The organism is Streptomyces sp. 142MFCol3.1, from assembly GCF_000424945.1.
GTDB classification, from domain to species: Bacteria; Actinomycetota; Actinomycetes; order Streptomycetales; family Streptomycetaceae; genus Streptomyces; species Streptomyces siamensis.
Window position 1 is genome coordinate 1 of sequence record NZ_AUKV01000028.1, and the last position, 57,333, is coordinate 57,333.

Annotated in this window: 51 protein-coding genes (1 of these 51 only partly in view); 38 read left to right on the top strand and 13 right to left on the bottom strand. The window is 70.4% G+C overall.

The features are described from left to right. Positions 1–291: 291 nt before the first annotated feature. The 25 genes from nrtL to H305_RS0133065 all read left to right on the top strand — a co-directional run bounded on the left by nrtL (position 292) and on the right by H305_RS0133065 (position 28,161). Positions 292–1,524 (top strand): ArgS-related anticodon-binding protein NrtL, encoded by a 1,233-nt coding sequence (nrtL, locus tag H305_RS0132945; protein ID WP_028804208.1) that lies wholly within the window; start codon positions 292–294, stop codon positions 1,522–1,524. A 34-nt stretch (positions 1,525–1,558) separates the two neighbouring features. Beyond that, positions 1,559–2,950: a diaminopimelate decarboxylase gene (gene lysA, locus H305_RS0132950; protein WP_028804209.1), complete on the top strand. Its 1,392-nt coding sequence runs from the start codon at positions 1,559–1,561 to the stop codon at positions 2,948–2,950. 228 nt (positions 2,951–3,178) lie between these two features. Beyond that, positions 3,179–4,471: a homoserine dehydrogenase gene (locus tag H305_RS0132955; protein WP_028804210.1), complete on the top strand. Its 1,293-nt coding sequence runs from the start codon at positions 3,179–3,181 to the stop codon at positions 4,469–4,471. A 6-nt stretch (positions 4,472–4,477) separates the two neighbouring features. Beyond that, positions 4,478–5,536 carry a threonine synthase gene (gene thrC, locus H305_RS0132960; RefSeq protein WP_028804211.1) on the top strand — a complete coding sequence of 353 codons (1,059 nt, stop codon included), beginning with the start codon at positions 4,478–4,480 and terminating at the stop codon, positions 5,534–5,536. 537 nt (positions 5,537–6,073) lie between these two features. Next, positions 6,074–7,003 carry a homoserine kinase gene (gene thrB / locus H305_RS0132965; protein ID WP_028804212.1) on the top strand — a complete coding sequence of 310 codons (930 nt, stop codon included), beginning with the start codon at positions 6,074–6,076 and terminating at the stop codon, positions 7,001–7,003. A gap of 388 nt (positions 7,004–7,391) precedes the next feature. After that, positions 7,392–9,371 (top strand): transcription termination factor Rho, encoded by a 1,980-nt coding sequence (rho, locus tag H305_RS0132970; protein WP_028804213.1) that lies wholly within the window; start codon positions 7,392–7,394, stop codon positions 9,369–9,371. A gap of 223 nt (positions 9,372–9,594) precedes the next feature. Further along, on the top strand, positions 9,595–11,301 hold the full coding sequence (locus H305_RS0132975) for a trypsin-like serine protease (RefSeq protein ID WP_234021345.1): 1,707 nt from the start codon (positions 9,595–9,597) through the stop codon (positions 11,299–11,301). Between the two features lie 213 nt (positions 11,302–11,514). Then, the gene (locus H305_RS0132980; protein WP_028804215.1) at positions 11,515–12,651 is read left to right on the top strand and encodes an LCP family protein; all 1,137 of its coding nucleotides are present in this window, start codon (positions 11,515–11,517) and stop codon (positions 12,649–12,651) included. Between the two features lie 227 nt (positions 12,652–12,878). Further along, on the top strand, positions 12,879–13,100 hold the full coding sequence (gene rpmE / locus H305_RS0132985; RefSeq protein ID WP_028804216.1) for a 50S ribosomal protein L31: 222 nt from the start codon (positions 12,879–12,881) through the stop codon (positions 13,098–13,100). 172 nt (positions 13,101–13,272) lie between these two features. Next, on the top strand, positions 13,273–14,349 hold the full coding sequence (gene prfA, locus H305_RS0132990; RefSeq protein WP_028804217.1) for a peptide chain release factor 1: 1,077 nt from the start codon (positions 13,273–13,275) through the stop codon (positions 14,347–14,349). 52 nt (positions 14,350–14,401) lie between these two features. After that, positions 14,402–15,247: a peptide chain release factor N(5)-glutamine methyltransferase gene (prmC, locus tag H305_RS0132995; RefSeq protein ID WP_028804218.1), complete on the top strand. Its 846-nt coding sequence runs from the start codon at positions 14,402–14,404 to the stop codon at positions 15,245–15,247. 53 nt (positions 15,248–15,300) lie between these two features. Next, on the top strand, positions 15,301–15,948 hold the full coding sequence (locus H305_RS0133000; protein ID WP_028804219.1) for an L-threonylcarbamoyladenylate synthase: 648 nt from the start codon (positions 15,301–15,303) through the stop codon (positions 15,946–15,948). A gap of 52 nt (positions 15,949–16,000) precedes the next feature. After that, entirely contained in the window at positions 16,001–16,648 is a 648-nt protein-coding gene (locus H305_RS0133005; RefSeq protein ID WP_051371214.1) for a low molecular weight phosphatase family protein, read from the top strand. A gap of 105 nt (positions 16,649–16,753) precedes the next feature. Next, on the top strand, positions 16,754–17,992 hold the full coding sequence (gene glyA / locus H305_RS0133010; protein WP_028804221.1) for a serine hydroxymethyltransferase: 1,239 nt from the start codon (positions 16,754–16,756) through the stop codon (positions 17,990–17,992). 129 nt (positions 17,993–18,121) lie between these two features. Beyond that, positions 18,122–19,480: an MraY family glycosyltransferase gene (locus tag H305_RS0133015; RefSeq protein ID WP_028804222.1), complete on the top strand. Its 1,359-nt coding sequence runs from the start codon at positions 18,122–18,124 to the stop codon at positions 19,478–19,480. 293 nt (positions 19,481–19,773) lie between these two features. Next, positions 19,774–20,211 carry a hypothetical protein gene (locus H305_RS0133020; protein WP_028804223.1) on the top strand — a complete coding sequence of 146 codons (438 nt, stop codon included), beginning with the start codon at positions 19,774–19,776 and terminating at the stop codon, positions 20,209–20,211. A 225-nt stretch (positions 20,212–20,436) separates the two neighbouring features. Next, positions 20,437–21,264 (top strand): F0F1 ATP synthase subunit A, encoded by an 828-nt coding sequence (gene atpB / locus H305_RS0133025; RefSeq protein WP_028804224.1) that lies wholly within the window; start codon positions 20,437–20,439, stop codon positions 21,262–21,264. A 74-nt stretch (positions 21,265–21,338) separates the two neighbouring features. Next, entirely contained in the window at positions 21,339–21,569 is a 231-nt protein-coding gene (gene atpE, locus H305_RS0133030) for an ATP synthase F0 subunit C (RefSeq protein ID WP_028804225.1), read from the top strand. Between the two features lie 41 nt (positions 21,570–21,610). Beyond that, entirely contained in the window at positions 21,611–22,156 is a 546-nt protein-coding gene (locus H305_RS0133035; RefSeq protein WP_028804226.1) for a F0F1 ATP synthase subunit B, read from the top strand. Further along, positions 22,153–22,974 (top strand): F0F1 ATP synthase subunit delta, encoded by an 822-nt coding sequence (locus H305_RS0133040; RefSeq protein ID WP_028804227.1) that lies wholly within the window; start codon positions 22,153–22,155, stop codon positions 22,972–22,974. The genes H305_RS0133035 and H305_RS0133040 overlap by 4 nt, the downstream gene beginning before the upstream one ends. 131 nt (positions 22,975–23,105) lie before the next feature. Then, the gene (atpA, locus tag H305_RS0133045) at positions 23,106–24,698 is read left to right on the top strand and encodes a F0F1 ATP synthase subunit alpha (protein ID WP_028804228.1); all 1,593 of its coding nucleotides are present in this window, start codon (positions 23,106–23,108) and stop codon (positions 24,696–24,698) included. Positions 24,699–24,719: 21 nt separating this feature from the next. Continuing rightward, a complete protein-coding gene (locus H305_RS0133050; RefSeq protein ID WP_028804229.1) occupies positions 24,720–25,637 on the top strand; it encodes a F0F1 ATP synthase subunit gamma in 918 nt (305 codons plus the stop codon). Continuing rightward, positions 25,637–27,073, top strand: coding sequence for a F0F1 ATP synthase subunit beta (atpD, locus tag H305_RS0133055; RefSeq protein ID WP_028804230.1), 1,437 nt, complete (start codon positions 25,637–25,639; stop codon positions 27,071–27,073). Before H305_RS0133050 ends, atpD begins: the two co-directional genes overlap by 1 nt. A 128-nt stretch (positions 27,074–27,201) precedes the next feature. Then, entirely contained in the window at positions 27,202–27,576 is a 375-nt protein-coding gene (locus tag H305_RS0133060) for a F0F1 ATP synthase subunit epsilon (RefSeq protein ID WP_028804231.1), read from the top strand. Positions 27,577–27,714: 138 nt separating this feature from the next. Continuing rightward, positions 27,715–28,161 (top strand): DUF2550 domain-containing protein, encoded by a 447-nt coding sequence (locus H305_RS0133065; protein WP_028804232.1) that lies wholly within the window; start codon positions 27,715–27,717, stop codon positions 28,159–28,161. An 82-nt stretch (positions 28,162–28,243) separates the two neighbouring features. Here H305_RS0133065 and H305_RS0133070 read toward each other — a convergent pair whose 3' ends face one another. Continuing rightward, positions 28,244–30,079 carry a glycoside hydrolase family 18 chitinase gene (locus H305_RS0133070; RefSeq protein ID WP_028804233.1) on the bottom strand — a complete coding sequence of 612 codons (1,836 nt, stop codon included), beginning with the start codon at positions 30,077–30,079 and terminating at the stop codon, positions 28,244–28,246. Positions 30,080–30,466: 387 nt separating this feature from the next. Here H305_RS0133070 and H305_RS0133075 point away from each other — a divergent pair, with 387 nt between their 5' ends. From H305_RS0133075 to H305_RS0133090, 4 genes are read left to right on the top strand one after another with little or no spacing between them, the layout of a single operon-like run. Continuing rightward, entirely contained in the window at positions 30,467–31,147 is a 681-nt protein-coding gene (locus H305_RS0133075; RefSeq protein WP_028804234.1) for a response regulator transcription factor, read from the top strand. After that, positions 31,144–32,607, top strand: coding sequence for a sensor histidine kinase (locus H305_RS0133080; protein WP_028804235.1), 1,464 nt, complete (start codon positions 31,144–31,146; stop codon positions 32,605–32,607). The genes H305_RS0133075 and H305_RS0133080 overlap by 4 nt, the downstream gene beginning before the upstream one ends. Before the next feature lie 51 nt (positions 32,608–32,658). Beyond that, positions 32,659–33,045, top strand: coding sequence for a hypothetical protein (locus H305_RS0133085; RefSeq protein ID WP_028804236.1), 387 nt, complete (start codon positions 32,659–32,661; stop codon positions 33,043–33,045). Then, the gene (locus H305_RS0133090; protein WP_028804237.1) at positions 33,045–33,236 is read left to right on the top strand and encodes a hypothetical protein; all 192 of its coding nucleotides are present in this window, start codon (positions 33,045–33,047) and stop codon (positions 33,234–33,236) included. The genes H305_RS0133085 and H305_RS0133090 overlap by 1 nt, the downstream gene beginning before the upstream one ends. Before the next feature lie 121 nt (positions 33,237–33,357). On the opposite strand, the gene H305_RS0133095 is transcribed toward H305_RS0133090, so the two are convergent. From H305_RS0133095 to H305_RS0133105, 3 genes are read right to left on the bottom strand one after another with little or no spacing between them, the layout of a single operon-like run. Continuing rightward, positions 33,358–33,930 carry a cob(I)yrinic acid a,c-diamide adenosyltransferase gene (locus H305_RS0133095; RefSeq protein WP_028804238.1) on the bottom strand — a complete coding sequence of 191 codons (573 nt, stop codon included), beginning with the start codon at positions 33,928–33,930 and terminating at the stop codon, positions 33,358–33,360. A gap of 13 nt (positions 33,931–33,943) precedes the next feature. Then, positions 33,944–34,693 (bottom strand): ABC transporter permease, encoded by a 750-nt coding sequence (locus H305_RS0133100; RefSeq protein WP_028804239.1) that lies wholly within the window; start codon positions 34,691–34,693, stop codon positions 33,944–33,946. Positions 34,694–34,702: 9 nt separating this feature from the next. Then, the gene (locus H305_RS0133105; protein WP_028804240.1) at positions 34,703–35,485 is read right to left on the bottom strand and encodes an ABC transporter ATP-binding protein; all 783 of its coding nucleotides are present in this window, start codon (positions 35,483–35,485) and stop codon (positions 34,703–34,705) included. A gap of 81 nt (positions 35,486–35,566) precedes the next feature. On the opposite strand from H305_RS0133105, the gene H305_RS0133110 reads away from it, so the two are divergent. The 4 genes from H305_RS0133110 to H305_RS0133125 all read left to right on the top strand — a co-directional run bounded on the left by H305_RS0133110 (position 35,567) and on the right by H305_RS0133125 (position 40,541). Beyond that, positions 35,567–36,208 carry a TetR/AcrR family transcriptional regulator gene (locus H305_RS0133110; protein WP_028804241.1) on the top strand — a complete coding sequence of 214 codons (642 nt, stop codon included), beginning with the start codon at positions 35,567–35,569 and terminating at the stop codon, positions 36,206–36,208. Positions 36,209–36,417: 209 nt separating this feature from the next. Further along, entirely contained in the window at positions 36,418–37,266 is an 849-nt protein-coding gene (locus tag H305_RS0133115) for a 3-hydroxyacyl-CoA dehydrogenase family protein (RefSeq protein ID WP_028804242.1), read from the top strand. 191 nt (positions 37,267–37,457) lie between these two features. After that, positions 37,458–37,781 (top strand): STAS domain-containing protein, encoded by a 324-nt coding sequence (locus tag H305_RS0133120; RefSeq protein WP_028804243.1) that lies wholly within the window; start codon positions 37,458–37,460, stop codon positions 37,779–37,781. 234 nt (positions 37,782–38,015) lie between these two features. Continuing rightward, positions 38,016–40,541: an ATP-binding protein gene (locus tag H305_RS0133125; RefSeq protein WP_028804244.1), complete on the top strand. Its 2,526-nt coding sequence runs from the start codon at positions 38,016–38,018 to the stop codon at positions 40,539–40,541. Between the two features lie 83 nt (positions 40,542–40,624). Here H305_RS0133125 and nucS read toward each other — a convergent pair whose 3' ends face one another. Further along, positions 40,625–41,296, bottom strand: a complete 672-nt coding sequence (gene nucS / locus H305_RS0133130) for an endonuclease NucS (RefSeq protein ID WP_028804245.1) — start codon at positions 41,294–41,296, stop codon at positions 40,625–40,627. 244 nt (positions 41,297–41,540) lie between these two features. On the opposite strand from nucS, the gene H305_RS0133135 reads away from it, so the two are divergent. After that, positions 41,541–41,933: an SCO5389 family protein gene (locus H305_RS0133135; RefSeq protein ID WP_028804246.1), complete on the top strand. Its 393-nt coding sequence runs from the start codon at positions 41,541–41,543 to the stop codon at positions 41,931–41,933. Between the two features lie 102 nt (positions 41,934–42,035). On the opposite strand, the gene H305_RS0133140 is transcribed toward H305_RS0133135, so the two are convergent. Further along, on the bottom strand, positions 42,036–43,064 hold the full coding sequence (locus H305_RS0133140; RefSeq protein WP_028804247.1) for an LLM class flavin-dependent oxidoreductase: 1,029 nt from the start codon (positions 43,062–43,064) through the stop codon (positions 42,036–42,038). Positions 43,065–43,285: 221 nt separating this feature from the next. Here H305_RS0133140 and H305_RS0133145 point away from each other — a divergent pair, with 221 nt between their 5' ends. Together H305_RS0133145 and H305_RS0133150 are read left to right on the top strand one after the other, a co-directional pair. Then, positions 43,286–43,624: a hypothetical protein gene (locus H305_RS0133145; protein ID WP_028804248.1), complete on the top strand. Its 339-nt coding sequence runs from the start codon at positions 43,286–43,288 to the stop codon at positions 43,622–43,624. A 209-nt stretch (positions 43,625–43,833) separates the two neighbouring features. Then, positions 43,834–44,781 carry a hypothetical protein gene (locus H305_RS0133150; RefSeq protein WP_028804249.1) on the top strand — a complete coding sequence of 316 codons (948 nt, stop codon included), beginning with the start codon at positions 43,834–43,836 and terminating at the stop codon, positions 44,779–44,781. 84 nt (positions 44,782–44,865) lie between these two features. On the opposite strand, the gene H305_RS0133155 is transcribed toward H305_RS0133150, so the two are convergent. From H305_RS0133155 to mce, 7 genes are all read right to left on the bottom strand, one after another. Next, the gene (locus H305_RS0133155; RefSeq protein ID WP_028804250.1) at positions 44,866–45,711 is read right to left on the bottom strand and encodes an ABC transporter permease; all 846 of its coding nucleotides are present in this window, start codon (positions 45,709–45,711) and stop codon (positions 44,866–44,868) included. Further along, entirely contained in the window at positions 45,708–46,976 is a 1,269-nt protein-coding gene (locus tag H305_RS0133160; protein WP_028804251.1) for an ABC transporter ATP-binding protein, read from the bottom strand. Before H305_RS0133160 ends, H305_RS0133155 begins: the two co-directional genes overlap by 4 nt. A 528-nt stretch (positions 46,977–47,504) precedes the next feature. Further along, a complete protein-coding gene (locus H305_RS0133165; RefSeq protein WP_028804252.1) occupies positions 47,505–48,275 on the bottom strand; it encodes an ABC transporter permease in 771 nt (256 codons plus the stop codon). Between the two features lie 2 nt (positions 48,276–48,277). Beyond that, positions 48,278–49,246 (bottom strand): ABC transporter ATP-binding protein, encoded by a 969-nt coding sequence (locus tag H305_RS0133170; protein ID WP_028804253.1) that lies wholly within the window; start codon positions 49,244–49,246, stop codon positions 48,278–48,280. Positions 49,247–49,360: 114 nt separating this feature from the next. Further along, on the bottom strand, positions 49,361–50,296 hold the full coding sequence (locus H305_RS0133175) for a cellulose-binding protein (protein WP_028804254.1): 936 nt from the start codon (positions 50,294–50,296) through the stop codon (positions 49,361–49,363). Positions 50,297–50,478: 182 nt separating this feature from the next. After that, a complete protein-coding gene (gene scy / locus H305_RS0133180) occupies positions 50,479–54,327 on the bottom strand; it encodes a polarized growth protein Scy (protein ID WP_028804255.1) in 3,849 nt (1,282 codons plus the stop codon). Positions 54,328–54,570: 243 nt separating this feature from the next. After that, entirely contained in the window at positions 54,571–55,011 is a 441-nt protein-coding gene (gene mce, locus H305_RS0133185) for a methylmalonyl-CoA epimerase (RefSeq protein ID WP_028804256.1), read from the bottom strand. 146 nt (positions 55,012–55,157) lie between these two features. On the opposite strand from mce, the gene H305_RS0133190 reads away from it, so the two are divergent. Together H305_RS0133190 and meaB are read left to right on the top strand one after the other, a co-directional pair. After that, positions 55,158–56,360, top strand: coding sequence for an acetyl-CoA C-acetyltransferase (locus H305_RS0133190; protein ID WP_028804257.1), 1,203 nt, complete (start codon positions 55,158–55,160; stop codon positions 56,358–56,360). Positions 56,361–56,400: 40 nt separating this feature from the next. After that, positions 56,401–57,333, top strand: partial view of a methylmalonyl Co-A mutase-associated GTPase MeaB gene (gene meaB, locus H305_RS0133195; RefSeq protein ID WP_028804258.1) — the 5' portion only. It continues 24 nt past the right edge of the window; the window shows 933 of its 957 coding nt (coding positions 1–933); its start codon is at positions 56,401–56,403; its stop codon lies off the right edge, out of view.

Sequence of the window (57,333 nt, forward strand, 5' to 3'; positions counted from 1 at the left end):
GTGACCCCGGTGACCCCGGTGACCCCGGTGACCCCGGTGACCCCGGTGACCCCGGTGACCCCGGTGACCCCGGTGACCCCGGTGACCCCGGTGACGCCCGTGGCTCCAGCGACTCCCGTCAAGTCAGAGCCCCAGCCTCACCACGCTGCCAGTACGGCCAGGAACCGGCCCCCACCCCGCCGCGAGCCCCCCGCCCCGGCGAGGACACGCCCACCCCCACCCCGTCCACATCCCGGACCCCACGCCAAACCCATTGGCCCTCCCACCCCCCTCCTCCCATACGCTTGTCCCGTGACCCCCGTCGAGCTCTCCCGGACCGTGCTGTGCGCGGTGCGGCGTGCTGTCGATTCGGGGGAGCTGAGTGTGGCCGTGCCCGCACGGGTCGTGGTGACGGTGCCGGGGCCCGGGGGGTGCGGGGACTACGCGACCAACGTCGCGTTGCAGCTCGCGCGGCCCGCCGGGCGGCCCGCGCGGGAGGTCGCCGAGATCCTGCGACCGCACATCGGCGGCGCGCCCGGCGTCGCGGGCGTCGAGATCACCGGGCCCGGTTTCCTGAACATCAGCCTCGGCCGCGAGGCCTCCGCCGCCCTGGTGGCGGAGGTGCTGGCACAGGGTGCCGGGTACGGACACGGTGACGCCCTCGCCGGACAGGTCGTCGAGCTGCGCGTGCCGTACGAAACCCGTGCCGAGGTCATCGCCGACGCGCTGGTACGGATCGTCGCCACCCAGGGCGGTCGCGCCGAGGTCCGGCACGTCGAGGCGGGGAGTCTCCGGTCGGTGCTCGCACCGGATCACCGGGTACGAGTTGCCGACCCCCAGGACGCCCACCCCGAGCCGCGCCACCCCGACGTGCGGCACGCCGAACCGCGCCACCCCGAGCCACGTCACCCCGACGTGCGGCACCCCGAGCCACGCCACCCCGACGTGCGGCACCCCGAGCCACGTCACCCCGACGTGCGGCACCCCGAGCCAGACCACCGCGAGGTCCGTCCCCCCGAGGTCCACCACCCCGAGCCGGTGAACCTGCGCCCCGTACCCGCCCCGGAGGACCCCGCCCCACTGGGTGCGGACGCCGCCCGCTGGGCCTTGCTGCACCCCGCACCGCACGACCGGCCCCGGATCAGCGCGGACCACCTCGTCCAGCGCGAGAGCAACCCTCTCTTCCGGGTCCGTTACGCCCATGCCCGCACCCGGGCCCTGCTTCGAAACGCCGCGGCGCTCGGCTACACCGGCGCCCCCGGCGACATACGCGACCTGGACCGGGCCGGGGACCTGCTCGCCGCCCTCGCCGAGTACCCGCACGCCCTGCGCGTCGCCGCGGCCGACCGCACTCCCGACCGGCTCGCCCGGCACCTCGTCGTCACCGCCGATGCCCTGCTCGCCGTCCAGCACAGCGTGCTGCCGCTCGGCGACGAGAAACCCGTGGCCGCCCACCGTGCCCGGCTTGCGCTCGCCGACGCCGCCGGGACGGTGCTGGCCGGTGGCCTGTCCCTGCTCGGCATCAGCGCACCCGACCACCTCTGACTGCCTCAGACACCGCAGAAAGCCGACACCTGAGATGAGCCGTTCCGCACACCCCGCCGGGCCCCGTCACGCCGATGTGCTTCCCGAGGGCCACTACACCGCGCCGCCCGCCGACCTGAACGTTCTCGACCCGAAGGTCTGGTCCCACACCGTGACCCGTACGGCCGACGGGGTCGTCAGTGTCGGCGGCATCGAAGTCACCCGGCTCGCCGAGGAGTTCGGCACGCCCGCCTACTTCCTGGACGAGACCGACTTCCGGGAGCGCGCCCGCGCCTGGCGCACCGCGTTCGGGCACGACGCCGACGTCTTCTACGCGGGGAAGGCCTTCCTGTCGCGTGCCGTCGTGCGCTGGCTGCACGAGGAGGGCCTCAACCTCGACGTGTGCTCGGGCGGCGAGCTGGCGACCGCGCTCTCGGCCGGCATGCCCGCCGACCGCATCGCGTTCCACGGCAACAACAAGTCGGAGACCGAGATCCGCGCGGCGATCGAGGCCGGGGTCGGGCGCATCGTCCTCGACTCCTTCCAGGAGATCGTGCGGGTCTCGCACATCGCGCAGTCGCTCGGCAAGCGCCAGCGGGTGCAGATCCGCGTCACCGTGGGCGTCGAGGCGCACACCCACGAGTTCATCGCCACGGCGCACGAGGACCAGAAGTTCGGCATCGCGCTCGCCGACGGGCAGGCAGCGGAGGCGGTGCGCCGGGCCCTGAGTCTGGACGGACTCGAACTCGTCGGCATCCACAGCCACATCGGTTCGCAGATCTTCGACATGGCTGGCTTCGAGGTCGCGGCCCGGCGCGTGGTGGGGCTGCTCGCCGCCGTCCGTGACGAGCACGGCATCGAGCTGCCCGAGATCGACCTCGGCGGCGGTCTCGGTATCGCGTACACCAGTGAGGACGACCCGCGCGAGCCGCACGAGATCGCCAAGGCGCTGAGCGAGATCGTGACGCGGGAGTGCGAGGCCGCCAGGCTGCGGACGCCCCGGATCTCGGTGGAGCCTGGCCGGGCGATCGTGGGCCCGACCGCCTTCACGCTCTACGAGGTCGGCACGATCAAGCCCCTCGACGGGCTGCGTACGTACGTCTCGGTGGACGGGGGCATGTCCGACAACATCCGTACGGCGCTGTACGACGCCGAGTACAGCGTCGCGCTGGTGTCGCGCACCTCGGACGCCGACCCGATGCTCGCCCGTGTCGTCGGCAAGCACTGCGAGAGCGGCGACATCGTCGTGAAGGACGCCTTCCTGCCCTCCGACCTGGCTCCGGGCGACCTCGTCGCGGTGCCGGCGACCGGGGCGTACTGCCGTTCCATGGCCAGCAACTACAACCACGCGCTGCGCCCGCCGGTCGTCGCCGTGCAGGACGGGACGGCCCGGGTGATCGTCCGGCGCGAGACGGAGGAGGACCTGCTGCGCCTCGACGTGGGCTGAGCGGCGTTCGAACCGGTGTCGGTGATGTCGGCCGAGGGGCGGCGTGTGCAGTCACTCGGCCGACATCGGGGGACGCCGGCTGAGAAGCTTGACCTGCGGCGGAAGATCTCCTGCGGTCCGCCGCCGGAAAAATGAAATAGACGTCTCACGATCCGGACGAGGGATAGAAACTCCAGTCCGGTGAGTGAGACTGGTCGAACCGAGAACGGTATGAGGAAACGAGGTCGGATGATGCGTACGCGTCCGCTGAAGGTGGCGCTGCTGGGCTGTGGGGTTGTCGGCTCAGAGGTGGCGCGCATCATGACGACGCACGCCGACGATCTCGCCGCCAGGATCGGAGCCCCGGTCGAGCTCGCGGGCGTCGCCGTCCGGCGCCCCTCGAAGGTCCGGGAGGGCATCGCGCCCGAGCTGGTCACCACGGACGCCACCGCGCTCGTCAAACGCGGGGACCTCGACGTCGTCGTCGAGGTCATCGGCGGCATCGAGCCCGCCCGTACGCTCATCACCACCGCCTTCGAGCACGGCGCCTCCGTCGTCTCCGCGAACAAGGCGCTCCTCGCCCAGGACGGCGCGGCCCTGCACGCCGCGGCCGGCGAGCACGGCAGGGACCTCTACTACGAGGCCGCCGTCGCCGGTGCCATCCCGCTGATCCGCCCCCTGCGCGAGTCCCTCGCCGGCGACAAGATCAACCGCGTGATGGGCATCGTCAACGGAACGACGAACTTCATCCTCGACAAGATGGACTCCACCGGCGCCGGCTATCAGGAGGCCCTCGACGAGGCCACCGGGCTCGGGTACGCCGAGGCCGACCCGACCGCCGACGTCGAGGGGTTCGACGCGGCCGCCAAGGCCGCCATCCTCGCCGGGATCGCCTTCCACACGCGCGTACGCCTCGACGACGTCTACCGGGAGGGCATGACCGAGGTCACCGCCGCGGACTTCGCCTCGGCGAAGGAGATGGGCTGCACCATCAAGCTGCTCGCCATCTGTGAGCGGGCCGCCGACGGCGGGTCGGTCACCGCGCGCGTGCACCCCGCGATGATTCCGCTGAGCCACCCTCTCGCCTCCGTGCGCGGCGCGTACAACGCCGTGTTCGTCGAGTCCGACGCGGCCGGGCAGCTCATGTTCTACGGGCCGGGTGCGGGCGGCGCCCCCACGGCCTCCGCGGTCCTCGGCGACCTGGTGGCCGTGTGCCGCAACAAGCTCAACGGCGCGACCGGACCGGGTGAGTCCGCGTACGCCGCGCTGCCGGTCTCGCCCATGGGCGACGTCGTCACCCGCTACCACATCAGCCTCGATGTGGCCGACAAGCCGGGTGTTCTCGCCCAGGTCGCCACCGTCTTCGCCGAGCACGGTGTGTCGATCGATACGGTTCGCCAGCAGGGCAAGGACGGCGAGGCCTCCCTCGTCGTCGTCACGCATCGTGCGTCCGACGCGTCCCTCACGGGGACCGTCGAGGCGCTGCGCAGCCTCGACACCGTGCGGGGTGTCGCCAGCATCATGCGGGTTGAAGGAGAGTAACCAGCAATGACCCACCAGTGGCGCGGAATCATCGAGGAGTACCGGGACCGGCTGCCGGTATCCGACAGCACGCCGGTCGTGACGCTCCGTGAGGGTGGTACGCCGCTCGTGCCCGCGCAGGTGCTCTCCGAGCGCACGGGCTGCGAGGTCCACCTCAAGGTGGAGGGCGCCAACCCGACCGGGTCCTTCAAGGACCGCGGTATGACCATGGCCATCACGAAGGCCAAGGAGGAGGGCGCGAAGGCCGTCATCTGCGCCTCCACCGGCAACACGTCCGCCTCCGCCGCGGCCTACGCGGTACGCGCCGGGATGGTCTGCGCCGTCCTGGTGCCGCAGGGCAAGATCGCGCTCGGCAAGATGGGCCAGGCCCTCGTGCACGGGGCGAAGATCCTCCAGGTCGACGGCAACTTCGACGACTGCCTCACGCTCGCCCGGTCGCTGTCCGACAACTACCCGGTGGCGCTGGTCAATTCGGTCAACCCGGTGCGTATCGAGGGCCAGAAGACCGCCGCCTTCGAGATCGTGGACATGCTCGGCGACGCGCCCGACGTCCATGTGCTCCCGGTGGGCAACGCGGGCAACATCACCGCGTACTGGAAGGGGTACACGGAGTACGCCGCCGACGGCGTCGCGAAGCGGACCCCGCGGATGTGGGGTTTCCAGGCCTCCGGTTCCGCGCCCATCGTGCGCGGCGAGGTGGTCAAGGACCCGTCGACCATCGCCACCGCGATCCGCATCGGCAACCCCGCCTCGTGGAAGTTCGCGCTGGCGGCCCGGGACGAGTCGGGCGGCCTCATCGACGAGGTGACGGACCGTGAGATCCTGCGCGCCTACCGGCTGTTGGCCGCGCAGGAGGGCGTCTTCGTGGAGCCCGCGTCCGCCGCGTCCGTCGCCGGTCTGCTGAAGGCCGCCGAGCAGGGCATGGTCGACCCCGGCCAGACGATCGTCTGCACGGTCACCGGCAACGGCCTCAAGGACCCCGACTGGGCCGTCGCGGGCGCCCCGCAGCCGGTCACCGTCCCCGTGGACGCGGCGACGGCGGCGGAGCGGCTCGGCCTGGCGTGACCTCGCGCGGGGGCCGGTCCTTCCCGGTCCGCCCCCGTCGGCCGTGGTCCGGCCCGTACCGGCCGTCGGTGTAGGCGCCGGCCCGGAGCGGGTGTGCGCACCCGCCGCAAGCAGGGGCACGCACCAGGCGGAAGCGGTGTGCGCACCGGCCGAAAGGCGCTGTCCGCCCGACTTGGCGGAAACCCGCCTGGCGTAAAGCCGCCACGTCGTCGCCTGGTCGGCGTCGACGGGCCGGGGAGACGGGCGGATCCCCTCGGACACGGGTGGAAAATCGCCAGAAGCCGACGGAAACCGTCCGGCGAAGGGGTCACCCACGTGGCAATCCGACAGGGGGTGCACAGGGGGCTTACGACACGCATCGTGCGCCTCCTGTGCGCCCTATGTCGCCACAGAACCTTCCTTCGATAGGCTGTACCGAACCCGCCCGCCGCATATGCCGCGGTGCCGCGCCGTCATTGCGGCCTCCGGGTCTTCGGTACGTATCGCAGTTCATCGAGAATCTCGCACATCACGCAGCTCAAGGAGAGTCATCGAGCGATGGCCGGTCCAGCGTTCCGCGCCGCCGCCGTCCGGGTGCGCGTCCCCGCCACCAGTGCCAACCTCGGCCCGGGTTTCGACACCCTCGGCCTGTCACTGGGGCTCTACGACGATGTGGTCGTCCGGGTGGCCGACTCCGGGCTGCACATCGACATCGCAGGTGAGGGCAGTGACACCCTGCCGCGCGACGAGAGTCACCTCCTTGTGCGCTCCCTGCGCACCGCCTTCGACCTGCTGGGCGGACAGCCGCGCGGACTGGAGATCGTCTGCGCCAACCGCATCCCGCACGGACGGGGCCTCGGCTCCTCCTCCGCCGCCATCTGCGCCGGCATCGTCGCCGCGCGCGCGGTGACCATAGGAGGGGACACCAAGCTCGACGACACCGCGCTCCTGGAGCTCGCCACCGAGATCGAGGGACACCCCGACAACGTCGCGGCCTGCCTGCTCGGCGGCTTCACGCTCTCCTGGATGGAGGCCGGCGCGGCCCGTGCCATCAGGATGGATCCAGCCGATTCCATCGTTCCGGTGGTTTTCGTACCGGGAAAGCCGGTCCTCACCGAGACCGCGCGCGGACTGCTGCCGCGCACCGTGCCGCACGTCGACGCCGCCGCCAACGCGGGCCGTGCCGCGCTGCTCGTAGAGGCCCTCACCCGGCGCCCCGAGCTGCTGCTGCCCGCGACCGAGGACCGGCTGCACCAGGAGTACCGGGCCCCGGCGATGCCGGAGAGCGCCGCCCTGGTGGAGCGTCTGCGCGCGGACGGAATTCCCGCGGTGATTTCCGGCGCGGGCCCCACAGTCCTCGCTCTGGCGGACCGGGCGTCGGCCGACAAGGTCGCCGATCTCGCAGGTCAGGGCTGGGCCGCCAACCGGCTGGACCTCGACGCCCAAGGGGCGAGCGTGCTGCCGCTCGCACCCGTCGGGGTCAATTGACGGCGCACGGTTGCCGGATTTGGAGAGGGGGAATGTTTGTTGGATCCGGTAGTGTTAACCTCAAGTCTGCACCCGACCCCACCATGGCGAGGTGCTTCGTGTCCCCGTCCGGGACAACCATTCTTCCGGGAGCCTCCCAAACTGCTTTGTGCCATGCATTGGGTGCTATGCGCTGAGCAGTGCTGAGCACGCTCCGGAGCCGGCGTGACCGAGCCGATGACACCGCAATTCAGTGCCACGGCCCCGGAATCGTCATCACCAGATATGTCTTCCGCCGCTTAGGCGGACCACCGCCCCGGCACGGTCCACACAGCAAGGACCAACGTCGGACAGCACAACCGGTCGCCGAGCCAGACAGGCCGACGTCCGCTCCAGGGAAGGACCCTTCGTGAGCGACACCACCGATCTGATGGGCGCACGTGTCGAGGAGACCGCTGCCGCGCCCGCCACGGACGCCTCCGCGCCTGCCACCGGTGCCGGCTCCCGGCGGCGCCGCGGTACCGGCCTCGAGGGCATGGTGCTGGCCGAGCTGCAGCAGGTCGCATCCGGCCTCGGCATCAGGGGCACCGCGCGCATGCGCAAGAGCCAGCTGATCGAGGTCATCAAGGAGGCGCAGGCCGGGGGTGCTCCGGCAGCCAAGGCCGAGGCCGCCGCCGAGACCAAGCCGAAGCGCCGGACCACCTCGAAGGCTCGTACCGGCGAGGACGCCGCCGCTCCGGCCGAGAAGAAGGCCGAGAAGCCCGCCGCCGAGAAGGCTGTGGCTCAGCAGCAGATCGAGATTCCCGGCCAGCCCGCCAGCGAGGACGCCCCCGTGGAGCGCCGTCGTCGCCGTGCCACCGCCGAGGCCGGCAGCCCCGAGACGGTCACCGCCGAGGCGAAGGCCGAGACGCAGGGCGAGGCCAGGACCGACACCGCCGAGGGCACCGACGGCCGTCAGGGCCGTCGCGACCGTCGTGACCGCGACCGGGGCGGCCGTGACCGCCGCGGAAAGGGCGACGAGCAGCAGGGTGGGGGCCAGCAGCGTCCGGACCGTCAGCAGCAGGGCGGTGGCGGTGGCCGCCAGGACCGCCAGGACCGCCAGGACCGCCAGCAGCGCGACAACGGACCGCGGGTCGACGAGGACGACGACTTCGAGGGCGGCCGCCGCGGCCGGCGCGGGCGCTACCGCGACCGTCGTGGTCGTCGTGGCCGTGACGAGATCGCCGAGCCGCAGCTCGCCGAGGACGATGTCCTGATCCCCGTCGCGGGCATCCTCGACATCCTCGACAACTACGCCTTCATCCGTACGTCGGGCTACCTGCCGGGTCCCAACGACGTGTACGTCTCCCTCGCCCAGGTCCGCAAGAACGGCCTGCGCAAGGGCGATCACGTCACCGGCGCGGTCCGTCAGCCCAAGGAGGGCGAGCGCCGCGAGAAGTTCAACGCGCTCGTGCGCCTCGACTCCGTCAACGGCATGGCGCCCGAACACGGCCGTGGCCGCCCGGAGTTCAACAAGCTGACGCCGCTGTACCCGCAGGACCGGCTCCGTCTGGAGACCGACCCGGGCGTGCTGACCACCCGCATCATCGACCTCGTGTCGCCGATCGGTAAGGGCCAGCGAGGTCTGATCGTGGCCCCGCCGAAGACCGGCAAGACCATGATCATGCAGGCGATCGCCAACGCGATCACCCACAACAACCCCGAGTGCCACCTGATGGTCGTCCTCGTCGACGAGCGTCCGGAAGAGGTCACCGACATGCAGCGGTCGGTGAAGGGCGAGGTCATCTCCTCGACCTTCGACCGCCCGGCCGAGGACCACACCACGGTCGCCGAGCTCGCCATCGAGCGCGCCAAGCGTCTGGTGGAGCTGGGCCACGACGTCGTCGTGCTGCTCGACTCGATCACCCGTCTGGGCCGTGCGTACAACCTCGCCGCCCCGGCCTCCGGCCGTATCCTGTCCGGTGGTGTCGACTCGACCGCGCTCTACCCGCCGAAGCGCTTCTTCGGTGCCGCGCGCAACATCGAGGACGGCGGCTCGCTGACCATCCTGGCCACCGCGCTCGTCGACACCGGCTCGCGCATGGACGAGGTCATCTTCGAGGAGTTCAAGGGCACCGGCAACGCCGAGCTCAAGCTCGACCGGAAGCTCGCCGACAAGCGCATCTTCCCGGCGGTGGACGTCGACGCGTCCGGTACCCGCAAGGAAGAGATCCTGCTCGGCAGCGACGAGCTCGCCATCACCTGGAAGCTGCGTCGCGTGCTGCACGCGCTCGACCAGCAGCAGGCGATCGAGCTGCTGCTCGACAAGATGAAGCAGACGAAGTCGAACGCCGAGTTCCTGCTCCAGATCCAGAAGACGACGCCGTCGCCGGGCAACGGCAACGACTGACGTCTCCTGCAGCACCACATCACAGGGCCGCTCCCGTGCCGGGGCGGCCCTGTGTGCCGTCCGGGACAGGTGTACGATCACGGCTCCTTTCAACGCGTGAGTCTCTGGGGGGACTTGAGTGGAAACACCCATATCCGGACGGGGGCGTCACAGACGCCGGATACGCATCGCCGTGCCCGTCGCGGCGGCGGGTCTGGCGGCAGCGGTCGCCGGCGCGCTCCTGATGTCGTCCGCGAACGCCGCCACGGCGCTGCCCGCGCCGACCGTCAAGCCCAGCACGTCCTCGCCCTCCCTGAGCGAGCTGACGAAGCGCGTCGCGGGTGCTGTCGCGGGCGATGACACCGCGGGCGAGACGACCACGAAGTCGTCGCTGAGCGCGAGCACGGACAGCTCGAGCGTCGACCCGAAGATCATCGGTGGCACCGAGACCACCATCACCACCGCCCCGTGGATGGCGCAGCTCTGGTACTACGACGACCGGGGCACCACGAGCGAGAGCGACGACCTCGGCTTCTTCTGCGGCGGTTCCGTCGTGTCGCCGACGAAGATCCTCACCGCCGCGCACTGCGTCAAGGGCTACGACTGGCACGCCAACGGCGCCATCGTGACGGGCACCGCGCAGCTGCCGACCACCGACTCCTCCGGCAACACCAACCTGCACGGCGGCACCGTCTCGGGCGTCTGGCGGCAGTGGAACCACCCCTCGTACAGCTCGACGACCATCGACAACGACATCGCGGTCATCACGCTGCCGAGCCCCGTCACGGCCAAGCCGATCCGCATGACGACGTCCGGTGACACCACCTCGTACGCGTCCGGCACCAAGGCGACGCTGTACGGCTGGGGCCGCACCAGCTCCACCAGCGAGGACATCTCCGAGACGCTGAAGACGGCCACGCTGCCCATCAAGTCCGACACCACCTGCGCCGGCTACTACGGCAGCGACTTCGTCAAGGGCCACATGGTCTGCGCGGGCGACGCGGCGACCGGCAGCGACACCGGGACCACCACGGCGTGCAACGGCGACTCCGGAGGCCCGCTGATCGTCGGCGGCCGTATCGTCGGCGTCGTCTCCTGGGGTGTGAAGGACTGTGTCGAGAAGGGCGCGTACAGCGTCTTCTCCAAGGTGAGCACGTACGTGGGCGCGGCCTGGCCGCGGGTGGAGGACACCAACCTCAGCGGCGACCACAAGGCCGACCTCTGGGTGCGCAACTCCTCCACGAAGACCGGGTACGAGAAGGACTCCAAGGGCACCTCGTTCGCCGCCCGTCAGTCGTGGGGGAACTGGAACGGCGTCAACGTCGTGCTCCAGACCGACCTGAACCGTGACGGCTACCAGGACCTCGTGGTCCGCGACAGCGCCAGCGGCGACGTCTTCTGGATGCACTACATGAAGTCGATCGACGACTGGTCCACCGACAAGATCTTCAGCAGCTGGGGCACCCGCACCCGGATCATCGCCCCCGGCGACATCACCGGCGACGGCCTGCCCGACATGCTCTCCGTCGACTCCGCCGGAGCGATGTGGGAGTACCCGGGCAAGGGCAACGGCACCTTCTCGGCGCGTATCCAGGTCCGCACCGGCTGGAACCAGTACAACTCCATCCGCGGGCACGGCGACTTCACCGGCGACGGCAAGGCCGACCTGATCGCGCGCAGCAGGACCGGCTCGTACGTCTACCTGTACAAGGGCACGGGCAAGACCGGCAGCGAGGCCTTCTCCAGCCGCATCAAGGTGCGCACCTGGAGCGGCTACAACGCCTTCGACGCCCCCGGTGACGTGACCGGCGACGGCAAGGCCGACTTCCTGGCCCGCACGCCCGGCGGCACGCTCTACCTGTACCCGGGCACCGGCAAGGCGACCACGGAGATCTTCGCCACAAGAATCTCGGTCGGCACCGACTTCAAGCAGTACGACATCTTCGGCTGACATCGCAGGTGAACGCGGGTTCGCCCGCTTTCGCCGGTGACGCTACGTGCCCATCGCGCCACGCGGTGGGCACATTGCGTTGTGCAACCCTTTCCCGGGTTTCCCCGTCTGACCGTACGGAGTGACCATGGAGCGGTACCCGTAGTCACGACCTGATGGGCCTGGCCCTGAAAGCAGGGGGTAACCGACCGCAGACACAGGACTGAGGAGCACATGCCTGCCGAGAGCACGCCGGAACCCGGCATACCGGGGGAGCCCGGCTCCCGCGCCCCACGTCAGCGCGGGAAGGGCCGACGCCGCAAGACGCGCAGCGCGCGGCGCAAAGCCCTCCTGATCACGGCCTGGACGGCCGCGGGTGTGGTCGTGCTGGGGGGTACCGGCGCGGGAATCCTGTACTTCAAGCTCAACGGCAACCTCAAGAACGTCGACATCAACGGCGCCCTCGGCACGGACCGGCCGACGAAGGTCGACAACGGCTCGCAGAACATCCTCGTCCTGGGCTCCGACACGCGCTCCGGCAGCAACAAGAAGCTCGGCGGCGGCGCCGACGACGGCAGCGCCCGGTCCGACACGGCGATGGTCGTGCATGTGTACAAGGGCCACAAGAAGGCGAGCGTCGTCTCCATACCCCGCGACACCCTCGTCGAGCGGCCCTCCTGCACCGATGCCGAGGCCGTCACCCACGACGCGGCCTCCGGCGTGATGTTCAATTCGGCCTACTCGACCGGCGGCGCCGCCTGCGCGGTCAAGACCGTCGAGTCCATGACCGGCATCCGCATGGACCACTATCTCGAGGTCGACTTCAGCGGCTTCCGGAAGCTCATCGACGACCTGGGCGGGGTGGACATCACCACCACCAAGGACATCTCCGACCGGGACAGCCACCTGCATCTGAAGGCCGGCCCGCACACGCTCGACGGCGAGCAGGCACTCGGCCTGGTCCGCACCCGGCACGGCGTCGGCGACGGCTCCGACCTCGGCCGCATCCAGCTCCAGCAGGCCTTCATCAAGGCCCTGGTGCAGCAGGTCAAGGACGTCGGTGTGCTGACCAGCCCGAAGAAGCTGTACGACCTCGCCGACACCGCGACCAAGACCGTCACCACCGACTCCGAGATCGGTTCCGTCGCCGAGCTCGCGTCCTTCGCCGACGGCCTCAAGGGCATCAACTCGTCCCGCATGACCATGGTGACGATGCCGGTCCAGTACGACGCCGCGGACGCCAACCGCGTCCTCGTCGACAAGGCCAAGTCGAAGCTGGTGTGGGACGCCCTGAAGAACGACCGGGCGATCCCCGCGGCGGCCACCAAGGGCACCGCCACGGGCTCCGCCAAGGGCGTCGTCACCTCCTGAGGCGCCCGCCGGGGCTGGTGAAAGCGCGCCGGGAACAGCCCGAGAAGGGCTCTGGAGCGGCCCGGGGACAGCCCGGGAGCCGGTCCCGGGGCGGCCCGGGAATAGATCCTCCACCACCCCGGTTTTGGGGGATGCGCCCAGTCCTGGCAGACTGGTACGTCGGCTCCGGTTCACGCTCCCGCATCCCGCGGCGGCGACCCGGCGCCCTCCCGAAACTAGGAGACACCTTGAAGCGCGACATCCACCCCGAGTACGTCGAGACGCAGGTCAGCTGCACCTGTGGCGCGTCGTTCACCACGCGTAGCACGATCGAGTCCGGCACCATCCGTGCCGAGGTCTGCTCCGAGTGCCACCCGTTCTACACGGGCAAGCAGAAGATCCTCGACACCGGTGGCCGCGTGGCCCGCTTCGAGGCCCGCTTCGGCAAGGCTGCCGCTGCCAAGAAGTAGCGAGCCCACAGCGCCGGTCTCCGGTGTCCCCTGCACGGGGACGCCGGGACCGGCGCTTTGCGGTGCAGCCCCTCCCCCGAGCTCGCACACACGCCCGAGCAGGGGGGACCCCCATGCCGTACCTACGTCCCGAGCCCATGATGGAGCTGGGGACAGTCCATTGGAGCCGGAGATGTTCGAGGCGGTCGAGGAACTCATCGGCGAGCACGCCGACCTGGAGAAGAAGCTCGCTGACCCGTCGGTCCACGCCGACCAGGCCAACGCGCGCAAGCTCAACAAGCGCTACGCCGAGCTGACCCCGATCGTCGCGACGTACCGCTCCTGGAAGCAGGCCGGGGAGGACATCGAGACGGCGAAGGAGTTCGCCGCCGACGACCCCGACTTCGCCGCCGAGGCCAAGGACCTGGAGAAGCAGCGCGAGGAGCTCACCGAGAAGCTGCGACTGCTGCTGGTCCCGCGCGACCCCAGCGACGACAAGGACGTGATCCTGGAGATCAAGGCGGGCGCGGGCGGCGACGAGTCCGCCCTGTTCGCCGGCGACCTGCTGCGCATGTACCTGCGGTACGCCGAGCGCGTCGGCTGGAAGACCGAGATCATCGACTCCACCGAGTCGGAGCTCGGCGGCTACAAGGACGTCCAGGTCGCCGTGAAGACCAAGGGCGGCCAGGGCGCCACCGAACCCGGCCAGGGCGTGTGGGCCCGTCTGAAGTACGAGGGCGGGGTGCACCGCGTGCAGCGGGTGCCGTCGACCGAGTCGCAGGGCCGCATCCACACCTCCGCCGCGGGCGTGCTGGTCACACCGGAGGCCGAGGAGGTCGACGTCGAGATCCACGCGAACGATCTGCGCATCGACGTGTACCGCTCGTCGGGCCCCGGCGGCCAGTCCGTCAACACGACCGACTCGGCGGTGCGCATCACGCACATTCCCACCGGAGTCGTCGCTTCCTGCCAGAACGAGAAGAGCCAGCTGCAGAACAAGGAGCAGGCGATGCGTATCCTGCGCTCCAGGCTCCTCGCGGCGGCGCAGGAGGAAGCGGAGCGGGAGGCCGCGGACGCCCGCCGCAGCCAGGTCCGTACCGTCGACCGCTCCGAGAAGATCCGTACGTACAACTTCCCGGAGAATCGCATCTCGGACCACCGGGTCGGCTTCAAGGCGTACAACTTGGACCAGGTCCTCGACGGCGACCTCGACTCGGTGATCCAGGCCTGCGTCGACGCGGACTCGGCGGCCAAGCTCGCCGCCGCGTAACAGCCGCGGAGACACCCAGCACACGACAACAGCTCAGCCCCGGAGGACCAGCGTGAACCTGCTGCTCGCGGAAGTGGCCCAGGCCACCCAGCGGCTGGCCGACGCCGGCGTGCCCTCGCCGCGCAACGACGCGGAGGAGCTCGCCGCCTTCGTGCACGGCGTCAAGCGGGGCGAGCTGCACACCGTCAAGGACGCGGACTTCGACGCCCGTTACTGGGAGGTGACCGCGCGCCGCGAGGCCCGCGAGCCGCTCCAGCACATCACCGGGCGGGCCTATTTCCGATACCTGGAACTCCAGGTCGGGCCCGGAGTGTTCGTGCCCCGGCCGGAGACCGAGTCGGTGGTCGGCTGGGCCATAGACGCCGTCCGCGCGATGGACGTCGTCGAACCCCTGATCGTGGACCTGTGCACCGGTTCGGGCGCCATCGCGCTCGCCCTCGCGCAGGAGGTCCCGCGCTCCCGCGTGCACGCCGTGGAGCTGTCCGAGGACGCCCTCCAGTGGACGCGCAAGAACGTCGAGGGGTCCAGGGTCGACCTGCGCCAGGGCGACGCCCTGGAGGCCTTCCCGGACCTCGACGGCCAGGTGGACCTGGTGATCTCCAACCCGCCGTACATCCCGCTGACGGAGTGGGAGTACGTCGCTCCGGAGGCCCGGGACTACGATCCCGAACTCGCCCTGTTCTCCGGCGAGGACGGACTCGACCTCATCCGCGGCATCGAACGCACCGCGCACCGGCTGCTGCGCCCCGGCGGCGTCGTCGTCATCGAGCACGCCGACACCCAGGGCGGACAGGTGCCGTGGATCTTCACCGAGGAGCGGGGCTGGGCCGACGCGGCCGACCACCCGGACCTCAACAACCGGCCGCGGTTCGCGACCGCCCGCAAGGCGATGCCGTGAGCACGCGCATCACGTTCCCCAGCCAGCAGTACGTGTACGAGGAGGCCCGCTAAATGGCACGGCGATACGACACCAACGACGCGACCGACCGCAGCACCGGTCTGCGTGAGGCAGCGTCCGCCGTCCGCCGTGGCGAGCTGGTGGTCCTCCCGACCGACACCGTGTACGGCGTGGGCGCCGACGCGTTCTCCTCGGAGGCCGTCGCCGACCTCCTGGAGGCCAAGGGCCGGGGCCGCAACATGCCCACCCCCGTCCTCATCGGCTCCCCGAACACCCTGCACGGCCTCGTCACGGACTTCTCCGAGATGGCCTGGGAGCTCGTCGACGCCTTCTGGCCGGGCGCCCTGACGCTCGTCACCAAGCACCAGCCGTCCCTCCAGTGGGACCTCGGGGACACCCGTGGCACCGTCGCCGTGCGCATGCCGCTGCACCCCGTCGCCATCGAACTGCTCACCGAGGTCGGCCCGATGGCCGTGTCGTCCGCGAACCTCACCGGCCACCCGGCGCCGGAGGACTGCGACGCCGCGCAGGAGATGCTCGGCGACTCCATCTCGGTCTACCTGGACGGCGGCCCCACCCCGGGCAACGTGCCCTCCTCGATCGTCGACGTGACCGGCAAGGTGCCCGTGCTGCTGCGCGCGGGCGCACTGTCGGCGGACGAGCTCCGGAAGGTCGTACCCGACCTCGAGGTGGCGAATTGACAGCGCCTGACACCTCCCGGCCCGCGGCTCCGCTCGACCAGGGGGCACCCCCATGCGTGGCATAGGCGAGGGGATCACGGAGGCCGGCGGGCTCTCCGGCGGGGCCTTCCGCATCCTCCACGTCAGCACCGGCAACGTGTGCCGATCGCCGATCACCGAGCGGCTGACCCGGCATGCCCTGGCGGACCGGCTCGGCGACCCCCTGTGGGGCGGCCTGATCGTGGAGAGCGCCGGCACCTGGGGCCACGAGGGCGCGCCCATGGAGGCCAACGCCGAGACGGTCCTCGCCGACTTCGGCGCGGACGCCTCCGGCTTCGTCGGCCGGGAACTCCTCGACGAGCACGTCATCCGCGCCGACCTGGTGCTGACCGCAACCCGTGACCATCGGGCCCAGGTCATCTCGATGGGCCACTCCGCGGGCCTGCGCACCTTCACCCTGAAGGAGTTCACCCGCCTCGTACGGGCGATAGACCCGGCGACGCTTCCGCCGCTGGACGACGGCGTCGTCGAACGCGCCCGCGCCCTCGTGCGGGCCGCCGCCGCGCTGCGCGGATGGCTGCTGGCCCCCACCGCCGAGGCGGACGAGGTGTACGACCCTTACGGGGCGCCGCTGCCGTTCTTCCGGTCGATCGGGGACGAGATCAACGAGGCGCTGGACCCCGTGGTGACCGCGCTGACGGGTGTGCCGGCCCGAGCCTAGGCGCAACGACCGCGCGCGGTGCGAATGGTGGTGATACCGGGCGCCCCACCGGCCCCGGTTCTACATTGGGACGTAGCGTCCCCCCGCCGAGGTCCGGAGTCCACCATGCCGGTCACACAAACGCTCGAAGCGGATGTCCTGCGCCGCCAGGACCCCGAGCTCGCCGAGATCATCCTCGGGGAGCTCGACCGGCAGTCCACCACGCTCCAGCTGATCGCGGCCGAGAACTTCACCTCGCCCGCCGTGCTGGCCGCGCTCGGCTCGCCGCTCGCCAACAAATACGCCGAGGGCTACCCCGGCGCCCGACATCACGGCGGGTGCGAGATCGTCGACGTCGCGGAGCGTCTCGCCGTGGACCGTGCCAAGGCGCTCTTCGGGTCCGCCCACGCCAACGTGCAGTCCCATTCGGGGTCTTCGGCGGTCCTCGCCGCCTACGCCGCGCTGCTGCGGCCCGGTGACACGGTGCTCGCCCTGGGACTGCCCTTCGGCGGTCACCTCACCCACGGTTCGCCCGCGAACTTCTCCGGCCGCTGGTTCGACTTCGTCGGATACGGCGTCGAGGCCGACAGCGGGCTCATCGACTACGCGCAGGTGCGCACGCTCGCCAGGACGCACCGGCCCAAGGCCCTGGTGTGCGGGTCGATCTCCTACCCGCGCCACATCGACTACGCCGTCTTCCGCGAGATCGCCGACGAGGTGGGCGCCTATCTCATCGCCGACGCCGCCCATCCCATCGGGCTCGTGGCCGGGGGAGCCGCACCCAACCCGGTGCCGTACGCCGATGTCGTGTGCGCGACGACGCACAAGGTGCTGCGGGGTCCGCGCGGCGGCATGATCCTGTGCGGGGCGGAGCTGGCCGAGCGGGTCGACCGGGCGGTCTTCCCGTTCACGCAGGGCGGTGCGCAGATGCACACCATCGCCGCCAAGGCCGTCGCGTTCGGCGAGGCGGCGACCCCGGCCTACAGGACCTACGCCCACCAGGTGGTCGCCAACGCGAGAGTGCTCGCGCAGCGGCTGGCGGCGCAGGGCCTGCACATCACCACCGGCGGCACCGACACCCATCTGCTGGCCGCGGACCCGGCGCCGCTCGGCCTCGACGGACGCACCGCGCGCGGACGCCTGGCCGCGGCGGGCATGGTCCTCGACACGTGTGCGCTTCCCCACGGGGACGCGCGCGGTCTGCGGCTCGGCACGGCCGCCCTGACCACGCAGGGCATGGGCGAGGCGGAGATGGTGCGGATCGCGGACCTGTTCGCCGGGGTGCTGCGCGAGGACGTCGACGCCAGGACCGCGCGTGAAGATGTGCGGGAGCTCACCGGAAGATTTCCGCCCTATCCGGACTGAGCAGGGGTGCTCGCACACTCGTGCACAGCCACTCGTGCAACCATCGTCGCTACCCGGAAGTCCCCAACCATATGCGTGCATCGCTAGGGTGTGGGGCTGAGATGGCCAGCGAGACCTGTGGGGAAGCCCGTGCGTGAATACCTGCTGACGCTCTGCATCACGGCCGCGGTGACGTACCTGCTGACAGGACCGGTACGGAAATTCGCGATCGTGGCCGGAGCCATGCCGGAGATCCGTGCGCGCGACGTGCACCGGGAACCCACTCCGCGCCTCGGCGGGATCGCTATGTTCTTCGGGCTGTGCGCGGGACTGCTGGTCGCCGACCACCTGAGGAACCTCAACGCGGTCTTCTCGAACTCCAACGAGCCGCGGGCACTGCTGTCCGGTGCCGCGCTGATCTGGCTCATCGGCGTCCTCGACGACAAGTTCGAGATCGACGCACTGATCAAACTGGGCGGTCAGATGATCGCCGCGGGCGTGATGGTCGTGCAGGGTCTGACGATCCTGTGGCTGCCCATCCCCGGCGTCGGCCTGGTGGCGCTCACCCAGTGGCAGGGCACGCTGCTGACCGTGGCCCTCGTCGTGATCACGATCAACGCCGTGAACTTCGTGGACGGCCTCGACGGCCTCGCCGCGGGCATGGTGTGCATCGCCTCCGCGGCGTTCTTCCTGTACGCGTACCGCATCTGGTACAGCTACGGCATCGAGGCCGCGGCCCCGGCGACGCTCTTCGCGGCCATCCTCATGGGCATGTGCCTCGGCTTCCTGCCGCACAACATGCATCCCGCGCGGATCTTCATGGGCGACTCCGGCTCGATGCTCATCGGGCTCGTGCTGGCGGCCGGCGCCATCTCCATCACCGGGCAGATCGACCCCGACGCGATGAACCTGTTCTCCGGTTCGGAGCGCAACACCGTGCACCAGACGGTGCCCGTCTACATCCCGCTGCTGCTCCCGCTGACGATCATCGCGGTGCCGGCCGCCGACCTGGTGCTGGCGATCGTGCGGCGCACCTGGCGCGGCCAGTCCCCGTTCGCCGCCGACCGCGGGCATCTGCACCACCGTCTCCTCGAGGTCGGGCACTCGCACAGCCGCGCGGTCCTGATCATGTACTTCTGGTCCGCGCTGATCGCCTTCGGCGCCCTCGCCTTCTCGGTCAACTCGGCGTCCATGTGGATCGTGCTCGGCATCGCCGCGCTCAGCGCGGTGGGCCTCGTCCTGCTCCTGCTGCCGCGCTTCACCCCGCGCGCCCCGCAGTGGGCCGAGCGTCTCGTGCCGCCGCGCTACCGGCGCCGCAGGGGGGCATCCTCGGCCGCCGCGGAGGCGGGGCAGGAGGTCACGCACGGGACGGCCGAGGCCGAGGAGGCGGACGAGGCGCGCGAGCACCGTGCGCCGGTCGTGGCGGGTGTGTCGGGAGTCAACGGAGCGACGGCCATCGGCCCCCGTTCGCGCTTTCTGGACGGGCGCAACGCCGGGTCGTCGCGCTGACGCGAAGGTAAGAATCTGACTAACGCGTGACCAAGTCGTGGGGGTGCAAAGCGCCCCAATATCAGACAAGTCCACGCTGTTCTTGCACAGACGCGCAGGTTCACTCTCATGTGTGACAGCGAGCACACCAACCAGGTAAAGACCTCATCAAATAGTTTGTGATACGGTTCACGAGAACCCGGGATGGAGCCGAAGGACCGTAGTGCGACGGTTCCTTGGCGTGAGGTTCTCTCTCGACCCGGGACTACGCTCGTCCATGACGACACGCCCCCCTTACAAGCGGAGTTGCCGCCATGCCGTCCAATGACGCCCGGATCCTCCTGCAGGCCGCTGTGCCCACAGCTGCCGTCGGCGCGATTGCCGCCGTCGTCAGTGGTGTGGTCGCCGGCGGCAAGGGGGCGATCGGGGCCGTCGTCGCGACGCTGGTCGTGATCCTCTTCATGGGGCTCGGGCTCTACGTCCTGCAGCGCACCGCCAAATCGCTTCCGCACCTGTTCCAGGCGATGGGTCTGCTGCTCTACACGGCGCAGATCCTGCTGCTGTTCGTCTTCGTGGCCGCGTTCAAGAACACGTCGCTGTTCAACCCCAAGGCCTTCGCGCTCACCCTGGTCGCCACCACGCTCGTGTGGATCGGCGCACAGGCGCGTGCCCACATGAAGGCCAAGATCCTTTACGTCGAACCCGACTCCTCGAAGGGCGACAAGCCCGAAAAGTCGGGGCACTCGTCGTGAGGGGTAGGGCCGGGATAAGTGCGCGTAAGAGATCCTGCTATCGTCCGGTGCCAACTGCGGCATCGCGGGCGCGGGCATCTGAGCTGACGCCTGCTCAATCGCGAGGCTTGATGCCCCACAGCCGCCCCCACATCCGTAACACCAGTCCAGTGCCGAACCGCGGCTGCGCGCCGCGCCGACACAACGAGGTTGCCGTACCTATGCGCCACGCTGAAGGAGCCCGCGGTGAGTGCTGACCCGACGCAGGTGCTCGCTTTCGAGACCGACTGCCACATCTTCGAGAACAACGGTTGTGGCTTCCCGGCACCCGGCCTGCACTCGTTCCTGTTCGAGCCTCTCTGGGGCGACGGGGACAGCAACGTGTACTTCAACAAGACGATGCTCCTGGCGCTGCTCGGCTCGATCGTCATCGTCGGCTTCTTCTGGGCCGCCTTCCGCAAGCCGAAGGTCGTCCCGGGCAAGCTGCAGATGGTCGCCGAGGCGGGCTACGACTTCGTCCGCCGCGGCGTCGTCTACGAGACGATCGGCAAGAAGGAGGGCGAGAAGTACGTTCCCCTCGTCGTCTCGCTGTTCTTCTTCGTCTGGATGATGAACCTCTGGTCGATCGTTCCGGTCGCCCAGTTCCCGGTCACCGCGATCATTTCGTACCCGCTGGTGCTGGCCCTGATCGTCTACGTCCTGTGGGTCTCGCTGACCTTCAAGCGGCACGGCTTCGTGGGCTTCTTCAAGAACGTCACCGGCTACGACAAGTCGCTCGGCCCGGTGCTCCCGCTCGCCATGACGATCGAGTTCTTCTCGAACCTGATCGTGCGTCCGTTCACGCATGCGGTGCGACTCTTCGCCAACATGTTCGCGGGCCACACCCTGCTGCTGCTGTTCACGATCGCCAGCTGGTACCTGCTCAACGGCATCGGCATCGCGTACGCGGGTGTCTCGTTCATCATGACGCTCGTCATGACGGCCTTCGAGCTGTTCATCCAGGCCCTGCAGGCCTACGTCTTCGTGCTGCTGACCTGCACCTACATCCAGGGCGCGCTGGCCGAGCACCACTGAGCGCCGCCCCTTACGACCCCGCATTCGTCCGGTGGCCAACCCCCACCGGTCCGTAAAGAAAAGGAAGAACTGGCATGTCCCAGACCCTTGCCGCTGTCTCCGGCTCGCTCGGCTCGATCGGTTACGGCCTCGCGGCCATCGGCCCCGGCGTCGGCGTCGGCATCATCTTCGGTAACGGCACCCAGGCGCTCGCCCGTCAGCCTGAGGCCGCCGGTCTGATCCGCGCCAACCAGATCCTCGGCTTCGCCTTCTGTGAGGCGCTCGCCCTCATCGGTCTGGTCATGCCGTTCGTCTACGGCACCTGATCGACCGATCAGCAACAGCCCACTAGACGAAAGGCACTGAAATGAGCCACCTGCTCATTCTGGCGGCCGAGGAGAAGGAAAACCCCCTCGTCCCGCCGATCCCCGAGCTTGTCATCGGCCTGATCGCCTTCGTCATCGTCTTCGGCTTCCTGGCCTGGAAGCTCCTCCCGAACATCAACAAGGTTCTGGAGCAGCGTCGCGAGGCCATCGAGGGCGGTATCGAGAAGGCCGAGGCCGCTCAGACCGAGGCCCAGAGCGTTCTTGAGCAGTACAAGGCACAGCTCGCCGAGGCCCGGCACGAGGCGGCCCGTCTGCGCCAGGAGGCGCAGGAACAGGGCGCCACGCTCATCACCGAGATGCGCGCGGAAGGCCAGCGGCAGCGCGAGGAGATCGTCACCGCCGGTCACGCGCAGATCGAGGCGGACCGCAAGGCTGCCGCCCAGGCGCTGCGTCAGGACGTCGGCCAGCTGGCCACCGCCCTGGCCGGCAAGCTGGTCGGCGAGTCCCTCGAGGACCACGCCCGGCAGAGCCGTGTCATCGACCGCTTCCTCGACGAGCTTGAGGAGAAGGCCGAGGCAGCTCGATGACAGCGCACGGAGCGAGCCGCGAGGCATTCGCAGCAGCCCGTGAGCGTCTCGACGCGCTGACGGACTCGGCGTCCGTGGACGCGGCGCAGCTCGCCGACGAGCTGGCCGCCGTCACCGCGCTGCTCGACCGCGAGGTGTCGCTGCGTCGGGTCCTGACCGACCCGGCGCAGCCCGGCGAGGCCAAGGCCGAACTGGCGCAGCGCCTGCTCGGCGGCCAGGTGAGCGGCACGGCCGTCGACCTGGTGTCCGGCATGGTGCGTTCCCGCTGGTCGCAGCCCCGCGACCTGGTGGACGCGCTGGAGGAGCTGACCGCGACGGCCGACCTCACGGCCGCGCAGCGCAGCGGTGGCCTCGACAACGTCGAGGACGAGCTGTTCCGGTTCGGCCGGATCGTCTCGTCGAACACCGAGCTGCGCGCCGCGCTGACCGACCGCGCCGCCTCCAAGGCGGCCAAGAGCGAGCTGCTGCGCAGCCTGCTCGGCGGACGGGCCGACGTGACCACCGAGCGTCTGGTGACGCGCCTTGTGACCGCTCCGCGTGGACGTAGCCTGGAAGCGGGACTCGAGTCCCTGTCCAAGCTCGCCGCAGAGCGCCGCAACCGCGTGGTCGCCGTCGTCACCTCGGCGGTCCCGCTGAGCGACGGACAGAAGCAGCGCCTGGGCGCCGCTCTTGCGAAGCTCTACGGCCGTCAGATGCACCTCAACCTCGACGTGGACCCCGAGGTCCTCGGCGGGATCCGGGTGCAGGTCGGCGACGAGGTCATCAACGGCTCCATCGCGGACCGACTTGAGGACGCAGGCCGCCGCCTGGCCGGCTAGCAGCAACTCAAAAAAGCAGTACGTAATTACGGCCCTCGTTGGGCCGTGCAGAGGATTCACCTCTCTTAGGGGGGAGTCCCCATCCCCCCAAAGTGAAACTTCGGGCCCAACAAGGAGAGCAGGGAACCCAGATGGCGGAGCTCACGATCCGGCCGGAGGAGATCCGGGACGCGCTGGAGAACTTTGTCCAGTCGTACAAGCCGGACGCGGCCTCGCGCGAGGAGGTCGGTACGGTCACCCTTGCCGGCGACGGCATCGCGAAGGTCGAGGGCCTGCCCTCGGCCATGGCCAACGAACTGCTGAAGTTCGAGGACGGCACCCTCGGCCTCGCGCTGAACCTGGAAGAGCGCGAGATCGGCGCCATCGTCCTCGGCGAGTTCAGCGGCATCGAGGAGGGCCAGCCGGTGCAGCGCACCGGAGAGGTTCTGTCCGTCGCCGTCGGCGAGGGCTACCTCGGCCGCGTTGTCGACCCGCTCGGCAACCCGATCGACGGTCTCGGCGAGATCGAGACCACCGGCCGCCGCGCCCTCGAGCTGCAGGCCCCCACGGTCATGCAGCGCAAGTCGGTGCACGAGCCGATGGAGACCGGCTACAAGGCCGTCGACGCGATGACCCCCGTCGGCCGTGGCCAGCGTCAGCTGATCATCGGCGACCGCCAGACCGGCAAGACCGCCCTGGCCGTCGACACGATCATCAACCAGCGCGACAACTGGCGCACCGGCGACCCGAAGAAGCAGGTCCGCTGCATCTACGTCGCCATCGGCCAGAAGGGCTCCACCATCGCCTCGGTGCGCGGTGCCCTGGAAGAGGCCGGCGCGCTCGAGTACACGACCATCGTCGCCGCCCCGGCGTCCGACCCGGCCGGCTTCAAGTACCTGGCGCCGTACACCGGTTCGGCCATCGGCCAGCAGTGGATGTACGAGGGCAAGCACGTCCTCATCATCTTCGACGACCTCTCGAAGCAGGCCGACGCCTACCGCGCCGTCTCCCTGCTGCTGCGCCGCCCGCCGGGCCGCGAGGCCTACCCGGGTGACGTCTTCTACCTGCACTCCCGTCTGCTGGAGCGCTGCGCGAAGCTCTCCGACGACATGGGCGCCGGTTCGATGACGGGTCTGCCGATCGTCGAGACCAAGGCGAACGACGTGTCGGCGTTCATCCCGACCAACGTCATCTCCATCACCGACGGCCAGTGCTTCCTGGAGTCGGACCTCTTCAACGCCGGTCAGCGTCCCGCGCTGAACGTCGGTATCTCCGTCTCCCGTGTCGGTGGTTCCGCCCAGCACAAGGCGATGAAGCAGGTCTCCGGCCGACTGCGCGTCGACCTCGCCCAGTTCCGTGAGCTGGAGGCGTTCGCCGCCTTCGGTTCCGACCTGGACGCCGCGTCGAAGTCGCAGCTGGAGCGCGGTCAGCGCATGGTCGAGCTGCTCAAGCAGGCTCAGTACCAGCCGATGCCGACCGAGGACCAGGTCGTCTCCGTGTGGGCCGGTACCACCGGCAAGATGGACGACGTGCCGGTCGCCGACATCCGCCGCTTCGAGAAGGAGCTCCTGGAGTACCTGCACCGCAAGGAGCAGGGCCTCATGACCTCCATCAAGGAGGGCGGCAAGATGTCGGACGACACGCTGACGGCCGTGGCCGACGCGATCGCGGACTTCAAGAAGCAGTTCGAGACCTCTGACGGCAAGCTGCTCGGCGAGGACGCTCCGGCCGCTGCCGCCAAGTGACGTAAGGAAGGGACCTGACTCATGGGAGCCCAGCTCCGGGTCTACAAGCGTCGCATCCGATCCGTCACCGCGACCAAGAAGATCACCAAGGCGATGGAGATGATCGCCGCCTCGCGCGTCGTCAAGGCGCAGCGCAAGGTGAGGGCCTCCACGCCGTACGCGACCGAGCTCACCCGCGCGGTCACGGCGGTCGGTACCGGTTCGAACACCAAGCACCCGCTGACCACGGAGGCGGAGACGGCGACCCGTTCCGCGGTGCTGCTCCTCACGAGCGACCGCGGACTGGCCGGCGCCTTCAACTCCAACGCCATCAAGGCCGCCGAGCAGCTGACGGCGCGCCTCGAGGCGGAGGGCAAGCAGGTCGACACGTACATCGTCGGCCGCCGCGGTGTCGCCCACTACAACTTCCGTGAGCGCAAGATCGCGGAGCAGTGGACGGGCTTCACCGACGAGCCCACCTACGCGGACGCGAAGAAGGTCGCGGGTCCGCTCATCGAGGCCATCGAGAAGGAGACGGTGAACGGCGGCGTGGACGAGATCCACATCGTCTACACCGAGTTCGTCTCGATGATGACGCAGACGGCCGTCGACGGCCGACTGCTTCCGCTTCGCCTCGAAGAGGTGGCGGAGGAGGCGTCCGGCAAGGGCGAGATCCTCCCGCTGTTCGAGTTCGAGCCGTCGGCGGAGGACGTCCTCGACGCCCTCCTGCCGCGCTACGTCGAGAGCCGTATCTACAACGCGCTGCTCCAGTCGGCTGCCTCCAAGCACGCCGCCACCCGCCGCGCGATGAAGTCGGCGACCGACAACGCGGGCGAGCTGATCAACACGCTCTCCCGTCTTGCCAACGCGGCCCGCCAGGCCGAAATCACCCAGGAAATCAGCGAGATCGTCGGTGGCGCCAGCGCCCTTGCCGACGCGACCGCGGGGAGTGACAAGTAATGACGACGACTTCAGAGACGGCCGTTGCCACGGGCCGCGTCGCCCGGGTCATCGGTCCGGTCGTCGACGTGGAGTTCCCCGTCGACGCGATGCCGGACATCTACAACGCCCTTCACGTCGAGGTGGCCGACCCGGCCAACGCCGGCGAGAAGAAGACGCTGACCCTGGAGGTCGCCCAGCACCTGGGTGACGGCCTGGTCCGCACGATCTCCATGCAGCCCACCGACGGTCTGGTCCGCCAGGCCGCGGTCACCGACACCGGCGACGGCATCACCGTCCCGGTCGGTGACTTCACCAAGGGCAAGGTGTTCAACACCCTCGGTGAGGTGCTGAACGTCGACGAGAAGTACACGGGCGAGCGCTGGTCCATCCACCGCAAGGCCCCGAACTTCGACGAGCTCGAGTCGAAGACCGAGATGTTCGAGACCGGCGTCAAGGTCATCGACCTTCTCACCCCGTACGTCAAGGGTGGAAAGATCGGTCTGTTCGGTGGTGCCGGCGTCGGCAAGACGGTGCTCATCCAGGAGATGATCTACCGCGTCGCCAACAACCACGACGGTGTCTCCGTGTTCGCCGGTGTCGGTGAGCGCACCCGTGAGGGCAACGACCTCATCGAGGAGATGTCGGACTCGGGCGTCATCGACAAGACCGCCCTTGTCTTCGGTCAGATGGACGAGCCCCCGGGCACCCGTCTGCGCGTGGCCCTGGCCGGTCTGACCATGGCGGAGTACTTCCGCGATGTGCAGAAGCAGGACGTGCTGTTCTTCATCGACAACATCTTCCGCTTCACCCAGGCCGGTTCCGAGGTCTCCACGCTGCTCGGCCGCATGCCCTCCGCGGTGGGCTACCAGCCGAACCTGGCCGACGAGATGGGTCTCCTCCAGGAGCGCATCACCTCGACCCGTGGTCACTCGATCACCTCGATGCAGGCGATCTACGTCCCCGCGGACGACCTGACCGACCCGGCCCCGGCCACCACGTTCGCCCACCTCGACGCGACGACGGTTCTGTCCCGTCCGATCTCCGAGAAGGGCATCTACCCGGCCGTGGACCCGCTGGACTCCACGTCCCGCATCCTGGACCCGCGCTACATCGCGCAGGACCACTACACCGCCGCGATGCGCGTGAAGTCGGTGCTGCAGAAGTACAAGGACCTCCAGGACATCATCGCGATCCTCGGTATCGACGAGCTGGGCGAGGAGGACAAGCTCACCGTCCACCGTGCCCGTCGCGTGGAGCGCTTCCTGTCCCAGAACACCCACGTCGCCAAGCAGTTCACCGGCGTCGACGGGTCGGACGTCCCGCTGGACGAGTCGATCGCGGCCTTCAACGCGATCATCGACGGTGAGTACGACCACTTCCCGGAGCAGGCGTTCTTCATGTGCGGTGGCCTGGAGGACCTCAAGGCCAACGCCAAGGAGCTCGGCGTCTCCTGAACCTCGTGTTCTGAGTGAGGGGGGCGGGGCCGCACCTCGCGGGGCGCGTCCCGTCCCCCTCCGTACGCCTACTAGACTTTGACCCAACACCCGGCAGCAACGCCGGGTGGTGACCCGAGGAGCCCACCTTGGCTGCTGAGCTGCACGTCGAGCTCGTCGCCGCGGACCGCAGTGTCTGGTCCGGCGAGGCCACCCTGGTCGTCGCGCGTACCGCGTCCGGCGACATCGGCGTCATGCCCGGTCACCAGCCGCTGCTCGGTGTGCTGGAGTCGGGCCCGGTGACCATCCGTACGAGTGATGGTGGAACGGTCGTCGCCGCGGTGCACGGCGGTTTCATCTCGTTCGCCGACAACAAGCTGTCACTGCTGGCCGAGATCGCCGAGCTGTCGGACGAGATCGACGTCCAGCGTGCGGAGCGGGAGCTCGAGCGCGCGAAGGCGGAGGGCGATGCCTCCGCCGAGCGCCGCGCGGACGTCCGCCTGCGGGCGGTGGCGGCGCGCTGACCCCAGCGCGCACGGAATGACGTGACTCAGCCGCGGCCGGGACTGGAGACATCCAGACCGGGCCGCGGCTGAGGCGATGCGGGTACTTTTTTCCGTTTCATTACCTGCTTTACCTAGGAGACGAGGAGGTCGGTGTCGATGGTCCTCGCTCTGACTGTGTGCGGGTTGGTAGTGGCGCTCGTGGTCGTGGGCCTTTTCGTCTTCGGTCTGCGCCGTCGGCTGATCCAGCGGTCCGGCGGTACCTTCGACTGCAGCCTGCGGTGGGACGTCCCGGAGGACGGCGACCTCAGCGGCAAGGGCTGGAGCTACGGGGTGGCCCGCTACAACGGCGACCGCATCGAGTGGTACCGCGTCTTCTCCTACGCACCGCGCCCGCGTCGTGTGCTGGAGCGTTCCGCGATCGAGGTGGCCGGCCGCCGCGCCCCGGAGGGCGAGGAGGAGCTGGCCCTGCTCTCCGACGCCGTCATCCTCGCCTGTCTGCACCGCGGGACACGGCTCGAACTGGCGATGAGCGAGGACGCCCTGACGGGATTCCTCGCGTGGCTGGAGGCCGCTCCACCCGGACAGCGGGTGAACGTGGCCTGAGAGGTCACGTCCACCCGCCGGGTGAGATGTCCCGGACCGGTCCGGGGAGGGGCGTCACTGCCGCCCGGGTGTTCCGACCTTCTTACGACAGGCCGCTGTTGATGGCGCCGACGAGTTCACCGTTGCTGGTGTCGCCGCTGAACTCCCAGAAGAACGCGCCGCCCAGGCCCTGGTTCTTGGCCCAGGTCATCTTGGTCCCGATGGTGGCCGGGGTGTCGTAGCTCCACCAGTTGCTGCCGCAGTGCGCGTACGCCGTTCCGGCGATGGTGCCGGTGGCGGGGCAGGACGTCTTGAGGACCTTGTAGTCCTCGATGCCCTGCTCGTACGTGCCGGCGGCGGGTCCGGTCGCGGTGCCGCCGGGGGCGTCCTGGGTGACACCGGTCCAGCCGCGCCCGTAGAAGCCGATGCCGATCAGCAGCTTGCTCGCGGGCACGCCCTTCGCCTTGTACTTGGCGATCGCGTCGGCCGTGGTGAAGCCGGCCGTCGGGATGCCGCTGTACGAGGTGAGCGGGGAGTGCGGGGCCGTCGGGCCCTGGGCCGCCCAGGCGCCGAAGAAGTCGTACGTCATCACGTTGTACCAGTCGACGTACTGCGCGGCGCCCGCGTAGTCGGCGGCGTCGATCTTGCCGCCGGAGGAGCCGTCCGCGGTGGTGGCCGCGGTGACCAGGTTGTTCGAGCCGAACTTGGCGCGCAGCGCCTGCATCAGGTTCTTGTAGGCCGCCGCTCCGCTGGTGTCGCAGCTCAGGCCACAGGCGTTCGGGTACTCCCAGTCGATGTCGATGCCGTCGAAGACGTCGGCCCAGCGCGGGTCCTCGACCAGGTTGTAGCAGGACTGGGCGAAGGCGGTCGGGTTGGCCGCAGCCTGCGCGAAGCCGCCGGACCAGGTCCAGCCGCCGAAGGACCACAGCACCTTGATGTTCGGGTACTTGGCCTTCAGCTGGCGCAGCTGGTTGAAGTTGCCGCGCAGCGGCTGGTCCCAGGTGTCGGCGGTGCCGCTGACCGACTGGTCGGCGGTGAAGGCCTTGTCGTAGTCGGCGTAGGAGTCGCCGATGGCGCACTGTCCGTTCGTGACGTTGCCGAAGGCGTAGTTGATGTGCGTGATCTTGGCGGCTGAACCGGACGTCACCAGGTTCTTGACGTTGTAGTTGCGGCCGTAGATGCCCCACTCGGTGAAGTAGCCGAGCCTGACCTTGTTGCCGGTGGGCGGCGGGTCGGTGGTGCCGCCCGTGGTGTGCACGGCGACCGCGCCGCTGACCGGTCCGGTCTGGTCGGCGGTGTCACGGGCCTGGACGGTGTACGAGTAGTCGGTGCCGGCGGTCAGCCCGGTGTCCGAGTACGACGTCGTGGTCACGGTCGCGACCTTGGCGCCGTCGCGCAGGACGTCGTAGTTCTTGACGCCCTTGTCGTCGGTGGCCGCGGACCAGGACAGCTTCACCGAGGTGTCGGTGATCGCGGAGGCGGTCGGGGTGCCGGGCGCGGAGGGGGCGGCGTCCCCGGGGACGGTGGTGCCGTCACAACTGTCGCCGTTGAGCTTGCAGTTGGAGGGCGAGCCGGAGCCGGAGCCGTTGAAGCCGAAGGAGATGGAGGCGCCCGCGGCGAGGGTGCCGTTGTAGGACTTGTTCTTGGCGGTCCAGTGGTTGCCGGAGGAGGTGACGTCGGCGTCCCAGGCCGAGGTGACCGACGTGCCGGAGGGGAAGTCCCACTCGACGGTCCAGGAACTGATGCTGGTGGTACCGGTGTTGGTGACCGTCCACTTGCCTTCGAAGCCCGTACCCCAGTCCTGGGTCTTGGTGTACGTGGCCTTGGCGCCGGCGGCCGCGTGGGCGGGGCCCGCGAGGCCGACCAGTGCGGCGAGGGGGAGGAGCAGGGTGGTGAGCCCTGCCACGGTTCTGTGTCGGGCTCTCTGCCGGAAGCGCATGATGCCTCTCCTCTTGAGTCTGATCGCCTGTGGGGGCCAGGCGGTGTCGTGGGCATGGCCAAGCGCAGTGCGGCGAGAATAGAAAGGTCTGGACCATAGGTCAATAGGTCTGGACCAGTGGGAGTGGTGCGGTGTCAGTACGACGCGCTGGACGCCCAACTCCTGGGCCAGAAGCACCGCTTGGACCTTGCTACGCATCTCTCGCTTCCCCAGCAGACGGCGCCAGTCCCGCTGCGCTCCTGGCGGTGGGGCGCCCTGCGGATCGTCGTGATCCACGGGCTGATCGCCCTGTCCCGCCTGCTCTGGCCCAAGAGGAACCCGGCCGCCGCTGCCGCCCGCGAGAAGGAGGGCCGTACCCTGACCGGGCGACGGGGAGGGGCGAGGCGCATGAGCGGTGCGGTGCTGGTCGTCGACGACGACGCGGCGATACGACGGTCACTGGAACGCGGGCTGCGACTGAGCGGTTTCCGGGTCCGCACCGCGGACGGCGGCCTGGAGGCGCTCGACGCGGTCCGCGACGAGCCGCCGGACGTGCTCGTCCTGGACGTCTCGATGCCCGGCATGAGCGGCATCGAGGTGTGCACCCGGCTCCGCGACGACGGACGGGACCTGCCGGTGCTCATGCTCTCCGCGCTCGACGAGACCGCCGACCGCATCGCCGGACTCCAGGCGGGCGGCGACGACTACCTGGTCAAGCCGTTCGCCCTCCAGGAACTCGTGCTCCGGCTGCACGCACTGCTGCGCCGCCGCCCCCCGACGGGCCACGAGGTGCTGCGGGTGGCGGGCCTGGTCGTCGACCCGGCCGCCCGCACCGCCGAGCGCGACGGCAGGGCCCTGGAGCTGACCCGGCGGGAATTCGAACTCCTAGAGGTGCTCGCCCGCAACGCCGGGCTCGTCCTCACCCGCGACCAGCTCCTGGAGCGCGTGTGGGGCTACGACTTCGACGTGCGCACCGACGCCGTGGACACCTTCGTCAGCTATCTGCGCCGCAAACTGGAGGCCGGCGGCGCCGGGCGGCTGGTGCACACCGTGCGCGGGGTGGGCTTCGTCCTGCGGGAGGAGCCGTGAGGCTCTCGACCCGCATCGGGCTCGCCGTCGGACTCACCGTGCCGCTGCTCGTCCTTGCCTCCGGCTGGCTCCTGCTCCAGCTGGTCTCCCGGGACCTGCACCGGGTGGAGGACGACCACCTGCGCAAGCGGGCCGCGGCCGTCGCCCCCGACGCCCTCGCGCTGCTGCGGGCCGGCGCCAACGACCGGCCCAAGGCGGCCGACACCAGGGAACGGCGCCTCTACAGCGCCGCCCTGGACGTCGGCGTACGCGTCGTCGGACCGGAGACGACGTACAGCGGCGGGCCGCAGCCGGAGGACTCCGTCCCGCTGCCGGACCACGCTTCCGCTCCGGTGACCGTCCGCGCCGACGGCGACAGCTGGCGGGCGCTGTCCGTGCCGGTCGCGGGCGCCCGTGTCTCGGGCACCCTGTGGGTCTTCGCGCAGGACACCGCCGACCGGGCCCAACTCCATCTGGTGCGCCGGCGCGTGGTCACCACCGCGCTGCTCGCGGCCCCGCTCTCCGGCCTGCTCGCGTGGGGTGTCGCCGCCGGGGCGGGCCGCCCCCTGCGCCGCCTCAACCGTCGCGCCGCCGGTCTCGACCCGCGGACGAGCACCGCGCGTCTGCACCACGAGCCGACCGGTCTGACCGAGGTGGACGAACTGGCCGCCACCCTGCAGACGGTCCTCGCCCGTTACGACGCCCAGGCCGTGCGCACCGGTGAGGCCCTGGACACCGCGCGCTCCTTCGCCACCGCGGCCTCGCACGAACTGCGCACCCCGCTGATGAGCATCGGCACAAACCTCGACATCCTCGCCGACCATCCCGGCCTCCCCGACCCGGACCGCACCGAGGTCCTCACCGACCTGCGCCGCGAACACGCCCGGCTGCTCGGTCTGCTGGTGATGCTGCGCGAACTGGGGCGCGGGGACCTGGTGGAGGCGGAAGCGCTGCGGACCGTCGACCTGCCGGAGGCCGCCGACGCCGCGGTGGCCGAGGCCCGGCGGCGCGCCCCCGGAGCCCGGATCACCCTGGACGCGGCCCCCGGGCTCACCGTCCACGGCTGGGAACCCGGCCTGCGCCTGCTGCTCGACAACCTCCTCGCCAACGCGCTCGCCCACGGCCGGGACGAGGAGCGGCCGGCCGAGGTGACGGTGGCCGTGCGGGGAGCGGGGGAACAGGTGGTGATCACGGTGGACGACCGCGGACCGGGCGTGCCGCCGCAGGCCCGCGCCCAGATCTTCGAACGCTTCCGGCGGGGCCCGGCCAGCACCGGCTCCGGCCTCGGCCTGACCCTGGTCGCCCAGCAGACGGCGCTGCACCGGGGGAGCGTCACGGTGGCCGACGGCCCGGACGGCACCGGGGCGCGCTTCGAGGTGCGGCTGCCGCGCGCGAGCGGCGAACTGCCCGGACGCAGGGACTGGCTGATCGGCACAGTGGGGGCAAACCGGTCACAGAGTTTCCCCAAGGACGCCTCCTAGCCTCCGCTGCGGCGGACGGACGACGGGGCCGTCCGGGGAACGGAGACGCACATGTACATTCGACGGCCGCTCATCGCGGGGCTGGCCACGGTGGCACTGCTCGCGGGTGCCACGGGCGCGGCCTCGGCGGAGAGCTCTCCCGCGGCGGGGCCGACGGGCGACGGGGTGCAGGCGCTGTGCAAGCGGGCGCCGAAGATCGACCACCGGATCGACCGGGCGCTCAAGCGCCTCCAGGCGGGCCCGGGCAGGCGTGGCTCGGTCGCCCGGCTGGAGCAGCGCGTGGCCGAGGCGAAGAAGGCGGGGCACGACGAGATCGCCACCTACCTGAAGGACCGGCTGACCTTCCGCACGTCGCTGGTGACGACGCTTCAGCAGCGGCAGAAGGATCTGAAGGACGTCCGCACCTGGTGCGCGGACCACGACAACGGGGCGAGCTGATGCGCGCGCTGCGGGTCCTGCCGGCGGTCCTGCTCGCCCTGGGACTCGCCGCGGGCTGCGGGGCGCACGACGGCCCGGCGGACGAGCCGTCGTCCTCGACTCCTTCGGGGTACGCCGACCTGCAGAAGAAGGTGGACGCCGCCGAGTCGGCGGCGGCGGAGGCAGACCGGGACGCGCGCACCGACAAGTGACGGGCGCGGGCCGGTGACCGGCGGGAAGGAAGAAGGCGAGGGGCTCCCACGGCACGTCGGTCCGCGCGACGCGGACCGGCCGGGGCGCCCCTAGCCGTCGAGATGACTCCGGGTGCGAAGGCTAGCGCTCCCCGCCCGGGACCCAGAGCACGTCCCCGACCTCGCCGTTCGCCGTGCGGGCGAGGATGAACAGCAGGTCGGACAGCCTGTTGAGGTAGGTCGCGGTGAGCGGATTCATGGCCTCGCCGTGCACCTCCAGCGCGGCCCACGTGGACCGCTCCGCACGGCGGACCACCGTGCAGGCCTGGTGCAGCAGCGCCGCTCCGGGAGTGCCGCCGGGCAGGATGAAGGAGCGCAGCTTCTCCAGCCGCTCGTTGAAGCGGTCGCAGTCCGCCTCCAGCTTGTCGATGTAGAACTGCTCCACCCGCAGCGGCGGGAACTGCGGGTTCTCGACCACCGGCGTCGACAGGTCCGCGCCCACGTCGAACAGGTCGTTCTGCACACGAGTGAGGACCGTGATGATCTCCTCGTCGAGCCCGCCGAGCGCGATCGCCGTGCCGATCACCGCGTTCGCCTCGTTGGCGTCGGCGTACGCCGAGATCCGCAGGTCGGTCTTGGCGACCCTGCTCATGTCGCCGAGGGCCGTGGTGCCCTGGTCGCCGGTCCTGGTGTAGATGCGTGTCAGATTGACCATGGGACCAGCCTAGTTACGCTCCGGCCGTCCGGAAGACCCGTGTGCCCACCGTCACGGAGAGCGCGGTGAAGCCGAGGGCCACGACGACGCCGTACAGCATGTGGGCCGTGGCGTACGAGCCCACGTACGCGTCGCGCACCGCGTCCACCAGATAGCGGAACGGGACGAAGTGCGAGAGCACGTCCAGCCAGCCCGGCGCGAGGCTCATCGGCAGCATCAGGCCGGACAGGAGCATGGACGGCATGGTCAGGGCGTTGACCGCGGGACCGAACTCCTGCGGGGTGGCGACCTTCATCGCCATCGCGTACGACAGCGAGCCCAGCGAGACGGTGAGCAGCGCGACGAAAGCGAATCCGATGAGCACGCCCGGCAGCGGGGCGCGCAGCCCCATCGCCACCGCGGCCAGCACCAGCAACACGGCCTGGAAGACGAAGACGGTGGCGTCGCGCAGCACCCGGCCGAGCAGCAGGGCGAGCCGGCTGACGGGTGTCACCCGCATCCGCTCGAGCACCCCCTGCCCGTTCTCGATGATGACGGCGAAGCCCGCGAACGCGGCGCCGAAAAGGCCGAGTTGGAGCAGCAGCCCGGGCACGAGCAGTTGCCACGAACTGCCCCGCGCGCCCAGCGGCAGCCCGGTGAGCAGGGGTCCGAAGAACAGCAGGTAGAGCAAGGGCATCAGCACGCCGAAGAGCAGCGCGAAGCGCGAGCGCAGCGACTGGCGCAGATACCGGCCGTAGATGAGCGCGGTGTCGTGAAGAAGCATCGGGCGGTCCTATACGGCTACGGGGGCGGTGTCGGCCGGGGCCGGTCCGCGTCCGGTGACGGCGAGGAAGGTGTCCTGGAGCGAGGCGTCGGCCGAGCCGGCGTACGCCAGTTTCAAGGCGTCCGGCGTGCCCTCGGCGGCGACCACGCCCCGGTCGACGATCACCAGGCGGTCGGAGAGGGTGTCGGCCTCGTCCAGGTAGTGGGTGGTGAGGAACACCGTCGTGCCGTGGTCGTCGCGCAGACGGCGGATGAGGTCCCAGAGGTCGGCGCGGCTGCCCGGGTCCAGACCGGTCGTCGGCTCGTCCAGGAAGAGCACCCGGGGCCGGTGCGTGAGGGCCATCGCGATGTCCAGGCGGCGCCGCTGGCCGCCGGAGAGCGCCGACGTCCTGCGGTCCAGCAGCTCCGTCAGGCCGAGGTCGTTGGCCAGTTCCTCGGCACGCGCCACGGCCCGCTCCTTCGGCAGGCGGTACAGGCGTCCCTGGGTGACCAGTTCCTCCCGCGCGGTGATCTGCCCGTCGACGCCGCCCGACTGCGCGACGTAGCCGCAGGCCCGGCGCACCCCGGCCGGATCGGTGGCCAGGTCGTGGCCCGCGACGGTGGCGGCGCCGCCCGTCGGCGCGAGCAGGGTGGTGAGCATGCGGAGCGTGGTCGTCTTGCCCGCGCCGTTCGGGCCGAGGAATCCGAGGATCTCGCCCGGCCGCACGGTGAGGTCGATGCCGGGCACCGCCTCCACGGGGCCGCTCTTCGTCCGGAAGGTACGGGCCAGGCCGGCCGTACTGATGATTGCCATGCGGCCCAGAAAAACAGAGTCACTGAAATTTTGCAATGACTCCAAGATTTAAGGAGCTCCAGCGAAAGTTACGATGCGGGCATGGCTGAAGGGCTCAGGGAGCGGAAGAAGCGCCAGACCAGGCAGTACATCTCGGACGTCGCCACGGGGTTGTTCCTGGAGCGGGGCTTCGACGCGGTGACGGTCGCGGAGGTCGCGGACGCGGCGAACGTCTCCGTGAACACCGTCTACAACTACTTCCCGGCCAAGGAGGACCTCTTCCTGGACCGCTCCCAGGGTGTCGTCGACCGGCTGGCGCGCTGGGTGCGCGGCCGGAACAAGGGCGAGTCCGCCGCCGCCGCGGTCCTGCGCGAACTGCGCGAGGAGGCGGAGGCCGTCTCGCCCCGGCTCGGCCTGATGGCCGGATATGCCCGCTTCATGCATGTCATCCACGAAGCCCCGGCGCTCCGCTCGCGGTTGTGGGCGATCGCCCAGGAGGTCCTCGACAACCTGGAGGAGGCGCTGCGTGAGGAGACCGGCGCGTCCGACGACGACCCGCTGCCCGGTCTGGTGGCCGGCCAGATCAACTGGATCCACCAGACCGTGATGTCCGTCATCGGCGGGAAGATGATGGCCGGTCGTGATCCGGGCGAAGTGTCTCGCGAGGTGCTCGTCCTCCTCGACGACATGGAGGACCTTTTGAGCGAGAAGGTCCTCAACTACGCCGTACGGGGGGCGCAATGACCCGTGCCGGTGTGATGTCCGTCAGATGAGACGTGACGCGCATTACTTACCGGTCACACAGGCCCTCACGGGCGCTAGGGTCCGCCGGAGAGGCACTCAGGGTTACCCGGGGTCGCCTTGCGAAGTCAGCGTCGGTCGACCCAGCTGACCTTTCTTTCGGCTGGGGGTCCGGGGGTCGTCCCCCGGGGAAACGCAGTAGGGGAGTCGGAGTGGCACGGAAACTTGCCGTCATCGGAGCCGGACTCATGGGGTCCGGCATCGCCCAGGTCTCCGCGCAGGCGGGCTGGGACGTCGTCCTTCGCGATGTCACCGACGAGGCCCTCACCCGTGGCCTCGACGGCATCAAGGCCTCGTACGACAAGTTCGTGAACAAGGGCAGGCTGGAAGCCGCGGACGCCGACGCGGCGCTCGCGCGCATCACCGCCACCACCGACCTGGACGCCGCCGCCGATGCCGACATCGTCGTCGAGGCCGTCTTCGAGAAGCTCGAGATCAAGCACGAGATCTTCCGGACGCTCGACAAGATCGTCCGTGACGACGCCGTCCTCGCCTCCAACACCTCCGCGATCCCGATCACCAAGATCGCGGCGGTCACCGAGCGCCCGGAGCGCGTCGTCGGCGTGCACTTCTTCTCGCCGGTGCCGATGATGCAGCTCGTCGAACTGGTCCGCGGCTACAAGACGAGCGACGAAGCGCTCGCCACAGCGCGGGAGTTCGCCGAGTCCGTCGGCAAGACCTGCATCGTCGTCAACCGCGACGTGGCCGGCTTCGTCACGACGCGCCTCATCTCGGCCCTGGTCGTCGAGGCGACGAAGCTGTACGAGTCCGGCGTGGCGAGTGCCGAGGACATCGACCTGGCCTGCAAGCTGGGCTTCGGACACGCCATGGGCCCGCTGGCCACGGCCGACCTGACGGGCGTCGACATCCTGCTGCACGCCACCGGCAACATCTACACCGAGACCCAGGACGAGAAGTTCGCACCGCCGGAGCTGATGCGCCGGATGGTTGACGCCGGTGACATCGGGCGCAAGAGCGGGCAGGGCTTCTACAAGCACTGAACGACCACGCGGCGCCCGGACGCCGGGGCCCGCATCCGGCACGGAATCCGCACGGGCCTCTGGAGCATCACTCCATGAGGTGAATTCGGTATCGGTTCGCTTACAGACGGCAACCTCTGCGGGCCTCAGTCAGTCAGACGATGCAACACAGACACAACGCGGAGTACGAGACGCACTCTCGGGGAGCGCATATGTACATCAGGGGCGACCACGCCGAGCTGGTCGTCGGGGGCCGCCTCGACGTACGCAGCGCGGCGGACGCCCGCACCGTCCTGCACTCGGCCGTCGACGACGGAGCCGGCGACCTGGTGCTGGACCTGTCCGAACTGGACTCCTGGGACGCCACCGGACTCGGCGTCATCATGGGAGCCCACCGACGGGCCGGGCGGTGCGGGCGACGGCTCGTGCTGCGCGGCGTGCCACCACAGATGCAGCGCCTGCTCGTCGCCACCCGGCTGCACCGGATCCTGGCGATCGAGGGCGGCATCGGCGTCGACTCCCTGCCCCGGGTGTGACCTCGTACCCGTCCCGACCGGCGTACCAAAGGCACCACGCGCACAATCCTCACGAAGCTGTGACGTCTCGGACGGCGCGGTACCCCGCCTGTTCATAGATACTGTGCGAAGGTTTAGGGTTCGGCTGCCCGCCGCCCGAAACCCTGAGAGCGGGCACCGGACCAGAAGCGACAGCGCGGTGTGCAGCAAGGCCGGGAGGGGCTTGGCACACGACGCTTTTGGGGGGCTTGGAACATGGACCCGACCAACCGGGGACCCGAAGAGTACGGCCATGAAGACGACGGCCAGGCGCCTCGTTCGCGCCCGCCTCGTGACCCGCTCACCGCTGACCTCGGTCAGCACTCGCCCGCACTCGCCCGCACCGTCCAGCTCGTCGCGGGCGACTTCCTGCTCACCGTCAATCCCGTCGACGGCAGCGAGATAGAGAACTGCCCGCCGAACGAGCGGCCGCAGCCGCCGGTGAAGTTCAGCGCCGCCGAGCGGGCCGAGCAGGCCCGCGCCGCCCGGCCGCCGGTGCCACCCGGCCCGGCGCAGCCCCGGCTGCCGCTCCTGGAGCGCCAGGAGGAGCGTGAGCGGCTCGTACGCCTCCTCGCGCGCGGACGCTCGGTGCGCCTGACCGGGCCGTCGGGATCGGGCCGCACAAGCCTGCTCGACGCCGTCGCCGTCGACTGCGCGGACCTCGCCCCCGACGGCGTCGTCCGCCTCTCCGGCCACCGGCGCACCGCGGCCGACCTGCTGCACGACCTCTTCACGGCCGTCCACTCCGCACCCCTGTACCGCCCGGAACACGAGGACCTGCTCCGGCACGTCCACGAAATCGGCGCGGTCGTCGTCCTCGACGACGCCGAGATCGGCGGGAGCGCGCTCGACGAACTGCTCGACGCCACCCCCGAGTGCGCCTTCCTGATCGCCGCGACCCCCGACGTCCCCGCGCCGTCCGCCGACTCCCTCCTCGAAGAGGTGCTCCTCGGCGGCCTCGACCGCAGCGGCGGCCTGGAACTGCTCGAACGGGCCGTGGGGCGCGAGCTGACCGAGGACGAGGCGAACTGGGCCGGCGACCTCTGGTTCGAGTCCGAGGGCCTGCCCCTGCGCTTCGTGCAGGCCGGGGCGCTGCTGCGGCAGCGCGACCGGCTGCGGGCCAGCGAGGAGGCCTTCGACGAGTTCGGCGTCTTCCAGGAGGCGCCGGTCGACGCGCCCTTCGACGCCGGCGACGGCCACGACGTTCCGCTGCCCTCGCTCGCCGAGGGTGCCGCGCCCGCCGCGCTGCTCGCGTCCCGGCTGAGCGACTCGGCGCGCACCACCCTGCGTTTCGCCGTCGCGCTCGGCGGCGAGGTCCCGCACCAGGCGCACCTGCCCGCACTCGTCGGCGACACCCACGCCGACGCCGCGCTCGCCGAGCTCGCGAACTGCGCGCTGGTCTCCCCGGTCGGCTCCCGCTACCGGCTCGCCGCCGGCGTGCTCACCCAGCTGGAGGCCGCCGGATACGCGGACGACCTGGAGGAGCGTGCGCTCGCCGCCGCCCGGCACTACACCTGGTGGGCCGGCCATCCCTCGGTCACCCCGGAGCGGGTGTGCGCCGAGGCCGACGCCCTGCTCGCCGCCCTGACCGTGCTCGTGCCGCTCTCCACGGCTCCGCTCGACGACGAGGACGAGGCGAACCAGGGCGTGCGGCTGGCCCGCACCGCGGCGCCCGCCTTCGCCGCCGGCCTGCACTGGAGCGCCTGGGAACGCATGCTGCGCGCCGGCTCCGAGGCCTCCCGGCTCTCCGGCGCGGTCGCCGAACAAGCCTACTTCCACCACGAGTTGGGCATCTTCGCGCTCTGTGGAGGCCAGCTCGACCGGGCCCGCGCCGAGCTGGAGGCGTCCATCGGGCTGCGCGGCGCGCTCGCCGACAAGCGCGGCACCGTCGCGGGCCGCCGCGCCCTCGCGCTGGTCTCCGACCGCTCCGGGACCGTCGGGTCCGGCGCCGGCACGGCTGCCGGGGAGGAGGTGTCCGGCGCGCGCTACGAGGAGTCGGCATCGCCTCCCGGCGGGGTGCCGGCCGCCTTCGTGCTCGCCGCGCCGCCCGCCGAACCCACGACGCTGGTCACCCACCGGGTGGAGCCCGACCGTCCCGCGGGCGGGCCCATGGGCGTCGCGGGCCGGCTGGTCAGCGGCACCCGCCGCAATCTGGTGGCGGCCGGGGCCGGTGCGCTCCTCGTCGCGGTGCTCGGCACTGTGGTGACGCTCGGCGCGACCTCGAACCACGAGGACAACCCCCCGTCCGAGAAGGTCGGCGTCAACCCCTCGGCCACCCAGGGCGGCGACGACGACAGCCTGGGCGCGGACAGGGCGAAGAAGGACGGCGACTCCGACGCGGGGACGGTGCCCACGCCCACGAACCCGGGCCCCGACGGCACCTACGGGACGTCGGACGACCCGACGCCGCCGTCGGCGACCGACAGCGGTGAGCCGTCCGACGAACCGAGCGGTTCGCACAGCTCGAAGCCGTCGACCAAGCCGCCGTCCTCGTCGTCGAAGCCACCGTCCACGTCCAAGCCGCCGTCGTCCACCTCGAAGCCGCCGTCCACGTCGAAGCCCCCGACGACGTCCTCGTCCCCGACTCCCACGGAGACGCCGACGACCACCACGCCGTCGACGACACCGACCACGTCGGACAGCGCGAGCGGCCCCGCGTCGAGCGCCCCGGCCGTCACCACGACGGCCGGCGCCCCCGAGAGCAGCGGCACCGCCGCGTCGCCGGGAGGCGCGCTGATCTGACCGCACAGGGCATGGGAGAGGGCCCGCACCGTCCACGGACGGTGCGGGCCCTCTCCCATGCCCTGTGCGGGACCCTCAGGGGGTCAGAACAGCCGCAGCTTGTCGTCCTCGATGCCGCGCAGCGCGTCGTAGTCCAGGACCGTGCAGCCGATGCCGCGGTCGGTGGCGAGGACGCGGGCCTGCGGCTTGATCTCCTGGGCGGCGAAGACACCGCGCACCGGCGCGAGGTGCGGGTCTCGGTTCAACAGCTCCAGATAGCGGGTGAGTTGCTCGACGCCGTCGATCTCGCCGCGCCGCTTGATCTCCACGGCGACGGTCCGGCCGTCCGCGTCCCGGCACAGGATGTCGACCGGGCCGATGGCCGTCATGTACTCGCGGCGGATGAGCGTGTAGCCCTCGCCGAGCGTCTCGATGCGGTCGGCGAGCAGCTCCTGGAGGTGTGCTTCCACGCCGTCCTTGATCAGGCCGGGGTCGACGCCGAGTTCGTGCGAGGAGTCGTGGAGGACCTCCTCCATCGTGATGATGAGCTTCTCGCCCGCCTTGTTGATGACGGTCCAGGTGCCTTCCTCGTCACCGGAACCCTCCTTCAGCGTGCAGGGCGGCGACATCCAGTTGAGAGGCTTGTAGGCCCGGTCGTCGGCATGGATCGAGACGCTGCCGTCCGCCTTCACCAGGATGAGGCGGGGGGCCGACGGGAGATGGGCGGTGAGCCGGCCCGCGTAGTCCACGGAACAGCGGGCAATGACGAGACGCATGGTCGGCAACGCTACTCGACGGGTGCGGGTGCACGCGATTCGCCCTGGAAGGCGCATGTTCCGTGGTGGCTGATTGTGTGCCTACTGGGAGTTCGCTATGTGCCCATTCTCCTGGTGCCGTCACCGCCCGTTGCTTACCGTATAAACGGGAGGTCGCGGTGTGTGTACTCACCGTGTTCGACATCGCGAATTCCCTGTCCCTGTCCGGCAACCCCCGAGGTCTGGGGGTGCGAGAGGAGAACCCATGTCGCTCGACGTCTCACCGGCCCTACTCGAACAGGCCGAGCGAGGCGAGGTCGACGAAGCTGAATTCGTCGACTGCGTCCGGACCTCCCTGCCCTACGCGTGGGAGATGATCAGCTCCCTGGTGGCCCAGCTGAAGGTGGACGGCGGCAACTTCGCCGACAACCAGACGCCCCCGCCGGACGAGCAGGCACGTGGGCAGCTGCTGCGAGCGCTCGCGAGTGACGCGATTCGCGGCGCGTTGCAGCGGCACTTCGGAGTGCGGCTGGCCTTCCAGAACTGCCACCGGGTGGCGGTGTTCCCGCTGGACGCCTCGGTGGACGACACGCTGGCACGCTTCACCTCGGTCCGCAGTCAGGTGCTGAACCAGTCCCCGGAGTTCCGGGACTGCTGACACGGTGATGCCGTATGGCTTGCCGCTCCGTACGCGGGAGGTGCATTCGTACTGGGCGGCAAGCTCCCCGCACACCCGGCCCGTGGGGCCGGCCGCGCCACGTCAGCCGAGGTTGGGCAATACTTCGGCCCCGAGCCGGCGGACGTTCTCCTCGGTCGCCGCGAGGTCTCCCGAGCCTTCGACCAGCAGGGCGAAGCGGGTGATGCCGGTGCGCTCCGAGGTCGCCGCGAGCCGGTCGGCGCACAGGCGTGGAGTCCCCACCGGGTGGAGGCCGCAGAGCAGTTCGGTGTACGCCAGGGGGTCGCGCATGGAGCGGGTGCGGCCGTCGACCGTCACATGGGCCTCCAGACCGTGCTTGAGCCAGCCCGGCATGGCCTTGACGAGCGTCTCGACGGCGTCGGTACGTCGGTCCGCGATCTGGCACACACCGGCGGACACATGGGCCGCCCCGTACACCTCGTCCGCCGGACGTCCCGCCGCACGCGCGTACTGCCGCCACAGGGCCACCATTTCGGCCTTCTCCTCGTCCCCGACGTGCATGCCGAGGAGCATCGGCAGCCCGCGCTCCGCGGCGAGCCGCACGCTCGCCGGAGAGGTGCAGGCGACGACCACCTCAGGACCGGGGGCGCCGCTCAGCGCCTCCGACGGCCGGGGAACCACGGGGACTTCACGGAACCGGAAGCGCCCGGAGTCGCTCGCCACGGCCGGCTCGCGCAGCCAGCGCACCAGCAGATCGAGTGATTCCGGGAACTCCTTCTCGTACGCGTCGAGACCGGAGCCGAAGACCTCCAGATCGACCCAGGGGCCGCCGCGCCCGACGCCCAGCGAGAACCGGCCGCCGGACGTGAGGTGCAGCAGCGCGGCCTGTTCGCCGAGTGCCACGGGATGTGCGGTGGGCAGCACACTGACCGCCGTGCCGACACGGATCCGGCTGGTGCGGCCGAGCAGATACGCGGCGAGCGTGACGGCCGACGGGCACGTGCCGTACGGCACGAAGTGGTGTTCGGCCAGCCAGACCGAGTCGAGGCCCGCTTCCTCCGCGACCTCGGCGGACCGCACCGCGCGGTGCAGGGCCTCCCCGTGGCCCTGTCCCGGGAACTGCGCTGCCAGTACAAAACTTCCAACGTGCATGGCACTTCCTGCTTCCTCGGCTCCGACACGGAGCTCCCCCACCCGGCATAACCGCGTGACACGTGCCGAAGTCACGGCCTGGCGGAGAGATTTGCGGATTGTCTGCGAAATGGGCTGTCCGGTGGGGGATCTGTGCGGGTTGGAGGAGTACGCGTACCCCTGGGCGCGCCGCGTAGGCTGGACATGGCCGCTGCTCCCTGTATAGCTCCGTGAGGTGTTCCGTGTCCCCGCGTCGCAACCGTTCGAAGGACGCCGGCAGCCCCGGCCGCAGTGCGTCCGCAGAGGACGACCGGGCCGACCGCTACGGCGGCTGGCAGTCCACGGAGAGCTGGCAGGGCGAGGAGTGGAGCGTGCGCCACGTCGCGGGCGCGAGCGCCGAGGGCAAGACGTACCGCTGCCCCGGCTGCGACCAGATGATCCCCTCGGGCGTACCGCACGTGGTGGCGTGGCCGGAGCACTCGGGCGTCGACGAGCGGCGCCACTGGCACAAGGCCTGCTGGAACGCGAAGGACCGCCGTACCTCGCGGGTGCAGCGGGCCCGTAACGCGCCCAGGTTCTAGAGCGGACCGGGAGTCCGGCCGAGCAGGTGCCGGTGGCCCGTGCGGGTCGTCGACGCGGCTTTTACTTGCGGTCTCGTGTGTCGTCAAGCCCCGAATCCTCGGAGCGTGACCCTGCCGCGGGACGCGGGCCTACTTGAAGTGCGGACCTCGCCGGAGAAACCGAGGCTCCGGAGGTGCGGAGGCGCCTTTCACTTCAGGAGGAGAGAACCATGACTCGCATTACCCGCAAGCGTGACGGCGTTCGTTCCAAGGGTCTGCTCGGCCTGGCGACGATGACGGCGTCGGCTGCCGTAATCGGCGGAGCCGTGATTCTGCCGGCGACCGCCGCGACGGCGGCCCCGATGTCCCCGACGTCGGCCACGGCCACGGTGGACGGACACAAGGGTCACCACAAGAACTACTGCTGGGACAAGAAGTCCAAGCACTTCAAGTCCTTCAAGCAGCACGAACATCAGAAGTACTCGTGCTGGTACAAGACCTACAAGTTCTACTGGGACGACCACCACAAGTGCTTCTACGTCATCAAGAACCATGAGCCGCGGTATTTCGTGGCCAGCCGCAACAATCCCAGCTTCTTTGTCCAGCACGTCACCAACATCACGAACGTCAACATAAACAACGTCAATATCAACATCACGATCAACATCAACGACCCGAAGCAGTTCAAGGACGAGGACGGGATCAAGAAGGAGGACAAGGACAACAAGACGTCGCCTGAGGACAAGGCGTCTCCCGAGGACAAGTCCTCGCCTGAGGACAAGACGTCTCCCGAGGACAAGACGTCTCCCGAGGACAAGTCCTCGCCCGAGGACAAAAGCTCGCCTGAGGACAAGAGCACGCCTGAGGACAAGAGCACGGACCCGGCGCAGCAGGGCACGGACGACCAGCAGGGCACGGACCCGGCGCAGCAGGGCACCGATGACCAGCAGGGCACGGACCCGGCGCAGCAGGGCACCGATGACCAGCAGGGTCAGGAGCAGGGCGCCACTGACCAGGGCGCGACCGATCAGACCGCGACTGAGCAGGGTGCCACCGACCAGACCGCGACCGACCAGAGTGTGAGCGACCAAGGTGCCACCGACCAAGGTGCGGCCGGCCAGACTCCCGCGGACAGCGGTGCCGGGGCGGACGCCGGTGCCACCGACGGCGGGGAGTGACGGTCACAGGACAAAGGCGACGGGGCGAAGGTCTTCATCGACCTTCGCCCCGTCGCCTTTGCGCGCCCCTCGTCGGGGGCGGACTCACACGTCCCGGCGCTCCAGCAGCACGAACGCGCCGATGATCGCCGCGGCCGTGACCCCGGCGAGCAGGCCGAGCTGCGCCCCGCCGTGACCGCTCTCGGTGTCCAGCTGGAAGATCCGGGCGAGGGCGTTGGGCGCGTTGTACTCCTGCATCTTCTCGCCGATGGTGCGCATGCTGTCGGACATCATCAGGAACGCGGGCATGATCGCGGGCACGAGCACCACGCCGAGCATGGTGGTGATCGCTCCGGCCGAGTGGCGCAGCATCGAGCCGACCGCGAGCGCGAGGGCGCCGAGCAGCGAGACGTACAGCGAGCCCATGATCACCGAGCCGCCCCAGCCGACGTCCGAGGAGCCGCCGTGCATCCCCGACGTCATCATGCCGACCAGCGCGATCGAGAAGGCCGACACGACGAACGCCACCGCGAAGAAGATGATCAGCTTCGCGGCGAGCACCCGGTGACGCTGCGGGGAGGCCGTGAAGGTCGTACGGATCATGCCCGTGCCGTACTCGGACGAGACCACCAGGACGCCCAGGGTGATCAGGCAGATCTGCCCGAGCATCAGGCCGAAGAAGGCCGGGATGGTGTACGGGACGTCGCTGAAGTCTTCGTTCGTGGTCTGCGCGGCGACCAGGAAGCCGATGCCGATCACGAGAAGCAGGAAGATACCGAGCGTCCACATCGTGGAGCGCACCGACTTGATCTTCGTCCACTCGGAGGTGAGCGCGTGGCCGATGTGGGTGCGGGTGACCGGGATCGGCGAGGTGTACGAAGCGCCGGGCGCCGCCTGCCAGTTGGGGGCAGCGGCGGCCTGCTGCGGCATCGGGGGCTGGGGCGTGCTCATCGGGCGTCCTCGGGCTTGGTCAGGTCGGGTGCGGCGGCGGGAGCGGCGGGAACAGCCGGTGCGGCGGGCGGTTGCGCGGGAGCCTGTGCGGGCGCCTGGGGCGCGGACTGGGCGTACGGGTTGGCGTCCGCGCCCGCGGGTGCGGCCGGAGCGCCGTACGGGCCCGGAGCGCCGCCCGCGGGGACGCCGTAGGGGCCGGGCTGTCCCTGCGGCATCGAGAACGGCTGTCCGCCCTGCTGGGGCGGCGGCGGGGCGTACCAGCCCGGCTGGCCCTGGCCGGCGACCGGCATCTGCGGCTGGGGCACGGCGCCCGGCGGCAGCTCCTGCTGGAGGCCGGCCTTCTGGTCGATCGTCGAGCGGTAGTCGACGGCGCCCTGCGTCATCCGCATGTACGCCTCCTCCAGCGAGGCCTGATGGGGCGACAGCTCCCACAGGCGTACGTCGGCGGAGTGTGCGAGATCGCTGATGCGGGGCAGCGGCAGACCGGTGACGCGCAGGGCGCCGTCCTGCTCGGGCAGCACCTGGCCGCCGGCCTCGGTCAGCGCGGCGGTGAGCTTCTCGCGTTGCTGGGGCTCGGTGTCCGGGGTGCGGACCCGGGCGAAGTCGGCCGAGTTGTGCGAGATGAAGTCCCTGATGTTCATGTCGGCGAGCAGCTGGCCGCGGCCGATCACGATCAGGTGGTCGGCGGTCAGCGCCATCTCGCTCATCAGGTGCGAGGAGACGAAGACCGTCCGGCCCTCCGCCGCGAGGGACTTCATCAGGTTGCGGACCCAGAGGATGCCCTCGGGGTCGAGGCCGTTGACCGGTTCGTCGAAGAGCAGCACCTGCGGGTCGCCGAGGAGCGCGGCGGCGATGCCGAGCCGCTGCCCCATGCCGAGCGAGAAGCCCTTGGAGCGCTTCCTGGCGACGTCCTGGAGACCGACGACACCGAGCACCTCGTCCACCCGGCGGGCGGGGATGCCGGACAGCTGGGCCAGGCACAGCAGGTGGTTACGGGCGTGGCGGCCACCGTGCACGGCCTTGGCGTCGAGCAGCGCGCCGACCTGGCGGGGCGCGTTCGGCAGCTTGCGGTAGGGGAAGCCGCCGATGGTCACATGCCCCGAGGTGGGGTTGTCCAGGCCGAGGATCATCCGCATGGTGGTCGACTTGCCCGAGCCGTTGGGCCCGAGGAAGCCGGTTACGGCGCCCGGCCGCACCTGGAAGGAAAGGTTGTACACGGCCGTCTTGGCGCCGTAGCGCTTCGTCAGGCCGACTGCCTCGATCATGCTCCGCACCCATCGAAAGGTTCAGGACGTCGGGGCACACGCCCCCGTAAGGGTTAGGAGGATATCGGGGCGCTGACGGTTCCACTCAAGGGAAAGTAAAACCACGCAGGTCACACGGTCGTATTGTCAGGTACGCGTCTTCGCAGGTCAGGGGCGGGACGGAACCCCGAGGGGCAGAAACCGCCGTGTTCCGGCAACGTCCCGAAGGGCCCGGAGACACCTCCGGAACCGGGAACCCGGACCCCGGAGACATCGCCGGAACCCGGACCCCGGAGGTCCAGGTGCCCGCGCGGCGTGCCCTACGGCAGCGAGTCGCCCGACGGCGGCAGGTCGTCGTACAGCCGCAGGTCCGCCGGATCGACGAAGGCGGGAAGCCGGACCCCTTCCGGCCCAGCGCGACGAAGCAGGAAGCCACGGATTCCCGCTCGAACCCTGTGCCGCGTAGTGGCACAGCAACCCCGGTGCCGCGTGGCGGCACCGCGACGAACGAGAAGGTCGGAATCCTCGGGGGCCACCCCGAGGAGCAAGTCAAGCGTCCCGCTTCTTCAGCAGCGCGTACCCCCCGAGCAGCGCCGCGATCACCCACAGCACCATGATCCCGAAGCCGCCCCAGGGCCCGTACGGGGTGTCGTCGCCGAGCGGCGTCACCACTTGCATGATCTTGCTGCCGGCCTGGTCGGGCAGGTAGCGGCCCACCTTCTTGGTCGCGGAGACCGCGCCCAGGATGTTGGAGATCAGGAAGAAGAACGGCATCAGGATGCCCAGCGAGAGCATCGGACTGCGCAGCATCGTCGCGACGCCCATCGAGAACACGGCGATCAGCGTCATGTACAGGCCGCCGCCGATCACCGCGCGCAGGACACCGGCGTCGCCGATCGACGCCCGGTGCGGGCCGAGCGCGGCCTGACCGAGGAAGAAGGCGACGAAGCTGGTGACGAGGCCGACCACGAGGGCGAGCACCGCGGCGACCGTGATCTTGCCGGACAGGAACATGCCGCGCTGCGGGACCGCGGCGAGCGAGGTACGGATCATGCCGGTGCTGTACTCGTTGCTCACCACCAGCACCCCGAACACGATCATCGCGAGCTGCCCGAGGCTCATGCCGGCGAAGCTGATGAACGTGGGGTCGAAGGACAGCCGGTCCTTCACGCTCATCCGGTCGAACTCGTTCTTCGACAGCAGCGAGATCAGGATGCCCAGGGCGATCGTGACGACCGCGGCGAGACTCAGGGTCCACACCGTCGACGAGACCGACCGGATCTTGGTCCACTCGGACCGCAGGACCTGGGACGCGGCCATGGTCAGGCCCCCCTCTTCCAGTCGCTGCCCCATTCCCGGCGGGGCTCCGGCGGTGCGTGCGGGGTGTCCGCGTGCGCGTGGTACTCCACCGACTCCGCGGTCAGCTGCATGAAGGCCTCCTCCAAGGAGGCCTGCTGCGGACTGAGCTCGTGCAGCACGATCTGGTGCTGGGCGGCCAGCTCACCGATGTGCTCCGGCTTGCCGCTGTCCACTTCCAGCGTGCCGCTGCCCGACTCGACGACGGTGATGCCCGCGCCGTGCAGCACGTCGAGCAGCCGCTCGCGCTGCGGGGAGCGGATCCGCACGTAGGACCGCGAGTTCTGCTGGATGAAGTCGGCCATGGACGTGTCGGCGAGCAGCCGCCCCTGGCCGATGACGACCAGGTGGTCGGCGGTCAGCGCCATCTCGCTCATCAGGTGCGAGGAGACGAAGACCGTACGCCCCTGGGCGGCCAGGGACTTCATCAGGTTGCGGATCCAGTGGATGCCCTCGGGATCGAGGCCGTTGACCGGTTCGTCGAACATCAGGATCCGCGGGTCGCCGAGCAGCGCGCCCGCGATGCCGAGCCGCTGGCCCATGCCGAGCGAGAAGCCCTTCGCCTTCTTCCTCGCCACCGCGGTGAGCCCCACCGTGTCGAGGACCTCGTGCACCCGCGCCCTCGGGATGCCGTTGCTCTGGGCCAGACACAGCAGGTGGTTGAAGGCGCTGCGCCCGCCGTGCATGGCCTTCGCGTCCAGCAGGGCGCCGATGTACTTGAGCGGGTCCTTGAGATGGTCGTAGTGGCGGCCGTCGATCCGTACGTCGCCCGTGGTGGGGTGGTCGAGCCCGAGCACCATCCGCATCGTGGTGGACTTGCCGGCGCCGTTCGGGCCGAGGAAGCCCGTCACGATGCCCGGTCTGACGGTGAAGGTGAGGTTGTTGACCGCCACCTTCTCGCCGTACCGCTTGGTCAGCCCCACGAGTTCGATCATGCGGCCACGCTAAGACGGGGTACAGAGGCCTGCCACTTGAGCATCCCGGCACGACGAAGGCCCGCACCCCGAGGAGAGGGTGCGGGCCTGCGGCGTCGTCAGCCGGTCCTGCGGTTACCGGGACTGCTGGGCCGGAACACCACGGGAGATCGGCTCGTCCTCGGCCGGCGTGCCGGCAGCGGCCACCGCGGCGCCCGTGAGCGTCGCGAGCATCTCGCGGACGTTGGTGAGCTGGGCGTTGATCGAGTCGCGGCGGTTGGTGAGGGCCGCGAGCTCGCGCTCGGATTCCGAACGGATCCGGTCGGCCTTGGCGTTCGCGTCGGCCACGATGTCCTCGGCCTGGCGCTGAGCCGTCTCCACCGTCTGGCGGGCGCGGCGCTCGGCGTCCGTGCGCAGCTTCTCGGCCTCCAGGCGGAGCTGCTCGGCGCGGTGCTCGATCTCCGCGAGGCGCTTCTCGGCCTTGGCCTGACGCGAGGCCAGGTCCCGCTCCGACTGCTCGCGGCGCTTGGCGAGGTTCGTCTCGAAGTCCGCGGCGGCCTGCGCGGCCTTGGCGCGGGTCTCCTCGAAGAGGGCGTCCGCCTCCTCACGCTTGGACTGCGCGTCCTTCTGCGCATCGGATCGCAGCTGGGAGGCGTCGCTCTTGGCCTTCTCGACGATCCGGACGCCCTCGTCCTCCGCCTTGGCCTTGCGGTCCGCGGCGAACGATTCTGCGTCGTTGCGCACCTGCTGGGCCGCCGACTCGGCGAGCTCGCGGTGCTGCTCGGAAGCGCGACGGGCCTCCTCGCGCAGGTCCTTCGCCTCCTCCTCGGCGAGGCGGAGGATCTTCTCGACCCGCGCGCCGAGACCCGCGTACGACGGCTCTGCGTCGGTGACCTGGGCCTGGGCGTTCTGCGTTTCGAGGTGGAGCTCCTCGATGCGCTTTTCCAGAGCAGTGATGCGGGCCAGAGCGCTGTCACGGTCGGAGACGAGCTTCGAGATGCGTTCGTCCACCTGAGCGCGGTCGTACCCACGCCGCACAAGCTCGAAGCCGTAGGGGGAAGTGTCGCTCATGGGGTTCCTGTCGAATGAGACCGGTGAGGTGATAGGGGAATCCTAGGGGCCAAAGCGGTGTGTCATCGAGCGGATACGTGTTTGATCTGGAGAATGACACTCCTTTTGGGTGGCTAGCTGTCGGAGGGCTTGCCAGAGCCTGTGTGAAAGGTCCCGGCAAAGCACGGAATCGGTGCTTCTGGCTAGCCCTCTGACGACTTGCCACTCGAACGGGTAGCGCCGGCGGCGGCCCCCGCCTTGACCCCGCTTTCCTTGCCGCCGGACGGCGCCTCGAAGGACTCCAGCGCCTCCAGGACGTCCTGGACGCGTGAGATCTCGGCGTTGATGTCCTCGCGGCGCCGCACCAGGACCTCCAGGTCGCGCTTGCCCTCCTCGACGGCCGCCTTGGCCTCCTGGATGGCCTCGGACCTGATCTTCTCCGCCTCGGCGACGACCGAGTGCTTCTTCTGCTCGGCCTCCTTGAGGAGACCCTCCGCCTTCTTCACGGCGGCGATACGCACCTTGCTGGCCTCGGAATTGGCCTCCGAGAGCAGGTCCTTCGCCTTCGCCTCGGCCTCGGCGAGCTGGTCCTCGGCGGCCTTCACCAGCGTGTCGCAGCGTTCGCCGGCCGTCTTCATCGCCTCGGCCGACTCGCGGCGCGCCCGCTCGTGCAGGTCCTCGATCTCCGAGGTGATCCGGTCGCGCAGCTCCTCCGCGCGCTCCCGGATCGCCGTCGCGTCCCGGCGCGCACCGACCAGCAGCTCGTCCGCGTCCGTGCGGGCCCGCTCCACCAGGGTGTTGCCCTCCACGGTCGCCTCGGAGACCAGGCGCTCGGCCTCGCCCCGCGCGACGCCGACCATCGTGTCGGCCTGCGACTCGGCGTCCGCCGTGGTCTTCTGTGCGCTCTGCTGGGCCTCGGCGAGCAGCTTGTCCGCCTCGGACGCCGTCTCCGAGATGAGCGTGTCGACCTGCTCGGCGGCCTCCGAGCGCCGCTTGTTGGCCTCCTGACGCGCCTCGTCCAGCATCCGCTCGGCCTCCTCGCGCGCCGACGAGGTGAGCCGCTCGGCCTCCTCCTCGGCCCGCGCCTTGACGCGCTCCGCCTCGGCCCGGGTCCGCTCGGCGTGCTGCTGCGCGGAGCCGACCGTCTCGGCGGCCTCGGCGCGCAGCCGCTCCGCGTCGCCCGTCGCGTCCGCGATGAGCTTCTCGGCCTTCGCCACGGACTCGGCGCGGACCCGCTCGGCCTCGGCGGCGGTCTCGGCCGCCAGCCGCTCGGCCTCCGACGCCGCCTCGGTGATCAGGGTGTCGGCCTGCGTTGCCGCGTCGGAACGGATCCGGTTCGCGTCCTCACGGGCGTCGGCGCGGGTGCGCGAGGCGTCCTGGTCGGCGTTGGCGATGGTGTCCGACGCCTCGGTGCGTACCCGCTGGGCGTGCTCGGCGGCGTCCGAACGCAGCCGCTCCGACTCGGCGACCGCCTCGGACAGCGTGCGCTCGGCGAGCGACTTGGCGGCCTCCGTCTCCTCGGCCGCCTCACGGCGCAGGCGCGCCGCGTCCTCGGAGGCCCGCTCGCGCTCCGCGTAGGCGTCGGCGCGGACCCGGTCCGCCTCCTCCTGCGCCTCGCTGCGCGTACGGTCCGCCGCGTGTTCGGCCGCCGACCGCAGCCCGGTGATCTCCTCCTGAGCCTGCTCGTGCAGCCCGGACACGGAGTCGCGCACCTGCTGGGCGGTCTGCTCCGCGCTCGACACCATCTCGGTGGCGCGCCGGTCGGCCTCCTCGACCAGGCGAACCGCCTCGGCCTGGGCCTCCTCGACGCGGTTGCGGGCGGACGCGAGGAGCTCCTCGCTCTGCTCGCGGGCCCGCTCGCGCTCCTGGTCGGCCTCCTGGCGCGCGGAGCCGAGGAGTTCCTCCGCCTCGCGCCGCCGGCGGGCGGCCTCCTCCTGCGCGGCGGCCAGGGTCTCGGCGCCCTCGGTCGCCAGCCGCTCGGCCGCGGCCTGCGCCTCGGCCCGCACGCGGTCCGCGGTGTCCTGTGCCTCCGACTTCAGCCGCTCGGCCTCCGCGGCGGCGTCCGACCGCAGCCGTACGGCGATGGCCTCGCCCTCGGCCCGGGAGGCGGACGCGTCCGCCGCCGCCTCGTTGCGTAGCCGCTCGGCCTCGGTCTCGGCCTGCGCCTGGAGCGTACGGATCCGCTCGGCGGCCTCCGACCGCAGCCGGTCCGCCTCCTCGGCGGCCTCGCGCCGGATGCGCTCGGCCTCCGCACGCGCGTCCGTCAGCGCCTGCTCGGCGTTGGCGAGGCGCTCCTCGGCCTCCGTGTGCTGCCGGGACAGCTCCTCGGCGGCCTCGGCCTGGCGTGCCGCTATGGCCCGCTCGGTCTCCTCGCGCAGCCCCTCGGCGGCCCGCTCGGCCTCCGCCTTGATCGTCTCGGACTGCTCGACGACCTCCGCGCGGTGCCGCTCGGCCTCCGCCCGGGTGCGCTCCAGCGTCTCCTCGGCCTGCCGGCGCAGCGTGGTGGCGCGCTCGATGGCCTCGGTGCGGACCTTCTCGCTGTCCGCCGTGGCCGTCGCCCGCAGCTCGTCCGCGTCCGCCTTCGCCTTGGCGAGCAGCTCCTCGGCGGTCCTGGCCCCTTCCTCGATCTGCTGGACGGCCTCGCGCCGCGCCTCCGCACGGATGCGCTCGCCCTCGGCGACCGCGTCGGCCCGCAGCTGCTCGGCCTCGCCACGCAGCCGGCGGGCCTCCTCCTGGAGCTCGACGGTCTTGGCGCGGTACTCCTTGGTGTCGTCCTTGGCGGCGCCCTTGAGCTCCTCGGCGATGTCGTGCGCCTGGCCGCGCAGCCGGTCGGCCTCGGCCTCCGCCTCGGAACGGATCCGCTCGGCCTCGTCGGACGCGGCCTTCGTCGTCTTCTTGGCGTCCTCGGACGCCTTGTTCAGCACCTCCTCGGCGGTGCGGGCCGCCTTGGAGAGCTGGGAGGCGGTCTCCTCCGCCGTGAGGCTGCGGGCCTTCTCGCTGGCCGTCGCGATGATGCTCTCGGCCTCGGTACGGGCGTCGGCGACGAGCTGCTCGGCCTCGGACCTGGTGTTCTCGGCCTCCTTGGTGGCCTCGCTGACCAGGCGGGCGACCTGCTCCTTCGCGGTCCGCGTGCGCTGCTCGTTCGTCGACTCGGCGGTCGCCAGGGCCTTGGCCGCGGCCTCCTTCGCCTCGGCGACGACCTTGTCCGCCTCCGCGCGCGCCTCGCGCAGCGCCGTCTCGGCCTCCGACATGCGCTGCTCGGCGGCCCGGCTCAGCTCCGAGGCCTGGCGGCGTGCGGTGTCCGACTCGCTCGCCGTGGAGCTGCGCAGCTGCTCGGCGTGGTCGGTGGCCTCCTGGGCCTGCGTGGACGCGGCGTTGAGCAGCCGCTCGGCGTCGGTGCGGGCCCGGCGCAGCAGCGCCTCGGCCTCCGCGCGGGCCGCCTCGGCGTCGTTGGTGAGCCGCTGGCGGGCCTCGCCGGCGATCCGCTCGGCCTCGGCGCGGGCGGTGGCCAGTGCCTGTTCCGCCTCGGCGCGCGACTCGTCGAGGAGACGGCGGGCCTGCGACTCGCTGCGGGCGCGCAGCTGCTCCGCCCACGCCACGTTCTCGTTGACGTGCGACTCGACGGTCTGACGGCGCTCGGCCAGCTCCTGGTCGAGCTGCTGGCGACGGTTGACCGCCTCCTGGTGCAGCTCGGCCTGGAGCCGGGCGGCCTGCTCGGCGTGCTCCTGAAGGATGCGCTGGGTCTGCGCGCGGGCCTGGCTGAGTTCGCGCTCGGCGTCCGAGCGCAGCTGGTCGGCCTGGATCTGCGCATTGCGGAGCAGCTGCTCGGCCTGATAGCCGATGTCGGCGCCGTCGTAGGCAGGACGGGTCGCCAGACTGCGCCGCGCCTCGTGCAGCTTGGCGCGCAGCACCTCGACCTGATAGCCGAGGTCCTCGGCGTGCTGGACCGCCTTCTCCCGCTCGGTCTTCAGCCGCTCCATCTCGGCCTCGAACCGAGAGAGGTGGTCGACGTCAGCCGCCGGCTCTCGCTCCTGGCGTTCGTAGCCCCGCACTGCGCGGTCCCATCCGTCCCCTGGTCGCAAGTCTTTCCGAACGAGCTCCGTCCATCCGCCGAACGGGGCCCCCGGGGAATGGTGTCAGATCAACGGCGGAGCATGGGCTGCTGCCCCGACGCTCGACCCCCGAAACCTGGACCCCGGCCCTCGGTCCTGCTCGCTGGAATGCGGCAGGACCTCGGCCGTCACCGCACTGAGGCGACGGCCGCCCCCAACCCTACCGGCCCAGATATACGGAGGTCAGTGCTCAGGTGACTCAACAGCCGCCGAAGTGACCAGTTCTGTCAGGACACCGTGGCAATCCTTCGGGTGCAGGAAGGTGATCCGGGACCCCATGGACCCGATCCGAGGCTCGTCGTAGAGCACCCGTACGCCCTTGCCGCGGATGTCGGCGGCGTCGCCGTCCACGTCCGCCGTGCCGAAGGCGATGTGGTGCACGCCCTCGCCGTTCTTGGCCAGCCACTTCCCGACGGCGGAGTCCTCGCGGGTGGGTTCGAGCAGCTGGAGGTAGGAGGCGCCGCCGTCGGACGTCTCGTTGATCTTGAGCATGGCCTCGCGCACGCCCTGCTCCTCGTTGACCTCGGAGTGGAAGACTTCGAAGCCGTACGTGGCCCGGTAGAACTCGACAGTCCTGTCGAGGTCGAAACAGGCGATCCCGATGTGGTCGATTCGCGTCAGCATGGAGTCAGTGCAGCGCTCCGCGAGTGGTTACGCAACGTGCGCGCGATCACACCGCGGGCCGGATGACGCGTGGCTTACCGCTCAGTACATTCGAGTAAACCCTCGTTCACTCCTCAGCTGTGCAAGCTGGAAGGGGATCGCACCTCATGTCTGGAACGAACAGCACGACCTCCGTGATCGTCGCGGGTGCCCGCACCCCGATGGGACGGTTGCTGGGCTCCCTGAAATCATTCTCCGGAGCCGAGCTCGGAGGCTTCGCGATCAAGGCCGCCCTCGACCGTGCGGGGATCGGCGGCGACCAGGTGCAGTACGTGATCATGGGCCAGGTGCTCCAGGCCGGGGCAGGCCAGATCCCGGCCCGTCAGGCGGCCGTCAAGGCGGGCATCCCGATGGGCGTACCGGCGCTCACGATCAACAAGGTGTGTCTGTCCGGCCTCGACGCCATCGCGTTGGCCGACCAGCTGATCCGCGCCGGTGAGTTCGACGTGGTGGTCGCGGGCGGCCAGGAGTCGATGACGAACGCGCCGCACCTGCTGCCGAAGTCCCGCGAGGGATTCAAGTACGGCGCGATCGCGATGCTCGACGCCATGGCGCACGACGGACTCACCGACGCCTTCGAGGGCATCGCCATGGGTGAGTCCACCGAGAAGCACAACGGACGCCTCGGCATCACCCGTCCGGAGCAGGACGAGATCGCGGCTCTCTCGCACCAGCGCGCCGCCGCCGCCCAGAAGAACGGCATCTTCGAGGCGGAGATCACCCCGGTCGAGATCCCGCAGCGCAAGGGCGAGCCCGTCGTCTTCAGCAAGGACGAGGGCATCCGCGGCGAGACCACCGCCGAGTCCCTCGGCAAGCTGCGCCCCGCCTTCACCCGCGACGGCACGATCACCGCGGGCACCGCCTCGCAGATCTCCGACGGCGCCGCCGCCGTGGTTGTGATGAGCAAGGCCAAGGCGCAGGAGCTGGGCCTGGAGTGGATCGCGGAGATCGGCGCCCACGGCAACGTGGCCGGTCCGGACAACTCTCTCCAGTCGCAGCCCTCCAACGCCATCCTGCACGCGCTGAAGAAGGAGGGCCTGGAGGTCGAGGACCTCGACCTCATCGAGATCAACGAGGCCTTCGCCGCGGTCGCCGTCCAGTCAATGAAGGACCTCGGCGTGTCCACGGAAAAGGTGAACGTCAACGGCGGTGCCATCGCCCTCGGTCACCCGATCGGGATGTCCGGCGCGCGGCTCGTGCTGCACCTCGCGCTCGAGCTGAAGCGGCGCGGTGGAGGTGTCGGCGCGGCCGCGCTGTGCGGCGGCGGCGGTCAGGGTGACGCGCTCATCGTGCGGGTACCCAAGGCCTGACACGCGTTTTCCTCGTAGAACCCTCGTGAACGGAGCTGTGATGCAGGACGTCTCCTCGCTGGTGGCCCAGGCCAGGGAAGGCAGGCCGCGGGCCGTGGCCCGGCTGATCTCCCTGGTGGAGGGGGCGGCACCGCAGCTCCGCGAGGTCATGGCGGCGCTCGCGCCGCTCACCGGCAACGCCTACGTGGTCGGGCTGACCGGCTCGCCGGGCGTCGGCAAGTCGACGTCCACGTCGGCGCTGGTCACGGCCTACCGGAAGCAGGGCAGGCGGGTCGGAGTGCTGGCCGTCGACCCGTCCTCCCCGTTCAGCGGTGGAGCGCTGCTCGGCGACCGCGTACGCATGTCCGAGCACGCCTCGGACCCCGGTGTGTACATCCGCTCGATGGCGACCCGCGGCCACCTCGGCGGACTCGCCTGGGCCGCCCCCCAGGCGATCCGGGTGCTGGACGCGGCGGGCTGCGACGTGATCCTCGTCGAGACCGTCGGAGTCGGGCAGTCCGAGGTCGAGATCGCCTCCCAGGCGGACACCTCGGTGGTCCTGCTGGCGCCCGGGATGGGGGACGGCATCCAGGCCGCGAAGGCCGGAATCCTGGAGATCGGCGACGTCTACGTCGTCAACAAGGCCGACCGGGACGGCGCCGATGCCACCGCCCGCGAGCTCAATCACATGCTGGGGCTCGGGGAGTCGCGGGCGCCCGGGGACTGGCGGCCCCCGATCGTGAAGACGATCGCCGCCCGTGGCGAGGGGGTCGACGAGGTCGTCGAGGCGCTGGAGAAGCACCGGGCGTGGATGGAGGAGCACGGGGTGCTCGCCGAGCGGCGCCGGGCGCGAGCCGCGCAGGAGGTCGAGACGATCGCCGTCACCGCGTTGCGGCAGCGGATCGGTGACTTGCACGGGGATCGGCGGCTCGGGGCGCTCGCGGAGCGGATCGTGGCGGGGGAGCTCGACCCGTACCGGGCCGCGGACACGCTT

Bases quoted from the DNA above. Each gene is read 5' to 3' on its own strand.
- H305_RS0133125 (WP_028804244.1), top strand. From the start codon at position 38,016: ATGGACCCGACCAACCGGGGACCCGAAGAGTACGGCCATGAAGACGAC.
- H305_RS0133150 (WP_028804249.1), top strand. From the start codon at position 43,834: ATGACTCGCATTACCCGCAAGCGTGACGGCGTTCGTTCCAAGGGTCTG.
- atpD (WP_028804230.1), top strand. From the start codon at position 25,637: ATGACGACGACTTCAGAGACGGCCGTTGCCACGGGCCGCGTCGCCCGG.
- H305_RS0133020 (WP_028804223.1), top strand. From the start codon at position 19,774: ATGCCGTCCAATGACGCCCGGATCCTCCTGCAGGCCGCTGTGCCCACA.
- thrB (WP_028804212.1), top strand. From the start codon at position 6,074: ATGGCCGGTCCAGCGTTCCGCGCCGCCGCCGTCCGGGTGCGCGTCCCC.
- H305_RS0133050 (WP_028804229.1), top strand. From the start codon at position 24,720: ATGGGAGCCCAGCTCCGGGTCTACAAGCGTCGCATCCGATCCGTCACC.
- nucS (WP_028804245.1), bottom strand. From the start codon at position 41,296: ATGCGTCTCGTCATTGCCCGCTGTTCCGTGGACTACGCGGGCCGGCTC.
- atpA (WP_028804228.1), top strand. From the start codon at position 23,106: ATGGCGGAGCTCACGATCCGGCCGGAGGAGATCCGGGACGCGCTGGAG.
- atpE (WP_028804225.1), top strand. From the start codon at position 21,339: ATGTCCCAGACCCTTGCCGCTGTCTCCGGCTCGCTCGGCTCGATCGGT.
- H305_RS0133005 (WP_051371214.1), top strand. From the start codon at position 16,001: ATGCGTGGCATAGGCGAGGGGATCACGGAGGCCGGCGGGCTCTCCGGC.
- H305_RS0133065 (WP_028804232.1), top strand. From the start codon at position 27,715: ATGGTCCTCGCTCTGACTGTGTGCGGGTTGGTAGTGGCGCTCGTGGTC.
- H305_RS0133135 (WP_028804246.1), top strand. From the start codon at position 41,541: ATGTCGCTCGACGTCTCACCGGCCCTACTCGAACAGGCCGAGCGAGGC.
- H305_RS0133000 (WP_028804219.1), top strand. From the start codon at position 15,301: ATGGCACGGCGATACGACACCAACGACGCGACCGACCGCAGCACCGGT.
- H305_RS0133120 (WP_028804243.1), top strand. From the start codon at position 37,458: ATGTACATCAGGGGCGACCACGCCGAGCTGGTCGTCGGGGGCCGCCTC.
- H305_RS0133175 (WP_028804254.1), bottom strand. From the start codon at position 50,296: ATGAGCGACACTTCCCCCTACGGCTTCGAGCTTGTGCGGCGTGGGTAC.
- prfA (WP_028804217.1), top strand. From the start codon at position 13,273: ATGTTCGAGGCGGTCGAGGAACTCATCGGCGAGCACGCCGACCTGGAG.
- H305_RS0133035 (WP_028804226.1), top strand. From the start codon at position 21,611: ATGAGCCACCTGCTCATTCTGGCGGCCGAGGAGAAGGAAAACCCCCTC.
- H305_RS0133165 (WP_028804252.1), bottom strand. From the start codon at position 48,275: ATGGCCGCGTCCCAGGTCCTGCGGTCCGAGTGGACCAAGATCCGGTCG.
- H305_RS0133190 (WP_028804257.1), top strand. From the start codon at position 55,158: ATGTCTGGAACGAACAGCACGACCTCCGTGATCGTCGCGGGTGCCCGC.
- H305_RS0133095 (WP_028804238.1), bottom strand. From the start codon at position 33,930: ATGGTCAATCTGACACGCATCTACACCAGGACCGGCGACCAGGGCACC.
- H305_RS0133170 (WP_028804253.1), bottom strand. From the start codon at position 49,246: ATGATCGAACTCGTGGGGCTGACCAAGCGGTACGGCGAGAAGGTGGCG.
- mce (WP_028804256.1), bottom strand. From the start codon at position 55,011: ATGCTGACGCGAATCGACCACATCGGGATCGCCTGTTTCGACCTCGAC.
- thrC (WP_028804211.1), top strand. From the start codon at position 4,478: ATGACCCACCAGTGGCGCGGAATCATCGAGGAGTACCGGGACCGGCTG.
- H305_RS0133160 (WP_028804251.1), bottom strand. From the start codon at position 46,976: ATGATCGAGGCAGTCGGCCTGACGAAGCGCTACGGCGCCAAGACGGCC.
- H305_RS0133070 (WP_028804233.1), bottom strand. From the start codon at position 30,079: ATGCGCTTCCGGCAGAGAGCCCGACACAGAACCGTGGCAGGGCTCACC.
- H305_RS0133040 (WP_028804227.1), top strand. From the start codon at position 22,153: ATGACAGCGCACGGAGCGAGCCGCGAGGCATTCGCAGCAGCCCGTGAG.
- H305_RS0133075 (WP_028804234.1), top strand. From the start codon at position 30,467: ATGAGCGGTGCGGTGCTGGTCGTCGACGACGACGCGGCGATACGACGG.
- H305_RS0133090 (WP_028804237.1), top strand. From the start codon at position 33,045: ATGCGCGCGCTGCGGGTCCTGCCGGCGGTCCTGCTCGCCCTGGGACTC.
- H305_RS0132955 (WP_028804210.1), top strand. From the start codon at position 3,179: ATGATGCGTACGCGTCCGCTGAAGGTGGCGCTGCTGGGCTGTGGGGTT.
- H305_RS0133085 (WP_028804236.1), top strand. From the start codon at position 32,659: ATGTACATTCGACGGCCGCTCATCGCGGGGCTGGCCACGGTGGCACTG.
- H305_RS0133140 (WP_028804247.1), bottom strand. From the start codon at position 43,064: ATGCACGTTGGAAGTTTTGTACTGGCAGCGCAGTTCCCGGGACAGGGC.
- lysA (WP_028804209.1), top strand. From the start codon at position 1,559: ATGAGCCGTTCCGCACACCCCGCCGGGCCCCGTCACGCCGATGTGCTT.
- H305_RS0133110 (WP_028804241.1), top strand. From the start codon at position 35,567: ATGGCTGAAGGGCTCAGGGAGCGGAAGAAGCGCCAGACCAGGCAGTAC.
- H305_RS0133155 (WP_028804250.1), bottom strand. From the start codon at position 45,711: ATGAGCACGCCCCAGCCCCCGATGCCGCAGCAGGCCGCCGCTGCCCCC.
- H305_RS0132975 (WP_234021345.1), top strand. From the start codon at position 9,595: ATGTCGTCCGCGAACGCCGCCACGGCGCTGCCCGCGCCGACCGTCAAG.
- H305_RS0132980 (WP_028804215.1), top strand. From the start codon at position 11,515: ATGCCTGCCGAGAGCACGCCGGAACCCGGCATACCGGGGGAGCCCGGC.
- H305_RS0133100 (WP_028804239.1), bottom strand. From the start codon at position 34,693: ATGCTTCTTCACGACACCGCGCTCATCTACGGCCGGTATCTGCGCCAG.
- H305_RS0133105 (WP_028804240.1), bottom strand. From the start codon at position 35,485: ATGGCAATCATCAGTACGGCCGGCCTGGCCCGTACCTTCCGGACGAAG.
- glyA (WP_028804221.1), top strand. From the start codon at position 16,754: ATGCCGGTCACACAAACGCTCGAAGCGGATGTCCTGCGCCGCCAGGAC.